At 62.7% G+C, this 45,073-nt stretch carries 36 protein-coding genes (1 of these 36 cut by a window edge); 19 read left to right on the top strand and 17 right to left on the bottom strand.

Annotated elements, in window-relative coordinates; all coding sequences use genetic code 11:
- From gmhB to glyQ, 3 genes are all read right to left on the bottom strand, one after another.
- Window positions 1-517: the 5' portion of a D-glycero-beta-D-manno-heptose 1,7-bisphosphate 7-phosphatase gene (gene gmhB, locus NPX02_RS10130; RefSeq protein ID WP_260293421.1), read on the bottom strand. It extends 35 nt beyond the left edge of the window; the window shows 517 of its 552 coding nt (coding positions 1-517); the start codon lies at window positions 515-517; its stop codon lies off the left edge, out of view.
- Between the two features lie 70 nt (window positions 518-587).
- Complete coding sequence (gene glyS, locus NPX02_RS10135) at window positions 588-2,672, bottom strand: glycine--tRNA ligase subunit beta (protein WP_260293462.1); 2,085 nt, start codon at window positions 2,670-2,672, stop codon at window positions 588-590.
- A gap of 55 nt (window positions 2,673-2,727) precedes the next feature.
- On the bottom strand, window positions 2,728-3,660 hold the full coding sequence (gene glyQ / locus NPX02_RS10140; RefSeq protein WP_260293423.1) for a glycine--tRNA ligase subunit alpha: 933 nt from the start codon (window positions 3,658-3,660) through the stop codon (window positions 2,728-2,730).
- Window positions 3,661-4,029: 369 nt separating this feature from the next.
- Here glyQ and NPX02_RS10145 point away from each other — a divergent pair, with 369 nt between their 5' ends.
- The 8 genes from NPX02_RS10145 (at window position 4,030) to NPX02_RS10180 (ending at window position 12,535) form a co-directional block, all read left to right on the top strand.
- Window positions 4,030-5,073, top strand: coding sequence for a tRNA (5-methylaminomethyl-2-thiouridylate)-methyltransferase (locus tag NPX02_RS10145; protein ID WP_260293424.1), 1,044 nt, complete (start codon window positions 4,030-4,032; stop codon window positions 5,071-5,073).
- Window positions 5,070-5,303, top strand: coding sequence for a sulfurtransferase TusA family protein (locus tag NPX02_RS10150; protein WP_260293425.1), 234 nt, complete (start codon window positions 5,070-5,072; stop codon window positions 5,301-5,303). Before NPX02_RS10145 ends, NPX02_RS10150 begins: the two co-directional genes overlap by 4 nt.
- 5 nt (window positions 5,304-5,308) lie before the next feature.
- Window positions 5,309-6,460 carry a cation diffusion facilitator family transporter gene (locus tag NPX02_RS10155; protein WP_260293426.1) on the top strand — a complete coding sequence of 384 codons (1,152 nt, stop codon included), beginning with the start codon at window positions 5,309-5,311 and terminating at the stop codon, window positions 6,458-6,460.
- A 344-nt stretch (window positions 6,461-6,804) separates the two neighbouring features.
- On the top strand, window positions 6,805-8,211 hold the full coding sequence (glnA, locus tag NPX02_RS10160; RefSeq protein WP_260293427.1) for a glutamate--ammonia ligase: 1,407 nt from the start codon (window positions 6,805-6,807) through the stop codon (window positions 8,209-8,211).
- Window positions 8,212-8,521: 310 nt separating this feature from the next.
- Window positions 8,522-9,211 carry a DUF4124 domain-containing protein gene (locus NPX02_RS10165; protein ID WP_260293428.1) on the top strand — a complete coding sequence of 230 codons (690 nt, stop codon included), beginning with the start codon at window positions 8,522-8,524 and terminating at the stop codon, window positions 9,209-9,211.
- A 191-nt stretch (window positions 9,212-9,402) separates the two neighbouring features.
- The gene (glnL, locus tag NPX02_RS10170) at window positions 9,403-10,497 is read left to right on the top strand and encodes a nitrogen regulation protein NR(II) (protein ID WP_260293429.1); all 1,095 of its coding nucleotides are present in this window, start codon (window positions 9,403-9,405) and stop codon (window positions 10,495-10,497) included.
- Window positions 10,484-11,896 (top strand): nitrogen regulation protein NR(I), encoded by a 1,413-nt coding sequence (gene ntrC, locus NPX02_RS10175; protein ID WP_260293430.1) that lies wholly within the window; start codon window positions 10,484-10,486, stop codon window positions 11,894-11,896. Before glnL ends, ntrC begins: the two co-directional genes overlap by 14 nt.
- A 240-nt stretch (window positions 11,897-12,136) precedes the next feature.
- Window positions 12,137-12,535 carry a hypothetical protein gene (locus tag NPX02_RS10180; RefSeq protein WP_260293431.1) on the top strand — a complete coding sequence of 133 codons (399 nt, stop codon included), beginning with the start codon at window positions 12,137-12,139 and terminating at the stop codon, window positions 12,533-12,535.
- A 279-nt stretch (window positions 12,536-12,814) separates the two neighbouring features.
- On the opposite strand, the gene NPX02_RS10185 is transcribed toward NPX02_RS10180, so the two are convergent.
- The 3 genes from NPX02_RS10185 to NPX02_RS10195 form a co-directional block, all read right to left on the bottom strand.
- On the bottom strand, window positions 12,815-13,336 hold the full coding sequence (locus tag NPX02_RS10185) for a peroxiredoxin family protein (protein WP_260293432.1): 522 nt from the start codon (window positions 13,334-13,336) through the stop codon (window positions 12,815-12,817).
- A 37-nt stretch (window positions 13,337-13,373) separates the two neighbouring features.
- On the bottom strand, window positions 13,374-14,636 hold the full coding sequence (locus NPX02_RS10190; protein WP_260293433.1) for an HDOD domain-containing protein: 1,263 nt from the start codon (window positions 14,634-14,636) through the stop codon (window positions 13,374-13,376).
- A gap of 108 nt (window positions 14,637-14,744) precedes the next feature.
- Window positions 14,745-15,713, bottom strand: a complete 969-nt coding sequence (locus NPX02_RS10195) for a dihydroorotate dehydrogenase (protein WP_260293434.1) — start codon at window positions 15,711-15,713, stop codon at window positions 14,745-14,747.
- Window positions 15,714-15,730: 17 nt separating this feature from the next.
- Between NPX02_RS10195 and trmL the strand changes: the two genes are divergently transcribed.
- A complete protein-coding gene (gene trmL / locus NPX02_RS10200) occupies window positions 15,731-16,225 on the top strand; it encodes a tRNA (uridine(34)/cytosine(34)/5-carboxymethylaminomethyluridine(34)-2'-O)-methyltransferase TrmL (RefSeq protein ID WP_260293435.1) in 495 nt (164 codons plus the stop codon).
- On the opposite strand, the gene NPX02_RS10205 is transcribed toward trmL, so the two are convergent.
- The 4 genes from NPX02_RS10205 to NPX02_RS10220 all read right to left on the bottom strand — a co-directional run bounded on the left by NPX02_RS10205 (window position 16,204) and on the right by NPX02_RS10220 (window position 19,019).
- Window positions 16,204-17,214 carry an NAD(P)H-dependent glycerol-3-phosphate dehydrogenase gene (locus tag NPX02_RS10205; RefSeq protein WP_260293436.1) on the bottom strand — a complete coding sequence of 337 codons (1,011 nt, stop codon included), beginning with the start codon at window positions 17,212-17,214 and terminating at the stop codon, window positions 16,204-16,206. The genes trmL and NPX02_RS10205 overlap by 22 nt on opposite strands.
- 6 nt (window positions 17,215-17,220) lie before the next feature.
- On the bottom strand, window positions 17,221-17,700 hold the full coding sequence (gene secB, locus NPX02_RS10210; RefSeq protein ID WP_260293437.1) for a protein-export chaperone SecB: 480 nt from the start codon (window positions 17,698-17,700) through the stop codon (window positions 17,221-17,223).
- 43 nt (window positions 17,701-17,743) lie between these two features.
- Window positions 17,744-18,166: a rhodanese-like domain-containing protein gene (locus tag NPX02_RS10215; protein ID WP_260293438.1), complete on the bottom strand. Its 423-nt coding sequence runs from the start codon at window positions 18,164-18,166 to the stop codon at window positions 17,744-17,746.
- Between the two features lie 559 nt (window positions 18,167-18,725).
- The gene (locus NPX02_RS10220) at window positions 18,726-19,019 is read right to left on the bottom strand and encodes an ArsR/SmtB family transcription factor (RefSeq protein ID WP_418067327.1); all 294 of its coding nucleotides are present in this window, start codon (window positions 19,017-19,019) and stop codon (window positions 18,726-18,728) included.
- Between the two features lie 461 nt (window positions 19,020-19,480).
- Here NPX02_RS10220 and gpmI point away from each other — a divergent pair, with 461 nt between their 5' ends.
- The 5 genes from gpmI to NPX02_RS10245 are packed head-to-tail and all read left to right on the top strand — an operon-like array spanning window position 19,481 to window position 24,977.
- Entirely contained in the window at window positions 19,481-21,046 is a 1,566-nt protein-coding gene (gpmI, locus tag NPX02_RS10225) for a 2,3-bisphosphoglycerate-independent phosphoglycerate mutase (RefSeq protein WP_260293440.1), read from the top strand.
- Window positions 21,046-22,338, top strand: coding sequence for a murein hydrolase activator EnvC family protein (locus NPX02_RS10230; protein WP_260293441.1), 1,293 nt, complete (start codon window positions 21,046-21,048; stop codon window positions 22,336-22,338). Before gpmI ends, NPX02_RS10230 begins: the two co-directional genes overlap by 1 nt.
- Complete coding sequence (locus tag NPX02_RS10235; protein WP_260293442.1) at window positions 22,335-23,654, top strand: S41 family peptidase; 1,320 nt, start codon at window positions 22,335-22,337, stop codon at window positions 23,652-23,654. Before NPX02_RS10230 ends, NPX02_RS10235 begins: the two co-directional genes overlap by 4 nt.
- A 1-nt stretch (window position 23,655) precedes the next feature.
- A complete protein-coding gene (locus NPX02_RS10240) occupies window positions 23,656-24,483 on the top strand; it encodes a divergent polysaccharide deacetylase family protein (RefSeq protein WP_260293443.1) in 828 nt (275 codons plus the stop codon).
- A complete protein-coding gene (locus NPX02_RS10245; RefSeq protein WP_260293444.1) occupies window positions 24,429-24,977 on the top strand; it encodes a DJ-1 family glyoxalase III in 549 nt (182 codons plus the stop codon). The genes NPX02_RS10240 and NPX02_RS10245 overlap by 55 nt, the downstream gene beginning before the upstream one ends.
- A 448-nt stretch (window positions 24,978-25,425) precedes the next feature.
- Here the strand turns inward: NPX02_RS10245 and NPX02_RS10250 are convergent, their stop codons facing one another.
- The gene (locus NPX02_RS10250; protein ID WP_260293445.1) at window positions 25,426-26,538 is read right to left on the bottom strand and encodes a 6-phosphofructokinase; all 1,113 of its coding nucleotides are present in this window, start codon (window positions 26,536-26,538) and stop codon (window positions 25,426-25,428) included.
- 305 nt (window positions 26,539-26,843) lie between these two features.
- Here NPX02_RS10250 and NPX02_RS10255 point away from each other — a divergent pair, with 305 nt between their 5' ends.
- The gene (locus NPX02_RS10255; protein ID WP_260293446.1) at window positions 26,844-28,310 is read left to right on the top strand and encodes a formylglycine-generating enzyme family protein; all 1,467 of its coding nucleotides are present in this window, start codon (window positions 26,844-26,846) and stop codon (window positions 28,308-28,310) included.
- 369 nt (window positions 28,311-28,679) lie between these two features.
- Here NPX02_RS10255 and ubiB read toward each other — a convergent pair whose 3' ends face one another.
- The 6 genes from ubiB to hslV form a co-directional block, all read right to left on the bottom strand.
- Window positions 28,680-30,335, bottom strand: a complete 1,656-nt coding sequence (ubiB, locus tag NPX02_RS10260; RefSeq protein ID WP_260293447.1) for a ubiquinone biosynthesis regulatory protein kinase UbiB — start codon at window positions 30,333-30,335, stop codon at window positions 28,680-28,682.
- A complete protein-coding gene (locus NPX02_RS10265; protein WP_260293448.1) occupies window positions 30,332-30,964 on the bottom strand; it encodes a ubiquinone biosynthesis accessory factor UbiJ in 633 nt (210 codons plus the stop codon). Before NPX02_RS10265 ends, ubiB begins: the two co-directional genes overlap by 4 nt.
- 16 nt (window positions 30,965-30,980) lie before the next feature.
- Window positions 30,981-31,730 (bottom strand): bifunctional demethylmenaquinone methyltransferase/2-methoxy-6-polyprenyl-1,4-benzoquinol methylase UbiE, encoded by a 750-nt coding sequence (gene ubiE, locus NPX02_RS10270; protein ID WP_260293449.1) that lies wholly within the window; start codon window positions 31,728-31,730, stop codon window positions 30,981-30,983.
- Window positions 31,731-32,058: 328 nt separating this feature from the next.
- A complete protein-coding gene (locus NPX02_RS10275) occupies window positions 32,059-32,424 on the bottom strand; it encodes a gamma-butyrobetaine hydroxylase family protein (RefSeq protein WP_260293450.1) in 366 nt (121 codons plus the stop codon).
- 15 nt (window positions 32,425-32,439) lie between these two features.
- The gene (hslU, locus tag NPX02_RS10280) at window positions 32,440-33,768 is read right to left on the bottom strand and encodes an ATP-dependent protease ATPase subunit HslU (RefSeq protein ID WP_260293451.1); all 1,329 of its coding nucleotides are present in this window, start codon (window positions 33,766-33,768) and stop codon (window positions 32,440-32,442) included.
- A 12-nt stretch (window positions 33,769-33,780) separates the two neighbouring features.
- Window positions 33,781-34,326 (bottom strand): ATP-dependent protease subunit HslV, encoded by a 546-nt coding sequence (gene hslV, locus NPX02_RS10285; protein ID WP_260293452.1) that lies wholly within the window; start codon window positions 34,324-34,326, stop codon window positions 33,781-33,783.
- A 415-nt stretch (window positions 34,327-34,741) separates the two neighbouring features.
- Between hslV and NPX02_RS10290 the strand changes: the two genes are divergently transcribed.
- The 4 genes from NPX02_RS10290 (at window position 34,742) to NPX02_RS10305 (ending at window position 44,938) form a co-directional block, all read left to right on the top strand.
- Window positions 34,742-35,737, top strand: a complete 996-nt coding sequence (locus NPX02_RS10290; protein WP_260293453.1) for a nucleoid-associated protein — start codon at window positions 34,742-34,744, stop codon at window positions 35,735-35,737.
- 328 nt (window positions 35,738-36,065) lie between these two features.
- On the top strand, window positions 36,066-37,709 hold the full coding sequence (locus NPX02_RS10295) for a ShlB/FhaC/HecB family hemolysin secretion/activation protein (RefSeq protein ID WP_260293454.1): 1,644 nt from the start codon (window positions 36,066-36,068) through the stop codon (window positions 37,707-37,709).
- A 294-nt stretch (window positions 37,710-38,003) separates the two neighbouring features.
- The gene (locus NPX02_RS10300; RefSeq protein ID WP_260293455.1) at window positions 38,004-44,213 is read left to right on the top strand and encodes a hemagglutinin repeat-containing protein; all 6,210 of its coding nucleotides are present in this window, start codon (window positions 38,004-38,006) and stop codon (window positions 44,211-44,213) included.
- Window positions 44,210-44,938 carry a hypothetical protein gene (locus tag NPX02_RS10305; RefSeq protein WP_260293456.1) on the top strand — a complete coding sequence of 243 codons (729 nt, stop codon included), beginning with the start codon at window positions 44,210-44,212 and terminating at the stop codon, window positions 44,936-44,938. Before NPX02_RS10300 ends, NPX02_RS10305 begins: the two co-directional genes overlap by 4 nt.
- Window positions 44,939-45,073 lie beyond the last annotated feature (135 nt).

Raw genomic sequence — 45,073 nt, forward strand, 5'->3', positions numbered from 1 at the left:
CGACCGCATCGCTCAGATTGTCATGGACCGGGATGGTGGGATGGAGCCGGGGGTCGGCCTCGGTTTTCCTGCCCTTGCCGGTGCGCACCAGTATCGGGCGTGCGCCGACGGCCAGGGCGGACTCAAGATCGCGCAGGCTGTCGCCGATGCAGGGAATCCCTTCCAGGCCGGAATAGAAGCGTTCACTGATCTGCAGCAGCAGGCCCGGCCTGGGTTTACGGCACTCACAATTGTCGTCCGGTCCATGGGGGCAGAAAAAGAGCCCATCGATGTGTCCACCTTCGCAGGCCAGGGCCAGGTGCATCTTGTTATGGATGGCGTTGAGCGCATCGATAGTGAACAGGCCCCGGGCCAGACCGGATTGATTGGTGGCTATCACCACTCGGTAGCCCGCCTGATTCAGTTTCGCCACGGCCTGAAGACTGCCCGGTATGGGAAGCCATTCATCGGGTGATTTGATGAACGCATCCGAGTCTTCATTAATGACGCCATCTCGGTCGAGGATTATCAGCTTCATTTCATCTATGTTAGCAAGTACTTACTACGTTCATATCGGTTGTTAACAATGCCTGTAGTTTGAGGTTAGCCTATGATTGGAGAATTGATATGTCGGCCACCCCGAGAAACAGCTTGTTGAGGCGGTTGAGCAGCGCCAGGCGGTTGGTGCGGATGGCGGGATTGTCCGCCATCACCATCACCTGATCAAAAAACTGATCCACCGGCGCCTGCAGGGTAGCCAGACTCTGCAGCACCTGCTCGTAGGCGGCGTCGGCCATCAGCGGAGCGATCTCATTGCGTTTCTGTTCGATGACCGAATAGAGCGTTTGCTCCTGCGGTGAGTCGAACAGGTCTGGGTCGACCTCTGGCGGAATGGCCTGCGCACTCTTCTTGAGGATATTGTGGATACGCTTGTTGGCGGCCGCCAGCGCATCTGCCGCGGTGAGCGTGCGGAAGGCCACCACGGCCTGCACCCGACGATCAAAATCGGCGATCGAGTCGGGCCGGATCGCAGCCACCGCTTCAAACAGATCCACCGCTATCTGCTGGTCGAGATAGATACCCTTCAGGCGCTCCAGCATAAAGCCGTACACCTCTTCGGCACAGTCCGGTTCAGTGATGGCCGGGCGCAGCTGCTCCACCGCATATTCCAACAACTGCCTGAGATCGAGCGCGAGTGAGTGCTCACGCATGATGCGCAGTGCGCCCAGCGCGGCGCGGCGCAGGGCAAACGGGTCCTTGTCGCCGGTTGGCTTCATGCCGATACCGAAGATCCCCACCAGGGTATCCAGGCGCTCCGCCAGGGACACCGCAATACCGGTACGGGTGCGGGGGAGATCGTCACCGGAGAAGCGGGGCATATAGAATTCATCCAGCGCCTGGGCGATCTCATCGGATTCACCATCCCGCTTCGCCTGGTAGCGTCCCATGATGCCCTGCATCTCGGGGAATTCGTACACCATCTCGGTCATCAGATCGCAGCGGCTCAACATGCCGGCCTTTTCCGCCGCGGCGCGGTCCCCGCCGATATGCCCGGCAATGACTCCGGCCAGGGCGGCGACCCGTACACTCTTGTCGTGCATGGAGCCGAGCTTCTGCTGAAACAGGACGCCCTTGAGGGAGTCGATGCGGCTGTCGAGGGTGCGCTTGCCGTCCTGTTGCCAGAAGAACATGGCATCGCTCAGGCGCGGCCGGACCACCCGCTCATTACCCTCCTTGATCAGTTCGGGTTTCGGGCTGTCGATATTGGCAATGGTGATGAAGTGATTCATCAGCCGTCCCTGCGCGTCAACCAGATGGAAATATTTCTGGTTCTTTTTCATGGTGCTGATGAGCGCCTCGTGGGGAACTTCCAGGAAACGCTCTTCGAAACCGGCCGAGATCGGTACCGGCCACTCCACCAGGCCGGTCACCTCGTCCAGCAGCGCCTCGTCGATGGGTGCGTGGCCGCCGATGGCGTCGGCGGTCTGGGCAACCTGGCGGCGGATCTTCTCCCGACGTTGGGCAAAGTCGGCAATCACCCGGCCCTGCTCCCGGAGTACCTCGGCATATTGCGCCGGGTGTTCGATACGGAGGGCCTGGGGATGGTGGAAGCGGTGGCCATGGGTCAGATTGCCGGCCTCGGTATCCAGTAGTCGACAGGGAACCACCTGCTCGCCGAGCAGGAACAGCAGCCACTGCACCGGGCGTACAAACTGCGCCTCCGACGCCCCCCAGCGCATCCGCTTGGGGATGGGGAGGCGGTTGAGCGCCTCCTCGGCGATGCCGGGGAGCAGTTCGGCGGTCGGTTTGCCCAGTTCCTGAAAGTTGTACACCAGCCACTCGCCCTTGTCGGTGGTGAGCCGTTCCAGCTGGTCGACACCGGTGTTACAGGAGCGGGCAAATCCCTGCGCCGCCCGGGTCGGGTTGCCCTCGGCATCAAAGGCGGCCTGCACGGCCGGGCCCCGGCGTTCGGTGGCACGGTCCGGCTGGGCCGTGGCGCAGGCCTCCACCCACAGGGCGAGCCGTCGGGGTGTGGCATAGGCGTGCACCGGGCCGTGCTGCAGATTGGCCCGCTGCAAGCCTTCCACGAATGCCCAGGTGAGGGCATCGGAGAGTCTTTTCAGGGCGACCGGAGGCAGCTCTTCGGTGCCGAGTTCAAACAGCAGATCGGCACATTGACTGGCGCCTTCCATGGCGCGATCCTTGCGGGCGGCCTCCGGCCGTCCAATTTCATTCCCGACGAAATTGTCAGCCACGGGCCTGCTCCTTCTGATTCTTAAGCATGGGGAAGCCCAGTTTTTCCCGGGCGTCGTAATAGGCCTGGGCCACGGCCCGTGCCAGGGTGCGCACGCGCAGGATATAGCGCTGCCGCTCGGTCACCGAGATGGCGTGGCGGGCGTCCAGCAGATTGAACGCGTGGGAGGCCTTCAGCACCTGCTCATAGGCGGGCAGCGGCAGGCCGAGCCCGATCAGTTTGCTGCTCTCCCGTTCACACTGATCGAACGTGCCAAACAGGTAATCCACATCCGCGTGCTCGAAGTTGTAGGCGGACTGCTCCACCTCGTTCTGGTGAAACACGTCGCCGTAGGTGACCGGGCCCTGGGGCCCGTGGGTCCAGACCAGATCGAACACGCTCTCCACATTCTGCAGGTACATGGCGATGCGCTCCAGGCCATAGGTGATCTCACCGGTGACCGGCCGGCAGTCGATTCCCCCCACCTGCTGGAAATAGGTGAACTGGGTCACCTCCATGCCGTTCAGCCACACCTCCCAACCCAGGCCCCAGGCCCCGAGGGTGGGGGATTCCCAGTTGTCCTCGACAAAGCGGATATCATGCACCCGGGTGTCGAGCCCGAGCATCTCGAGCGAGCCCAGATAGAGCTCCTGGATGTTCAGCGGGGACGGCTTCAGCGCCACCTGGAACTGATAGTAGTGCTGCAGGCGGTTGGGATTGTCGCCGTAGCGGCCATCGGTGGGGCGGCGCGAGGGCTGCACATAGGCGGCATTCCAGGGTTCCGGTCCGATGGAGCGCAGGAAGGTGGCGGTATGGAAGGTGCCGGCGCCCACCTCCATGTCGTAGGGCTGCAGGATCACACAACCCTGTTCCGCCCAGTAGCGCTCAAGGGCAAAAATCAGACCCTGGAAGGTTGATGCGTCAGGGCCATTATTCGAATTCGTCATAGTTCAGGTTAAGGCTCTATATATAATAAGGAAAGTAACTACTCATAGGGTGATTGGCCTGCCTTGCCGGCCTCCCACGATGGCTTGTTTCCTCGAATTCGGCTCCTTTTTCAGCACCTGCCCAAACTCGCTTCGCTCAGACAAGGGCAGGCTTGAATCTGAAAAAGGAACCGGATTCGAGGCGCCATCAAGATCGGCTAACAAGCCAGGCCAATCGCTTGCAGGCCGGGTGAGTAGTACAAAGGAAAAAGTAATCAGCGCAGTATATCGTTTTGGCGCTGGATTGTTGAGTCTGAACATTTCTTTGAAGTGAAGCGACTCAAACGCTTACAATATCAGGCCGAGACACCTCCTGACACTTTTACCATCATGACCAGACAACGCAAGGCCGTAGCCCTCATCTCCGGTGGCCTGGACTCACTATTGGCCGCCAAGGTGATCCAGCAGCAGGGTATCCATGTGGAAGGAATCAATTTCTTCACCGGGTTCTGTGTGGAAGGCCACACCCATGCCATCCGCCAGAAGGACCGGAGCCGGGTGAAACGCAACAACGCCCTGTGGGTCGCCGAGCAGCTGGGGATCAAACTGCATATCGTCGACATCGTCGAGGAGTACAAGGATATCGTACTCAACCCGAAGCACGGTTATGGGGCCAATCTCAATCCCTGCCTGGATTGCAAGATCTTCATGGTGAAGAAGGCCCATGAGTGGATTGCAGAGAACGGTTTCGATTTCATCATCACCGGCGAAGTGGTCGGTCAGCGCCCCATGTCCCAGCGCAAGGACACCATGCCGGTGGTGGCCCGGGAGTCCGGTGCCGAGGATCGCCTGGTGCGGCCGCTGTCGGGGCGGAACCTGCCGGCGACCCTGCCGGAACGCGAAGGCTGGATCAGCCGTGACCAGCTGTACGGATTCAATGGCCGCAGCCGCAAGCCGCAGATGGCGCTGGCGGAGCAGTTCGGGCTGGAGGACTATGCCCAACCGGCCGGTGGCTGCTGTTTCCTGACCGACGCCCAGTACGCGGTCAAGCTGGCCGACCTGTGGCAGGCGCGGGGTGAAAAGCAGTACGAGATGGATGACATCATGCTGCTGAAGGTAGGCCGGCACCTGCGGCTACGGCCCCATTTCAAGGTGATCATCTCCCGTGAAGAGGGGGAGGGGAATTTTCTCCAGGGCTATCGCAAGCAGTATGTGAGCCTGCTCACCACCAGCCATGCCGGACCGCTGGCACTGCTGGACGGCACCGTGGACGACGATGATATCGCCCTGGCGGCCCGGCTGGTGGCCCGTTTCAGCCAGGGCAAACAGGCCGAGCGGGTGGAACTGACCGTGACCGCGCTGGATGGCAGTCAGCAGCAGTTGTCGGTCAAGCCGCTGACCGCCGAAGAGATCCCCCAGGAGTGGTACATATGAGCCCTGTGATCGTGGACGCGCGCCGGCTGCTTTGTCCGATGCCGGTGATCCGGGTACAGAACCGGGTCAAGGAGCTGCCCCCGGGCACCCGGGTCGAGGCGATCTGCACCGATCCGGGGGCGCTCAGCGACATCCCCGCCTGGTGCCGCATCAACGGCCACAAACTGATCGAGACCCGGACCGAGGGCAACGAATACATCATTGTGGTCGAGGTGGGCGAGGAGAGCTGAGCGGAATGGACCAGATCGCCGAGCAAAAGCGCCTCCGCTACCGGGCCATCCAGCGCATCACCGTCGTGGGGGTGCTGGTCAACCTGGTGCTGACAGTGAGCAAGACCCTCATCGGCGTGCTGGCCCAGTCCCAGGCCCTGGTGGCCGACGGTATCCACTCGCTGTCAGATTTGCTATCGGATGGCCTGGTCTACTTTGCCGCCAAGCAGGCCCACCATGGTCCCGACAAAGCCCACCCCTACGGCCACGGTCGCTTTGAAACAGCCGGCACACTGGGGCTGGGTATCCTGCTGGGATTGGTGGCGATCGGCATCACCTGGGATGCGGCGGAACGGCTGTTTGCCCCGGAGGCCCTGCTGCATCCGAAACCGCTGGCCCTGTACGCCGCCCTGTTCTCGATCGTCGCCAATGAGGCGCTCTACCACTACACCGCGCGGGTAGCGCGCCAGATCAAGTCCGACCTGCTGCAGGCCAACGCCTGGCACCACCGCTCGGACGCCCTTTCCTCGGTGGTGGTGCTGGTCGGCGTCGGTGGCACCATGGCCGGACTGCCCTATCTGGATGCCATCGCCGCCGTCGGGGTCGGGCTGATGATCGCCAAGATCGGCTGGGATCTGAGCTGGCCGGCGTTCCAGGAGCTGGTCGATGAGGGGCTGGACGAGGAGCGCCTGGAGCGTATCCGCGAGATTATTCATCAGATCGGCGGGGTCATGGATATCCACATGCTGCGGACCCGCCGCATCGGTGGCGAGGCGAGTGTGGATGTGCATATCCTGGTGGAGCCCTGGCTGAGTGTTTCCGAGGGGCACATGATCGGCCAGACGGTGATCGACCGGCTGCTGGAAGAGATCAGCGAGGTGATGGACGTCACCGTACATATCGATCCGGAGGACGATGAGAAGGGGGTACCCTGCGAGGGCCTGCCCCTCCGGTCAATGGCGGAAAAGCTGCTGGCGCAGCAGTGGCGGGTCATCCCCGGCGCGGAGAAGCGGCGCCGGGTTGTGCTCCATTATCTGGCAGGCAAGATCAATGTGGATGTCTACTTCTCGCTGCAGGACCTGGCTGGAGAGGATGCGCGGCAGGCATTTAAGCAGGCACTCCAGGATAAGGCGGCGGAAATGCCGGAGTTTGGTGTGATCAGGGTCTACTACGGCTAATTGCACTATCGTGGTGCATCTTTGCTTTATTTTGGTGCGCTGTGTTGCCGGGTCAATACCGGAGCCGCTGCTTCTGCGACCCGGACCCCGGGCCATCGGCCACTGGCAAGGGACGCTAATCCCCTGTAATTATTTCCGTTTCCCGCCTCCGGTGGAATCGTAGTAAAATCGTCCGTCCGGTCGGGGATGGGGAGTCAAACGATGTCCTGACCGTGGCACAGTACTTGCTAAAACCCAGGACATGCTTTGGATGCCCCGGGCAGGGGCATCCCAAAACGCAAGAATTTTTCATTTATGGCCACAGTGTGGTCCACATAATTTCAAAACTAACTCTGGAGAACCTCATGGCCTCAAAAGTCCTGAAGATGATCAAAGACAATGAAGTGAAGTTTGTCGATTTCCGCTTCACCGATACCCGCGGCAAGGAGCAGCACGTCTCCGTGCCCGCCCACGTCATCGACGAGGATCTCTTCACCGACGGCAAGATGTTCGACGGTTCCTCCATTGCCGGCTGGAAGGGCATCAACGAATCCGACATGGTGCTGATGCCGGATGAAGAGACCGCGGTCCTCGACCTGTTTGCCGACGAAGTGACCCTGAACATCACCTGCGACATCCTCGAGCCCTCCACTATGGAAGGTTACGAGCGTGATCCCCGTTCCGTCGCCCGGCGCGCCGAGGCCTACCTGGCCTCCACCGGCATAGCCGACGCTGCCTACTTCGGACCGGAGCCCGAGTTCTTCGTCCTGGACGACGTCCGCTGGGGAGCGGAGATGAGCGGCGCCTTCTACAAGATCGACTCGGAAGAGGCCGGCTGGAACTCCGAGCGGGTCTATCAGGATGGCAATATCGGCCACCGTCCCGGCACCAAGGGCGGCTACTTCCCGGTACCCCCGGTCGACTCCCTGAACGACATCCGTGCCGCCATGTGTCTGGCCATGGAAGAGATGGGTGTGCCGGTCGAGGTGCATCACCACGAAGTGGCCACCGCCGGCCAGTGTGAGATCGGTACCCAGTTCAGCACCCTGGTGAAGCGTGCCGACTGGGTACAGGTGCAGAAATACGTCACCTGGAACGTGGCCCATGCCTATGGCAAGACCGCCACCTTCATGCCGAAACCGCTGGTGGGTGATAATGGATCCGGTATGCACGTGCACCAGTCCCTGGCCAAAGATGGCGAGAACATCTTTGCCGGCAATCTGTACGGCGGCCTGTCCGAGACCGCGCTGTTCTACATCGGCGGCATCATCAAGCATGCCCGGGCCCTGAACGCCTTCACCAACCCCTCCACCAACTCCTACAAGCGTCTGGTCCCCGGTTTCGAGGCCCCCGTGATGCTGGCCTACTCGGCCCGCAACCGCTCCGCCTCCATCCGTATCCCGTTCGTCTCCAGCCCGAAGGGCCGGCGCATCGAGGTGCGTTTCCCGGATCCCACCGCCAACCCTTACCTGGCCTTCGCCGCCATGCTGATGGCCGGCCTGGACGGTATCCAGAACAAGATCCACCCGGGTGAGGCGATGGACAAGGATCTGTACGATCTGCCGGCCGAAGAGGCGGCGTCCATCCCGACCGTCTGTCACAGCCTGGATCAGGCGCTCGAGGCCCTGGATGCGGATCGTGAGTTCCTCACCGCCGGCGGCGTGTTCACCGATGACCTGATCGATGGCTTCATCGCCCTGAAGATGGATGACGTGACCCGTCTGCGCATGACCACCCACCCGGTGGAGTTCGACATGTACTACAGCCTGTAAACCGCACCGGTTACAGGAAGCGGTAAGCCGTGGCAAGCGCCCCCGATCCGGGGGCGCTTTTTTGTCAGGGTTGGGCTTGTGCCGCGATGCTGGTAGGTCAGGGCGAGCCCGCGAACCCCAACAAAACCCCTCCCCGCCACGAAGTTGGCTACGTTACTCACCCCAACGGACTATCACTGAATAAACGAGAGAGTAATCCGGCGGTGCGACACACATCGCCTTTTTACTACGCCTGGTCCCAAGAGCGGTTGAGGCGGCCGCGGCAGTGAGCTATTCTCATCCCATGAGAAGTCTCTTCTTCATCTGTTTGATGTCAATCGCACTCTGCAGCCAGGCGGCGATCTATAAATGGGTCGACAGCAGAGGCGAGGTACACTATTCGGATACCCCGACCCGGGACGCCGAAGAGGTCCGGCTCTCCGACCCCACCATCTATACCCCCACCGGGAGCACCACCCTAAACGGCGGCGATCCGGCCACGGCAAGGCCGCCGGAGGGCGTTAACTACAGCAGCTTCGTGATTATCTCGCCAAGCAACAATGAAGTGGTCCAGGCGAATGGCGGACGGGTGATTATCCAATTCCAGTCACAGCCGGGACTGCAGGCGGGCCACTATATTCAGCCGGTACTGGATGGGCGTATTCTCGATCAGCGGGTCACCGGGACGACCCTGCAGCTGAGCAACATCGCGCGCGGCGGGCATATGCTGCATGCCAGTATCCATGACGCGGCCGGCCGCCTCCTGGCGCGCTCCAATATCGTGCAGTTTTATGTCCGTCAGACGACAGTGATCGAAGACGGCAAGCCCCCGGAACCGCCGGAATCCGGCAGCGGTCAGAGCGGTGGCGATGCGCCCCAGTTCCAGCCGGGCGGTGCCCCGGATTATTCCGGCCAGGCGCCTGCCGCACCGGGCTCCGATGCCGATGCCTACCGGCCCAACAGCCCGCCCGTACCCTCCACTCCCGGGCAGTCCAACCCCGCCTTCACGCCCAATTTCTAGTCGCGCGCGACCGCTTGCGGGCATGGCAATGATGCACGCCGTATTGCTTCGCCCCGCCTATGCACTAAAATAGTGCATAGGCGGGGCGAAGAGGCACCCCTCCGCTACGCAAAACATCCCGCTACTCCTCACTTCAGGGCGAAAATCGCACCAATCCTGATCTTGGTTCGGTTTTTGCAATAGGCATTGCAATGAAGGATACGATCAACATCGCCGAGGCATCCCGGCAGCGGATACTGGAGAATCTGAGCAGTGCCGTACTGCTGTTCGACCGGTCACTGCGTCTGCAGTATATGAACCCGGCGGCGGAGATGCTTTTTGAAGTGAGTTTTCGCCACATGCTGGGGCATACGGCGGAGGCCCTGATCCAGTGTCCGGAGGGGGTGACCCGGGAAAGCCTGGAGCAGGCGTTGACCACCGGCCACCATTTCACCGAACGCGAACTGAGCCTGCCCCTGCCGGATGGCAAGCGGGCCACCGTGGATTGCACCGTCATACCCCTCACCGACGGTGATAGCGATAGGGGGTTGTTGATCGAGATCCAGCAGATCGACCGGCAGCTGCGCATCTCTCGTGAAGAGCAGCTGCTGTCCCAGCACCAGGCGGCCCAGGAGCTGATCCGGGGGCTGGCCCATGAGATCAAGAATCCGCTGGGGGGGCTGCGGGGTGCGGCCCAGCTGCTGGAGCAGGAGCTGGGTGATCCGGCACTTTGCGAGTATACCCAGATCATCATCAATGAGGCCGATCGCCTGAAAAACCTGGTCAACCAGATGCTCGGGCCGGATCGTCTGCCGAACCTGCGGGAAGTGAATATTCACACCCTGCTGGAGCGGGTGCGCAACCTGGTACTGGCGGAGTCCGGGGAACGGATCGAGATTATCCGCGATTACGACCCCAGCATCCCCGATCTGTATGTGGATAGCGACCGGATTATCCAGGCACTGCTCAATATCCTGCGCAACGCCGCCCGCGAGATCGGCGAGGAGCCCAATGGCCGGATCGTGCTGCAGACGCGGATCCTGCGCCAGTTTACCATCGGCAACCGACGCCACCGGCTGGTGGCCCAGATCGGTATCGAAGACAACGGCCGGGGTATTCCGGAGACGATCCGGGAGAAGCTGTTTTATCCCATGGTGACTGCCAGCGAGGATGGCGTGGGCTTGGGCCTCACCATTGCCCAGTCACTGATCAATCAACACGGGGGGCTTGTGGAGTGTACGAGCGAACCGGGAAAGACACTATTCAGTGTGCTGTTGCCAGTGGAGAATCCAAATGCCGCCAACTAACTGTGTCTGGGTCATCGATGATGACCGGTCGATTCGCTGGGTGCTGGAGAAGGCGTTCGAGAAAGCGGGGATGGCGGTACGCAGCTTTCCCAGTGCCGATGGGGTGATGGAGACACTGGCCCATGAACAGCCGGACGTGATCGTCTCCGATATCCGCATGCCCGGCATGGATGGACTCTCGCTGCTGGACCGGATCACCACCGCCCATCCCCATCTGCCGGTGATCATCATGACCGCTCACTCCGATCTGGACAGTGCGGTGGCCGCCTTTCACGGGGGCGCCTTCGAGTATCTGCCGAAACCCTTCGATGTGGATGAAGCGGTGGAGCAGGTGTCGCGGGCCTGCCGCAAGAGTCGCAGCAGCGCCCCGGCCCCGGCGGAGGAGATCCAGTCCAGCCCGGAGATCATCGGCGAGGCGGCGGCCATGCAGGAGGTGTTCCGCGCCATCGGCCGGCTGGCCCGCTCCAATATCACCGTGCTGATCAATGGAGAATCCGGCACCGGCAAGGAGCTGGTCGCCCAGGCGTTGCACCGCCACAGTCCGCGCGCCAAACAGCCGTTCATCGCCCTGAACATGGCGGCCATCCCCAGGGATCTGATGGAGTCGGAGCTGTTCGGTCATGAACGGGGCGCCTTCACCGGCGCCCAGGGGCGCCGGGTCGGGCGTTTCGAGCAGGCCGACGGCGGTACCCTGTTCCTCGACGAGATCGGCGACATGCCGCCGGAACTGCAGACCCGCCTGCTGCGGGTGCTGGCGGACGGGGAATTTTACCGGGTCGGCGGCCATGAACCGGTGAATGTGGATGTGCGCATCATTGCCGCCACCCATCAGAATCTGGAGCAGCTGGTGAAGGAGGGGCGCTTCCGCGAGGATCTGTTTCACCGGCTCAATGTAATCCGCATCCATATCCCCTCGCTACGCGAGCGGCGCGAGGATATCGGACTGCTGATGCGGCATTTTCTCTCCCTGGCCGCGGAAGAGCTGGGGGTGGAGAGCAAGACCCTGTTGCCGGAGACCCTGACCACCCTGGAACACCTGCACTGGCCGGGCAATGTCCGGCAGTTGGAGAATACCGCTCGCTGGCTGACCGTGATGGCCTCCAGCCAGGAGGTGCACATCAAGGATCTGCCGCCGGAACTGCTGGAGTCCGAAGAGCCCAAGGCACCGGGCGATGACTGGCGCGCGTCGCTGCGCAGTTGGGCGCGCAAGCGCCTGCAGCAGGGGCATGAGGCCCTGCTGGATGAGGCTACCCCGGTATTTGAGACCATCATGATCGAATCCGCCCTGGAGCAGACTGGCGGCCGAAAGCAGGACGCTGCTAAACTACTGGGCTGGGGCCGCAACACCCTGACCCGCAAGATCAAGGAGCTGGGTCTCGAGGGGAGTGATGCCGGATAGTAATTATTATTAATAGGTAACTACTCACGGGGAGATTGGCCTGCCTTGCCGGCCTCACACGATGGCTTGTCTCCTCGAATCCGGCCCCAATTTCTGCGCCTGCCAAACTCGCTTCGCTCAAACAAAGGCAGGCTTGCATCTGAAAATGGGGCCGGATTCGAGGCACCATCAAGATCGGCCAACAAGTCAGGCCAATCACCTACAGATTGATCCGGTGAGTAGTTACATTAGGGGAATCAAATGGACAGCAGCAGTATTGAATTATCCGGCTCGACCATCGAGAGCATCCGGGTGGACGACGGCACCGTCACGGTACGTTTCTCCCCCGCCTTTATCATCAAAACCATCTCCGGCTCCGTGGAGCGCACCCGCTGGCGTCAGTTAGGGGATCTGGTGTTTACCGCGGCCGAGCTGGAGGAGAGCCCGCCCGAGCTGCCCGCCGTCTGCGAGGGTGGCGACGTGGGCCAGAGTGTCTATACCTACCGGGATATGATCCCGCTCCCCTTCGAAGGCCGGGGACGGGTCTACTGCGACCTGCGCTTTGCCGGTACCGACCGGCATCTCAAGGTGGTCGCGGAAGCGGTGCGGCTGAACATGGAGGACCGGCCCTACTACATCGAGCATATCCGTCCGACCTGAAGCCGCCGGCCCGACAGGCAATGGCAGCTGTTGCCGGCTTGCTCTGCCCTTTACCCACAAATGCCGATGAACACGCCTGTAGGATGGGTGGAGGCGCGGCACCCTTGTTGACGGCTGTTCGCGGCGGTCGGGCGCGCCGTACCCATCTTCGGATGCGGATGCAGGTGCGCGATGGGTTGCGCGCCGGAGAGGGAGCCGGCGGAGAGTCCATGGGGGTGCTCCACCCATCCTACACCGGATGCAGTCCGCCCCACTTATAGGTAAAGGGTAGGGCTTTTGCTAACGCGGTAGTCCGAGCGCGCGGATGGGCACCAGCAGCTCCGGGGCATCCCACTCCCGGCTACCCAGGGCCCGATAGACGATGCGGCCCTGTGGATCCACCACGTAGGTGACCGGTAGCCGCATGGCGTCCCAGCGGCTTGAGACCGCGGTATCCGGGTCGAGCAGGACGGGAAAATCCAGCGGCACCTCCTGCAGGAACTTTTCGACCTGGTCGGCCCGCTCCCCCACATTGATGGCGATCAGTTCCACCCCGTATTTGTTCAGCCAGGCGGCCGCCCGGTTGAGCGATGGCATCTCCTTGCGGCAGGGAGGGCACCAGGTGGCCCAGAAATTGACCACCAGCACCTTGCCGCGATAGTCGGCCAGGGAGACCCGATTGCCCCGGGTATCCTGCAGTGCGAAGGCGGGGGCCTCGGTGGGTTCGTCGATCAGGGTCAGGAGACGGCCGGCGGACGCGGAACCGGCCACAGTCAGCAGCATCAGCCAGAACAGGAGGGTGAGGGTCTTCAGCGCGTGCATTCGGTTTATCCGGCAGGGTTAGGGTTACGAGGCAAATTCAGAGATTGAGCAGGGATTCGGCGTGGGCGATCTGCTCCTTCGCCTGTTCCAGGATCTTCAGGCTCATGTGGGGGGTCAGTTCACCCAGCTCGAGGCGACCGTGGGCCGGTACTTCATCAATGGCGGGCAGATGCTGATAATGGTTGTCGCCGATATTGCTGTGCAGCTGGGCGATAATCACCAGGTCGCAGTAATCGGGCGCATCGCCCTGATCACGCAGCCACGCTTCCGCCTCCACAGCGGCAATGACGAAATCCGCGGGGAAGCCCCATTGCTTGAGGATCATGCCGCCGAACTCCGCCCGCAGGCTCCGTACCGCCTGGTCGATGGCGTGCGCATGCATCGCCTCGTCGGGAAAATTTCGCGCATAGTTGAGGATCGCGACAATCCCGATATCGTGCAGCAGACCCGCCAGCATGGCGTGTTCCGCCTTGAACCGGGAATCCTTTTTCGCCAGCACATAACAGATGGCAGCCACCTGGGTGCTGTGCTTCCAGAGCGCCTGCATGCGTTTTTGCAGTAGTTTCGAATCGGACTGGAACAGCTCGCGCAGGGCGAAGGAGAGTACCAGTTTGTGGGTCACGTCGCCCCCCAGCCTGACCACCGCGGCGGCACAGCTCTCCGCCGGATTGCGGCCGCCATAGAAGGCGCTGTTCGCGGCCTTGATCAGCTTGGCGGTGATCACCGGATCGATCTGGACGATCTCGGCAATGGTATGCGCGTCGCTGATCCCGTCCTCCAGCGCCCGGCCGATGCGGATGGCGACCTCCGGGAGGCTGGGCAGTTGCAGTCGGTCCTGCTTCAGGTCGGCCAGCATCAGGGTCGATAGCTGATCCTCGAAGGCCGTCGTCTCGTTGGCCAGATCACCGCTGACCTCGTAACCTTCAACCCCGCTGGTGGCGCCATGGCTGCGGGCGATATCCTCCAGATAGGCGTTGTCGATCAGCAGGTAGCGGACCGGAGTATGGGCCACCACCCGGTACTTGCGCGGCCGCAACAGGGCGATGGGTGAGCGGGCCGAGGCGTCGTCGTCGCGGATCTCAAGGCGGTGCCGGTCGGCCGAGTCCAGCACCAGGCTCCCCTGCAGCAGAAAGTAGGTGTGGTTGTCGTCGCTGCCCAGCTCCATCAGCACCTCGCCCGGGTGGGCCGACCTGATCTCGGCAACGCCGGCCAGCAGATCCAGCTGCTGGGCACTGAGGGCCTGCAGCGGGATGAAGCGTTTCAGCTCATCGGCGGTGGGACGAATTGATGTGCGATCCATGACTAACCCTGTAAACCTCTTGCCGTACCGCTCCGGGTGCGGTCCGTGATTGATCCGACCCGTCGACCCGGCACCTGCCTGCCCTGACGTCGGGCGGGACAGGCCGGTTCAGCAGCCGTTCCTCGCCGGCTTCGGGCTGTTCAGGGTCAGGGTACCGGTCAGCTGCCGAACGGACTGCAGGTCGTGTCGCTCCAGGTAGGCTTTTATACCATGATTTATCTTGCCGCAGATCAGCGGGTCATAAAAGAGTGCCGTGCCGATGCCGACGGCGGAAGCGCCGGCGATCAGGAATTCAATGGCGTCCTCGGCGGTGGTGATGCCGCCCTGGCCGATGATGGGAATGCCGTGGTCGCGGCACACCTGGTAGACCTGGTGGACCTTGAGCAGGGCCACCGGCTTGATCGCCGGGCCGGAGAGCCCGCCCTGGTTGTTGCCGATAATGGGCGTGCGGCTCTCGATGTCGATGGCCATGCCCATCAGCGTGTTGATTACCGCAAAGGCGTCGCTGCCGGCCTCGATACAGCCGCGGGCGTTGGCGGCGATGTCGGTCTGGTTGGGGGAGAGCTTGGTGATCAGCGGTTTGTTGGTCACCCGCCGGCACGCCTCCACCACGCGTGCGGACATGGCCGGATCGTTGCCGAAGGCGACCCCTCCCTCCTTGACATTGGGACAGGAGATGTTGATCTCGATGGCATCGATGGGCGAGTCGTCAAAGCGCCGGGTCACCTCCTCGTACTCCTCGATGCTGGAGCCGGAGACATTGGCGATGAAGCGGGTCTCGGTGAAGTCGAGGGTCGGCAGGATCTCCCGCACCACCCGGTCCACCCCGGGATTCTGCAGGCCGATCGCATTGAGCATGCCCTCGGGCGTCTCATAGATACGGTGTGGCGCATTGCCCAGGCGGGGCTCGCCGGTGGTCCCTTTCAGACAGATCGCCCCGGCATCGCGGTTGCTAAAACCGGCCACCCGTGTGTACTCTTCGCCAAAGCCGACACAGCCGGAGAGCAGGACCAGGGGGGTGTTGAACCTGAGTCCACAGAAATCAACGGCCAGGGGCGAGTCACTCAGTGTTGTCATCGAATGGTTCCAAAGTCATGTTTAACGTAGCGCTGTACGAGCCGGAGATCCCGCCCAATACAGGTAATATCATACGCCTCTGCGCCAATAGCGGCAGCCGGCTGCACCTGATTCATCCCCTCGGGTTCAGCCTGGAGGACCGGCAGCTGCGGCGGGCGGGGCTGGATTATCACGATCTCGCCTGCCTGCAGGAGCACGCGGACCTGTCTGCCTTCCTCTCCCGGCACGGTGAGAACCGGTTGTTCGCCTGCTCCACCCGCGGTCGGCGCTGTTACAGCGAGACCGACTTCCGGCCGGGGGACAGCCTGCTGTTCGGTCCGGAGACCCGCGGCCTGCCCCAGGCGTTGTTGGACCGGTTGCCTGCGGAGCAGCTGATTCGCATCCCGATGCAGGCCGGCAACCGCAGCCTCAACCTCTCCAATGCGGTGGCCATCGTGCTCTACGAGGCGTGGCGTCAGCAGGGGTTTGCCGGTGCCGCTGGAGTGGCTGTTCAGCCGGCCTCCGGCCGCTGATCCCGTTCCAGCAGCGCCTGTACCGCGGTACGCGGGTCCAGTCCCTGATAGAGCACGCGCTGGATCTGCTCGGTGATCGGCATCTCCACCCCCAGGGCGCGGGCCTTGTTGCTGATCTCCTGGGTGGCCATTACTCCCTCCACCTCCTGGCCGATCTCGTGTTTCGCCTGTTCGATGGTCAGACCGCGCGCCAGCGCCAGCCCCATGCGCCGGTTGCGCGACTGGTCGTCGGTACAGGTCAGCACCAGGTCGCCCATGCCGCCGAGGCCGATGAAGGTCTCCATCTTGCCGCCCAGGGCCAGCCCCAGGCGCATGATCTCGGTCAGCCCGCGGGTGATCAGCGCGGCGCGGGCATTGGCGCCGAAGGCGAGGCCGTCGGAGATGCCGGCACCGATCGCCATCACGTTCTTGGCGGCGCCGCCGATCTCCAGGCCGATCACGTCGTTACTGGTATAGGCGCGAAAACAGTCGGAGTGGAGATGCCCGGCGATACGTTCGGCGAACGCCTCGTCGGCCGAGGCCACGGTGACGGCGGTGGGCAGGCCGGCCGCCACCTCGCGGGCAAAACTGGGTCCGGATATGACCGCCGTGGCGCGCTCCGGGCCGAGGATCTCCTCCGCCACCTCGTGCAGCAGGCGTCCGGAGGCGGGTTCCAGCCCCTTGGTGGCCCAGCAGACGCCGGTGCCGGCTGCCAGGTGCGGGGTCACCATCCGCAACACCGTGGCGAAGGCGTGGCTGGGCACCGCGATCAGCACCTCATCCGCCCCGGCCAGGGCGTCACCCAGCTCGCGGGTCGGCGTCAGGCCTTCGGGAAACGGGACGCCGGGCAGGAAGCCGCGATTTTCGCGCTCCCGGGCCAGCCGGTCGATCTCCTCCGGCACATGCCCCCAGAGCCGTACCCGGGCCCCGTTGCGTGCCAGCAGTATGGCCAGCGCGGTGCCCCAGGAACCGGCACCGATCACGGCGACGACGGGTGACTGGGCGGCCATTGGTGCTTAGTGGGTCGCCGGCTCGGCGGCCTGTTGTTGCTGGGCCTGCTCTTGCATGTGCTGGGCGTAGAGCTGATCGAAGCTGACCGGGGTCAGCAGCAGCTGCGGGAAGCTCCCCTTGCTCACCAGATCGGAGACCACCTCGCGGGCGTAGGGAAAGAGAATATTGGGGCAGTAGGCGCCCAGCATGTGGCCCATCTCTTCCTCCGGGAAGTGGCGCACGGTGAAGATCCCGGCCTGCTGCACCTCCACCAGGTAGGCGGTCTTGTCGCCCAGCTTGGTGGTGACGGTGACCGTCAGCACGATCTCGAACAGGTCATTGTCCAGCTTGGTGACATTGCTGTTCAGATTCAGGCTCGACTCCGGTTTCCACTCCTGGGTGAAGATGGCGGGGGAGTTGGGGGTCTCGAAGGAGATATCCTTGACGTAGATCCGCTGTAGGGAGAATTCGCGGCTCGGTTCGCTGGATTGGGCATTTTCTGTCATGACTTGAATTCCGGTTGTCGGTCGATTGAATGGAAATGGGGGGTTACTTCTTGCTCACGGGCAGGCCGTCGCTCTGCCAGGCCAGCATGCCGCCACGTAGATTGTAGACCGGCTCGATGCCACCCTCCTGCAGCACCTTGCAGGCGGCGGAGGACTGGGCTCCGGACCGGCACACGACGATAACCGGTCGGCCCTTGTACTTGGCCACCTGTTTGATCTGATTCTTCAGGGCGGTGGTGGGTATGTTGATGGCGCCGACGATATGGCCGTTGTTGAAATCGGCTATCGGCCGCACATCCACCACCAAGGCCTCCTCGCGATTGATCATCTGGGTTGCCCGCGACGGCGGGACCGAGGACTTGCCGCCGCTGCTGGCCAGCAGATTCTGTACGATCAAAACCAGCACCACCACCAGGGCGGAGAACAGGATAATGTGGTTTGTGATGAATTCGATAAGCTGTTGCATGGATCTCCGCTGCCAGGTGTGGTTGTTAATGGGGTCCCAAGAGGAGGCACATTCTAACCCGAATTCCGCACAAATTTGCACTGATCGCGTGTGCCTCTTGCTTGCGCGGTAAATATTCCCTCAACGTAACTACTCACGGGGTAAGGATGTAGGGTGGATAAGCCGGTAGGCGCATGCCATCCTCAGGTCCGTAAACGGTACATCCCTGTACCACTACTCATGTACCACTCCTCACCAATGCTCACGGGGTGATGGGCCTACCTTGCCGGCCTCACGCGATGGCTTGTCTCCTCGAATCCGGCCCCTTTTTCAGCGCCTGCCCAAACTCGCTTCGCTCAAACAAGGGCAGGCTGAATCTGAAAAAGGGGCCGGATTCGAGGCGCCATCAAGATCGGCCAACAAGGCAGGCCCATCACTTACAGACCGGGTGAGTAGTGACCCCTGGATAAAGCCGCTCCCGGCCATCCCTGGCCTCCGCGGCATAAATCCGTCCCTGGATAAAACAAAACGGGAAATCACCTTTCCCGTTTTGTTGTGGATGACGTGCTGGCGGCTGGAGTCAGTGTGCGTGTGAGCAGAACACCTCGCGCATCATACCGATCAGCTTGAGGGTGCGTGAATCGCTGACCCGGTAATAGACCCGGTTGGCATCCTTGCGGGAGGCGAGGATGCCCTTGTCCCGGAGAATGGCGAGATGTTGCGAGATATTGCTCTGCGAGGTGCCGACATGCTCGACAATCTCCTGCACGCTCACCTCTTCCTCACCCAGGGTGCAGAGGATCTTGAGTCGCAGCGGGTGCGACATGGCCTTGAGTGAGCGGGATGCACGTTCGATATCCTCGTCATCGGCCATCAGACCGATGTCGTCATCGAATTCGTGCCCGGACTCAAGCACAGGGACCTTGGGGCTTCCAAATTTATGTTCCATACACCGGACCTTGGTTAAAACAACAGTAATGACGTAAGCTGAAACTGTTGCGTCGGTTGATCGGGACTTGATCAAGACCGGGCCAGGCCCGGTTGCTCAAGCGTGACAGCCGGGATGAAGCCCCACTACTAGCCTTTTAGCCTTTTTCCGGTGCTGCCCGCAACCCGCTGAAACGCAACGACTCTTTATAAAGATACAATAATAAACTGTTTTACGTAAATTTATCCTGTTTTTCAATCGGTATAAATACTTTAACCCACGATTATTGGCTGGGTTTATTCTCGCGGAGTTAATGTTGCGGTAGTAAAAATGGTGTAATATTTCGTTTTTTTCAATGAGTTAGCCCGATCATCGGGTAAAACGTTCGCACGGAGTCGGAAACCGAGATGTCTTTCAAAGTAAAACCCGCGGTGCTGCTGATCATGGATGGCTGGGGATACAGCGAGGATCCCCGGTCCAACGCCATCATGGCCGCCCGGACGCCGGTCTGGGACCGGCTCTGGGAGAGTTGCCCCCATACCCTGATCAGCACCTCCGGCGCCGAGGTAGGACTGCCGGACGGCCAAATGGGCAATTCCGAGGTGGGCCATCTCAATCTGGGGGCCGGACGGGTGGTCTACCAGGAGTTCACCCGGGTCAGCCGCTCGGTACGCACCGGCTCCTTCTTCACCAACCGCACGCTGGTAGACGCGGTCGACCGGGCGATAGCGGAGGAGAAGGCCGTGCACATCTTCGGCCTGCTCTCTCCCGGCGGGGTGCACAGCCATGAGGAGCACATCCACGCCATGGCCAGACTAGCGGTGCAACGCGGCGCCGCGCGGGTCTATGTGCACGCCTTCCTGGATGGACGGGACATGCCGCCAAAGAGCGCGGCCGCCTCCATTGAGGCGATGAACCGGGTCTTTGCCGAACTGGGACAGGGGCGTATCGCCTCCATCGTCGGGCGCTTCTATGCCATGGACCGGGACAACCGCTGGGAGCGGGTGGAGCAGGCCTACAACATGCTGGTACTGGGCCGCGCCGAGTTCAGTGCAACCGATGCAGGCCAGGCCCTGCAGCAGGCCTATGCGCGGGGTGAGAGCGACGAGTTCGTCAAACCCACCTGCGTGGTGCCGCCCGGGGAGACACCGGTTCTCATCGAAGACGGGGACGCCGTGCTGTTCATGAATTACCGCTCCGACCGGGCCCGGCAGCTGACCCGGTCGTTCATCGACCCGGCGTTTGACGGTTTCGCGCGTGCCCGTGTTCCGCGGCTCAGCAGTTTTGTCAGCCTCACCGAATACAGCAAGGCGTTCGATATCCCGGTGGCCTTCCCGCCGGAACGGCTGGAAAACGTCTTCGGCGAATACGTCTCCCGGCTGGGGCTGCGTCAGCTGCGCCTGGCCGAGACCGAGAAATACGCCCATGTCACCTTCTTCTTCAATGGTGGGCGGGAACAGGTGTTTGAGGGTGAGGAGCGGATTCTCATCCCCTCACCCAAGGTGCACACCTATGATCTGAAGCCGGAGATGAGCGCCCCGGAGGTGACCGACGCCCTGGTCGCCGCCATCGAGAGCGGCAAGTATGACGCCATCGTCTGCAACTATGCCAACTCGGACATGGTGGGACATACCGGTAAATTCAGCGCGGCGGTGGCGGCCATCGAGGTGCTGGATCACTGCCTGGGACGGGTGGTCGAGGCGTTGCGGCGGACCGGCGGCGAGATGCTGATCACCGCCGATCACGGCAACGCCGAGCAGATGGAGGATGTGGAGAATGATCAACCTCACACTGCCCATACCCAGAATCCGGTACCCTTGCTCTACGTGGGCCGGCCGGCCCGGCTGCATGAGAATGGTGCCCTGTGCGACATCGCCCCGACCCTGTTGACCCTGATGGGACTGGCCGTGCCCTCCGAAATGCGTGGGCATACCCTGCTGGATATGACCGCCGCGGATGATCCGACGGCCTGATGGTGGCTGATTCCTGCCGGCTGCGGGCTGCTGTCCTGGTGTTGCTGACGGCGCTGCCTGGCCTGTCATCGGCCGCCTCCGGGGAGGAGTCGATCGGCAGCCGGGAGGATGAGTTGCGGCAGCTGCGGGGGGAGATCTCGACGCTGCAGAATCAACTCAGTGGCCGCGAGCGCGAGCGTCAGGCGCTGCAGGAGCAGTTGCGCAGCGCTGAAAAACGGATCGGCAAGACGACGCGCCAGCTGCGCACGCTGGCCACCAGCCTGGAGCGGCAACAACGGCGCCTCGAGCAACTGGAGGCAGAGCGCGGTACCCAGCGTGAGGCGCTCGCGGCCAACCGCTCGGCGCTGAAACAGCAGATGCGATCGGCCTATGCCATGGGGCGACAGGAGCGCCTGAAGATCCTGCTCAATCAGCAGGATCCCGCCGTGGTCAGCCGCCTGCTGGTCTATTACGACTACTTCAACCGCTCCCGCGCCGAGCAGATCGGCCGGCTGGGCGAGACCCTGGAGGCGTTGCAGGAGACGGAAACGGCCATGCGCCTGGAGAACGAACGGATGCGTGAGACCCAGGCGCGGGTGCTGGATCAGCAGCGCGCCCTGGATCGGGAACAGGACAAACGGCAGCAGGTGTTGGCGCTGCTGGAGAAGGATATCGAGGACAAGGGCCAGCGGCTGCAGGGTTACAAGCGGGATGAGCAGCAGCTGCAAGAGCTGCTCAAAAAACTGCAGGCGGAACTGGCCGCCCTGCCGATCGAGACCGAAAAACACAAACCCTTCAAACAGCTGAAGGGCAAGCTCATGTGGCCGGCAAAGGGTCGGCTGGCCACCCGCTTTGGCGATTCCAGGGCCGGCAACCTGAACTGGGACGGGGTGGTGATCGCCGCCGGCGAGGGGGGGGACGTGCGGGCGGTGCACCATGGCCGGGTCGCTTTCGCCGACTGGCTGCGTGGCTTCGGCCTGCTGCTGATCATCGATCACGGCGACGGCTATATGAGTCTCTACGGCAATAACCAGAGCCTGTTCAAGGAGGCCGGGGACTGGGTGGAGCCGGGAGAACCGGTCGCCCTGGTGGGTAACAGTGGTGGACAGACCCGTCCGGGGGTATATTTTGGAATACGCTATAATGGTCGTCCGGTGAATCCCCAGCGGTGGTGTGAAGCGGTACGTGGTAACAAGGTGGGTGAATTGGTACACCCGTCGCTAACTGAACCGGTGCAACTGAGCACCCTGCACCCCTCCGGTCCCGGGATCGCCCTGCCGGACCGACAATCGCAGCAGAGAAGCAAGGTATGAAGAGAAGATTTGGCTTGGCGCGTGTACTGACCCTGGGGTTGCTTTCGGGCGCCCTGCTTATCCCGGCCCCCGCGACGGTTGCCGAGGAGCCGAAACAGCCACTGCCGATGCAGGAGCTGCGCGCGTTCGCGGAGATATTCGGGCGCATCAAGGAGAACTATGTCAAGCCGGTGGATGACAAGGCGCTGCTGGAGTATGCCATCCGCGGCATGCTCGCCGGGCTCGATCCCCACTCCTCCTATTTGAACGAGGAGGAGTTTGCCGATCTTCAGGCCGGCACCAGCGGGGAGTTCGGCGGCCTGGGTATCGAAGTGGGACTGGAGGACGGCTTCGTCAAGATCATTTCCCCCATCGACGACACGCCGGCCCAGCGGGCGGGAGTCAAGGCCGGTGACCTGATCATCCGGCTGGATGAAAAACCGGTCAAGGGCATGAGCCTGGAAGAGGCGGTCGGCCTGATGCGCGGCAAGCCCGGTACCGAAGTGGTCCTGACCATCGCCCGGGAGGGTGAGGAAAAACCATTGCGGATCACCGTGGTGCGCGACATCATCAAGGTGGCCAGCGTCAAGGGGCGCCTGCTGGAGGAGGGCTTCGCCTATATCCGGCTGTCCCATTTCCAGGCCCGCACCACCGACGACATGTTGAAGAAGCTCAGCCAGCTGAAGGCGGAGTCGAAGGAGGGGATCCAGGGGCTGGTGCTGGATCTGCGCAACAACCCGGGCGGCATCCTCAACGGGGCCGTGTCCATCAGCGATGCCTTCCTCACCGAGGGGATCGTCGTCTACACCCAGGGGCGCGACGAGGCGTCACGGCTCGATTTCAACGCCGCGCCCGATGATGTGCTGGACGGTGCGCCGATCGTGGTGCTGGTCAACGGCGGTTCCGCCTCCGCCTCGGAGATCGTGGCCGGCGCCCTGCAGGATCACCGGCGTGCCATCATTATGGGCAGCCAGACCTTCGGCAAGGGCTCGGTACAGACCATCATCCCGGTGAGCAAGACCGCGGCGGTGAAACTGACCACGGCGCTTTACTTCACCCCCGCCGGCCGCTCCATCCAGGGCGAAGGGATCAAGCCGGACATCGTCCTGTCCGAGGTCAAGGTGACCCGCAACGAGCCAGATGACGCCACCCGGATCAAGGAGGCCGATCTGGCCGGGCACCTGGATAATGGCAATGGCAGGAAGGCCCCCGAGCCTGAGCAGCCGGAACCGGGGCAGCCGGCGCAGAAGCCGACTCTGGATATTGAGGATGATTATCAGCTGAGCGAGGCGCTCAACCTGTTGAAGGGCATCAACCTCTATAACAGCTGGAACTGAGATGAGCGGCGGGACGGCGCATCGGCTGCTCCTGCTATTGCTCTGCCTGGTGCCGTCGACCTGGACCTTGGCGGCTGGGTCGGCGGCGCAGCCGACCCAGCCGGTCATCACCATCATTATTGATGACATGGGCAACGATGGCGGCTGGGGCGATGCCGCCCTGACCATACCCGGGCCGGTGACCTATGCCTTCTTGCCCCATACCCCCCATGCCCGGCGTCTGGCACTGGAGGCGCATGCCGCGGGCAAACAGGTGATGCTGCATCTGCCGATGCAATCACACGAGGGCAACCGGCTGGGGCCGGGCGCCCTGACCCTGCACATGACCGAGACGGCCTTCAAGCGCAGCATGGACGACAGCCTGGGCGCGATTCCCCATGCCCGGGGACTGAACAACCACATGGGCAGCCTGCTGACCCGCCATCCCGGCGCCATGGCCTGGGTGATGCAGGGGTTACGTGACCGGGGCGATCTGTTTTTCATCGACAGCCGCACTACCCTGCAGACGGTGGGCCAGCAGCTGGCCGAGGAGTACGGGGTGCCCAACGCCCGCCGCGACGTGTTCCTGGACAACGACCGCAACCCCGAGGCGATCGCGCGGCAGTTCGAGCAACTGCTGAAACGCGCCCGCCGCCAGGGCTATGCTATAGCTATCGGCCACCCCTATCCCGAGACCACCCGGGTGCTGGTGGAGCGGCTGGCGGGGCTGCAGTCGTCAGGTATCCGGCTGATTCCCGCCTCGGAAATGATTGAGTACCAAAGGAGCACAACGCTATGGCACGCATCCTCGTCCCCCTTGCCAACGGTTGCGAAGAGCTCGAAGCCGTAACCATTATTGACCTGTTGCGGCGCGCCGGCCAGGAGGTGGTGACCGCCGGCCTGGAGGAGGGCCCGGTGACGGCCAGCCGCGGCGTGGTGCTGCAGCCGGATGTGCCGCTGGACGACGTGCTGTATCAACCCTTTGACATGGTGGCGCTGCCGGGCGGGCTGCCCGGCGCCGATCATCTCGACCGGGATCCGCGGATAGGCGCGCTGTTACGTCGCGTGGCCGGCGAGCAGGGTTATACCGCCGCCATCTGTGCGGCGCCCAAGGTGCTGGCCAGTGCGGGACTGTTGCAAGGCCGTCAGGCCACCGCTTATCCGGGGGTGCTGGAGAGCATGTCGCTGACCGACGTCACCCTGGCGGCGGGCGCGGTAGTGCGGGACGGCCGGGTGATCACCTCGCGCGGGCCGGGTACCGCCATGGATTTCGCCCTGGCCCTGATCGAGGCGCTGGCGGGGCGCGAGAAACGCGATGAGGTGGAGGCGGGTCTGGCCCGCTAGGCCTGCCCTTTACCCATAAGTGGGTTGCATCCAGGCGTAGGATGGGTGGAGCGCCCCCATGAACTTTCCGCCGGCTCCCGCTCCGGCGCGCAACCCGTCGTCCACCTGCACCCGCATCCGAAGATGGGTTACGGCGCGCCCGACCGCCGCGAACAGCCGTCAACAAGGGTGCCGCGCCTCCACCCATCCTACGCGCTTTTGTAGGGTGGATAAGCGACAGCGCCTCCACCATTGCCGTGGTGAGGAGTGGTACATGGATGTACCGTTTACGGACCTGAGGATGGCATGCGCCTACCGGCTTATCCACCCTACAAAACTGCCTCGGTGATTGAGGGTGTCGATTTCACGGGGCGCCCCATGCCGCCCAGAGGGGTCGGAGTCAAACCGCCCATAGGGATTTGAGCTTTGCGGGCAGTTGGGGCGGTTTGACTCCGACCCTTGGTAAGCCCTAGTCCCCCAGGCTGGTCCCCACCCGCTTGGCGCTGATGATCCAGGGATGGTCCGGCGGCACCAGTTTCCGGCGCCCGGCCACCTCCTCCAGCGGCACCGGGACCGCCTGCTCCCCGGCGGCCGCCATCATCACCCCATACTCTCCCCGGGCCACCAGGTCGGCGCAGGCGCTACCCAGGCGGGTAGCCAGCAGCCGGTCGGCTGCCGAGGGCGCGCCGCCCCGCTGCACATGCCCGAGGATGGTGACCCGGCTCTCCAGCCCGGTGAGCCGCTCCAGCTGCTCGGAGAGCTGTACTGTGTGATTGCCCAGGTGGTCGGCCTCCAACTCGACGAGGCGCTGCTTGGCGTGCCGCTTCTGCTTCTTGTTCCGGGCATGCAGCTTCCGTTCTTCCAGATCCCGGATCTGCGCCGCCTGCTCCAGTGAACGGGCACCCTCCGCGACGGCGACAATACTGAAGCTCTTGCCGTGGCGCACGCGCTGGCGGATGGCTTCTGCAACCCGCTGGGTATCGTAGGGAATCTCCGGCAGCAGGATCACGTCCGCCCCGCCGGCGATCCCGGCGCCCAGTGCCAGCCAGCCGGCCCGGTGCCCCATGATCTCCACCACGATGATGCGGTGATGGCTGTGCGCGGTGCTGTGCAGCCGGTCGACCGCCTCGGTGGCGATACCCAGGGCGGTATCGAAACCGAAGCTGGTGTCGGTGCAGGCCACGTCGTTATCGATGGTCTTCGGCAGGGTGATGATATTCAGCCCCTGCTGTTTCAGGTGCAGGGCGTTCTTTTGGGTGCCCCCGCCGCCCAGGCAGATCAGCACATCCAGCCGGTGCTCCCGGTAATGGCGCACAATGGTTTCGGTCATGTCGGCGAGTTTGCCGTCCACCAGCATACGCTGGGGTTTGTCGCGGCTGGTGCCGAGGATGGTGCCGCCCAGGGTGAGGATGCCGGAGAGCCGCTCGCCATCCAGGCGCATGGAGCGGTTCTCCATCAGGCCGCGGAAACCGTCGCGAAAGCCGATCAGCTGCATGCGGTAATGGCCCTGCACACTCTTGCCGACGCCGCGAATGGCGGCGTTGAGTCCCGGACTGTCACCCCCGGCGGTCAGAATACCCACTCGTTTATCCACTGCTATTATCTCTGTTACGGGGAATTCGATGGGGAACACGATAACAAACAAAGGCCGCTGACTGCACGCCCCGAAGGCAGTAGGCCAACGCAATAAGGATCTGTCCATAAATAACTACCACATCTTGCTGGTCTTTTCGTCCGCCTTCGGCGTTACGGCAAGACTTACATAGAACGACTATGCGCGCCTTGCCGTGCCTTGAAGGCAAACGCCCCTTGAAGTAAAAAGAAAGCCCGGCGCAATAGGCGGCAGTTATTTCGTGCCAGATCCTAAGAAAAGTCCAGGAGGTATCCATGACCTGCGGTCGACGACTTTACGGGTGTCTGCTGCTGTTCCTTTTCGCCATCCCCCCGCTGTACGCCGCCACTGGCAATGGCTATGACGTGGTCACCCTCAACAACGGCGACATCTACAACGGTACCGTGGCCCAGTCGCACTTTACCCTGGAGACCCGCTATGGCGAGGTGCCGGTCCCCTACGCCCGGATGGCCCTGCTGATCCTGGGCGGCGGTGAACAGCCGGACCGCATCCTGACCCGCCGTGGCGATCGCTTCAGCGGACGGCTCAAAGAGCGTGAACTGACCATGCTGCGGGTGCTGGATCCGACCTTGCCGGTGGCGGTGGAGGATGTGGCGGAGATCCTGTTTGCCGATCGCAAGCTGCGGCCGCCGCTATTCAAGACCCCGGATGCGGTAATTACCCAGAACGGTGACCGCTTCGCCGCTCGGGTCATTAGCGAGGCATTGCCGATGACCGGACACGCCGGAGCGAGGCTAACCAATCCCTCCGGCATCCACCTGCTGGATGTGGTGTCGCTGGACGAGGGTGAGGATTATCTGGCCCAGATCACCGCCAATGACGGCCAGGTGATACAGGGCCGGTTCGCCCTGGAGCAGGTCACCGTGAGTACCGGCTTCGGCACCATCCTGAACATCCCCTTCACCCGGCTCAGCCAGCTGGCGTTGCGGGTCAACCACTCCGGCAAGCGGCCGACCTTCCGCTTCCTGCAGCGGCTCAACCCGGTGGACCTGATCCGGGACCGCATGCGCGACGGTACCCTCGGCCCGCAGATGCTGGCGCTGCGTGGCGGTTCCTACACCCGGGGAGATCAACAGGGCGATGGTGACGCGGACGAACGACCGGCGCAGGCGGTGCAACTGCAACCCTTCGCCATCGGTGTGCACGAGGTTACCTTCGACGAGTACGACCGCTTCTGCGCGGACACCGGCCACCGCAAACCGGACGACCAGGGCTGGGGGCGCGGTAGCCGGCCGGTGGTCAATGTCTCCTGGGAGGATGCCAACGCCTACGCCGCGTGGCTGAGCCGGCGCACCGAACAGCGCTACCGGCTGCCCAGCGATGCCGAGTGGGAGTACGCCGCCCGGGCGGGCAGCGTCAGCCGCTACTGGTGGGGCGATGAGCCGGAGCCGCATCGGGCCAACTGCGCCGACTGCGGCAGCCTCTGGGATGGCGAGAAGAGTGCCCCGGTGGGGCGCTTTCCGCCCAACCCGTTCGGTCTGCACGACACGGCGGGTAACGTCTTCGAATGGGTGGTAGATTGCTGGCAGGACAACTTCATCGCCGTCACGGCCGTCGGGGCGGGGGACGGTGGGGCAGAGTGCGGCAAGCGGGTGATCCGCGGCGGCGCCTGGAGCTTCCCGCTCCACGAGATACGCTCGGCCAACCGCTGGCGGGATTTCCCCACCCGCCGCAGTGATGACACCGGGTTTCGCCTGGTGCGGGAACTGGTGACCGACTGAGGGTCGGCAGCAAGTACCCGCTGCTGCACGTTCTTCCCGCCGGGACCCCGTTCCCGTAGGGTGCCGGTGAGCTTGCGAACCGCACCGCTAACCCATGCGGTTTGTTTCACTCACCGCATCCTTCAAGGCACCGCAAATGGTGGATGCGCCCTTCAGTACGGCAGTCAGGGCGTATGATGGGTGGAGGAGGGACGACGTAACACACCAATCGGTCCGGCGACATCCTCCCACCATGCCGCCCATCGCCCGGCCACATCCGAAGATGGGTTACGGCGCGTCCTGGCAGCGGAACGTCTCCAACAACGGAGGTTGGGCGCCTCCACCCATCCTACAGGCGGCAGGTAGCCCACGTTGCGCAGGGAATGGGGTTCAGCTCCGCAGCCAGCTGCGGATCAGGGCGAACCCGCCCAGGGCCGAGAGCCCCAGGCCGGTGGAGGTGACGGCGCCGGCCGGCAGCAGCTGGCCGGGACCGAGCAGTAGCAACAGGGTACCGGCCAGCAGCAGGCTGCCGCCACTGACGGCGGACAGCAGATGGCGCTGGTGGTGCCGGGCATCCTGGCGCAGCTGTTCCAGCTCGGCCGATTTCCAGTTCAGCTCCAGGCGGCCCTCGGCGGCGTCGCGCAGCACCTTGTGCAGCAGGATCGGCATGTCGGCCGCGAACTCGGTCATCTGCGGCAGGTTCTTCCTCAGCTTGCGGGTGAACGCCTTGGGGCCCACCTGCTCCTTCATCCAGCGCTCCAGGAACGGCTTGGCGGTGGCCCAGAGATCCAGCTCCGGATAGAGCTGGCGGCCCAGCCCCTCGATATAGAGCAGGGTCTTCTGCAGCAGCACCAGCTGCGGCTGCACCTCCATGTCAAAGCGGCGCGCGGTCTGGAACAGGTTGAGCAGGAAGTGGCCGAAGGAGATCTCGCTCAGGGGCTTGTTGAAGATCGGCTCGCAGACCGAGCGGATGGCCGACTCGAACTCCTCGATGCGGGTTCCCTTGGGCACCCAGCCCGACTCCACGTGCAGCTCCGCCACCCGGTAGTAGTCGCGGTTGAAGAAGGCCAGCAGGTTCTCCGCCAGATAGCGTTGGTCCTCGGTGGTGAGGGAGCCGACGATACCGAAATCCACCGCGATGTAGCGCCCGCCCGGCTCGACGAAGATGTTGCCCGGGTGCATGTCGGCATGGAAAAAGTTGTCGCGGAACACCTGGGTGAAGAAGATCTCCACCCCCTGGGTGCCGAGCTGCTCCATGCTGATACCGGCGGCCTTGAGGGCGGGGATGTTGCCCACCGGGATGCCGTGGATACGCTCCATCACCAGCACGTTGCTGCGGGTGTACTCCCAGTAGATCTCCGGGACGAAGAGGATGTCGCTGCCCTCCCAGTTGCGCCGCAGCTGGGCGGCGTTGGCGGCCTCGCGCTGCAGGTCCAGCTCGTCCAGGATGGTCTTTTCGTAATCCCGCACCACCTCCACCGGGCGCAGGCGCCGGCCATCCTTCCAGTAGCGGTCGGCCAGTCCGGCGATGATGTAGAGCAGCCCCACGTCGCGGCGGATCACCCGCTCGATGCCCGGGCGCAGCACCTTCACCACCACCTGCCTGCCGTCTTTCAGCTCGGCGGTATGCACCTGGGCAATGGAGGCGGAGGCGAGGGGTTTCTCGTCGAACGCGTCCAGCACATCCTCGATGGGGTGGCCGAACGCCTGCTCGATAATGCGCCGCGCCTGCTGACCGGAGAAGGGCGGCACCGCGTCCTGCAGCTTGGCCAGCTCGTCGGCGATGTCAGCCGGTATCAGGTCGCGGCGGGTGGAGAGGATCTGGCCGAACTTGATGAAGATCGGCCCCAGGTCCTCCAGCGCCTGACGTATACGCACCGGATACGTGGGCAAACGGTTTCTTCTCAACCAGTAAAACGGCGACAGGTAGATCAGGAAGCGTACTGGACGGAACAGGTGCGTGGCCAGAATCACCTCGTCCAGGCCGTGGCGCAGCAGCACCCAGTTGATATGCAGCAGGCGCAGCGCCTCGGCGGGACGGATCACTGGGACTCCTCACGGGGTTTGTTTTTATGCGCTTCCAGCAGGGCGAGGCGCGCCTCCAGGCGTTCGATGCCATCCCGCAGTTCATCCACCTCGGACAGGAACTGCTCGACTTCCATCTGTTCCGGGAGGATGCGCAGCTCCTTCTGCAGCAGCTCCCGCAGGTCCAGCTCCAGGGTATCCAGGGTGCGCCGGCCCCAGCCGGACAGGTTGCGAACCACGCCGGCCAGGTCCTCGGCCACCAGGCTGCCGGTGTAGCGGGCCAGCTGCGCCTCCCAGTCGATGGCCATGCCGCCGAGGATCTTGCCGAAGCGGTGGGCCAGCTCGGTGTCGCCGCTGATCCTGACCTCGCCGGAGAACAACTGGTCGGAGCTGGTCTGCGGGTTGCCCATGCGGGCCAGGGCGAGGGGGGTGCCGCGCAGGGTGCAGTCCGGCTCGTCCTCATAGTGGGCGAGCACCTGCACACCGGATGGCGTGGGGATCAGGTAGAGGATCTGGCCCAGCCCGGCCAACTCGAAGGCGAGCACCTTGCCGTGCAGCCGGGCCATGTCGGCCGCGGCGGCCGGATCCAGCTTCAGGTACTGGTTGAGGGCCTGTTCAAGGCCGGCGGTGGCAACTCCCGGGAGGCTCATGGGTTGGCGATCCGGATTACAGCTTGAAGCCGCGGTGCACGGCGACGATGCCGCCGGTCAGGTTGTGGTAGTCACAGCGCTCCAGGCCGGCCTGCTCCATCATCCCCTTGAGGGTCTCCTGGTCGGGATGCATGCGGATCGATTCGGCCAGGTAGCGGTAGCTGGCCTCGTCATTGGCGACCATCTTGCCGATCTTCGGCAGCAGCTTGAAGGAGTAGATATCGTAAATGCTCTGCAGCGGCTTGCCCTGGGGGTGGGAGAACTCCAGCACCAGGACCCGGCCGCCCGGCCGCAGCACCCGGGCCATCTCATTGAGGGCCTGCTGTTTGTCGGTGACGTTGCGCAGGCCGAAGGCGATGGTGATGCAGTCGAAGCTGTGGTCGGGGAAGGGGATCCGTTCGGCGTTCACCTGGGTGTAGGCGACGTTGCCCACCAGACCCGCGTCGGCCATGCGTACCCGCCCCTGGTTGAGCATGGCGGCGTTGATGTCGGTCATCACCACCAGGCCCTCGGGACCCACCAGCCCGGCAAAGCGGGCCGCCAGATCGCCGGTGCCGGAGGCCAGGTCGAGGATCTTCTGGCCGCGGCGGATGCCGGCCAGCTCCACGGCGAAGCGTTTCCACAGCCGGTGGATGCCGAACGACATCAGGTCGTTCATCAGGTCATAGCGGGTCGCCACGGAGTCGAAAACGGCCCGCACGCGTTGCGCCTTTTCCCGGGCATTGATGGTCTCAAAGCCAAAATGGGTGGAATCATTCTCCGTCATGTTGTTGCCTTGAACAGATAGGGTGGTGGGCGCAGTGACTGCTGAATGGTGCAGAGTGTATCGGTTTTTCACCGCTTCAGGAACAAACGGGCGGTTTCAGCAGCAATTTTACCTGAAAATATGAGCCGGGAATGAGCGCGAAAGAAGTTACTGACGTAGGATGCCGGTGAGCTTGCGAACCGCATCATTGCTTCCTCGGCTCCGTTATCGGTACATCCCTGTGCCACTCCTCCTGCACCACGCCTCGCGGTAAGGCTTGATGCGGTTCGTGTTACTCACCACATCCTACCCATCCGGGTATTCAGCTCCCACAGGCGCGGTTGTTGCCTCAGTTGGTCGCCTTGTGCTTGTGGCCGGCCGCCTCCAGGCGATTCAGGTAACTCTGCCAGTTCTGCTCGTAGTTGATCCCCAGGCTGTAGAGATACTCCCAGGAGTAGATGCCGGTATTGTGTTCGTCGTCGAAGTGCAGGACCACCGCGTAGTTGCCCACCGGGGTGATCTGGGCGATGTTCACATCCTCCTTGCCGAGCTGTAGCACCTCCTGGCCGGGACCGTGCCCCATCACCTCGGCGGAGGGGGAGAAGACCCGCAGGTATTCGCACGGCAGTTCGAATTTGGTGCCGTCATCAAAGGTGATCTCCAGCACCCGGGAGTGCTGGTGAAGATTCAGTTCGGTGGGTACGTGTTTGGGCATCTCATCTACTCCTAACTACAGGATGAACCGGCTCAGATCCTCATTCGAGGCCAGCTCGGAGAGGTTGTTGTCAACATAGGCGGCATCGATGGTCACGCTGCTGCCGGGTACCTCGGTGGCGGTGAAGGAGATCCCTTCCAGCAGCCGCTCCATGACCGTGTGCAGCCGGCGCGCGCCAATATTCTCGGTGCCTTCGTTCACCTGCCAGGCGATCTCGGCAATGCGCCGGATGCCCGCCTCGGTGAAGCTGAGCTTGACCCCTTCCGTGGCCATCAGGGCGGCGTATTGCTCGGTCAGGGAGGCGTCCGGTTCGGTGAGGATGCGGATGAAGTCGCCGGTGGTCAGGGCATCCAGCTCCACCCGTATCGGTAGCCGCCCCTGCAGTTCCGGTATCAGGTCCGACGGCTTGGCCAAGTGGAAGGCGCCGGAGGCGATGAACAGGATATGGTCGGTGCGCACCATGCCCTGCTTGGTGGAGACGGTACAGCCCTCCACCAGGGGCAGCAGATCCCGCTGAACGCCGGCCCGTGAGACGTCGGGTCCGCCGTGATCCGAGCGGGTGGCCACCTTGTCCAGCTCGTCCAGGAACACGATGCCCTGCTGCTCCACCTTCTCCAGGGCCTTCAGCTTCAGGTCCTCGTCGTTGACCAGCTTGGCCGCCTCCTCGTCCTGCAGGATACGCAGGGCATCCTTGAGGCGCAGCTTGCGCTTGCGGGTGCGCCCGCCGCCGATATTCTGGAACAGCCCCTGCAGCTGGCTGGTCATCTCCTCCATACCCGGCGGGGCCATGATCTCCACCCCCAGCGCGGCGCCGGAGACCTCGATCTCGATCTCCTTCTCATCCAGCTCGCCGTTGCGGATCTTGACCCGGAACTTGTCCCGGGTGGAGGCGCCCGCGGCGCTGCTGCTGTCGCTCTCCCAGTTGGTGGGGCGCGGCAACAGCACGTCCAGCACCCGCTCTTCGGCCGCATCGGCGGCCTGGTCCCTGACCTTCTCCAGCGCCTGCTCGCGTACCATCTTCATCGCGGAATCGGCCAGATCGCGGATGATCGAGTCCACATCCCGCCCGACATAGCCCACCTCGGTAAACTTGGTCGCCTCGATCTTGATGAACGGGGCGTTGGCCAGTTTCGCCAGACGCCGGGCGATCTCGGTCTTGCCGACCCCCGTCGGGCCGATCATCAGGATGTTCTTCGGGGTGATCTCGTTGCGCAGCTCGGGATCGACCTGGCTGCGCCGCCAGCGGTTGCGCAGGGCGATGGCCACCGCCCGCTTGGCGGCCGCCTGGCCGATAATGTGCTTGTCCAGCTCGTGGACGATCTGTTGGGGTGTCAATTCAGGCATGATGTTCAGGAATCACTCTTCCGCATCGAGTTCTTCGATGACCAGGTTGTGGTTGGTGAATACGCAGATATCGGCGGCGATGCCGAGACCCTTCTCGACAATCTCCCGGGCACTGAGATCGGTATTGTGCAGCAGCGCCTTGGCGGCCGCCTGGGCAAAGGGGCCGCCGGAACCGATGGCCATCAGGTCATCCTCCGGCTCGATCACATCACCCAGTCCGGTGATCATCAGCGAGGCGGTCTTGTCGGCCACCAGCAGCAGCGCCTCCAGGCGGCGCAGGGTGCGGTCGGTGCGCCAGTCCTTGGCCAGCTCGACGGCGGCGCGCATCAGCTGCCCGTGATGCGTCTCCAGCTTCGCCTCGAAGCGCTCGAACAGGGTGAAGGCGTCGGCGGTGGCACCGGCAAAACCGGCCAGCACCTGGTTCTTGTAGAGCCGCCGCACCTTGCGGGCATTGCCCTTCATCACCGTGTTGCCCATGGAGACCTGGCCATCACCGCCGATCACCACCTTGCCGTTGCGGCGAATTGAAAGAATTGTCGTGCCCCTGATCGGCTCCACTGCGCTGCCCCTTGTATATTAGTCGTTGGCTATTCTAACTGATCCAACATGGGGAGAATAACCGCCAATTTCAAGGGAAGTCCGGGCACGGGGCAGGACGACGTTATCTAATGCTGAGCGGGGCGAGGATCCGACTGCTTGATTGCCGGGACGCCGTAAACCCATCCCTGGGGGCTTGCCGCGGCCGTTTCGGCCTCGCAGCACAGCTGCTTCAGCGTTCGGCTGCGCGCGAAGCTGCGCTTCGCAAGCGCTTGCCTCACCCATGGCCGCGGACACCCGTCAAGCAAGCAGTCAGCCCCTCTCTCGCAAGCATTTGTGTGTTTATAGATGACGTGGTCCTGGGTCACGGGGGAAATAGGGGTATAATCCGCGCCGGGCCGGGGAACCGGTCGATTTTCCTGTTCGCGGAGTAACCATGGCCATCACCCACTGCATTACCCACCAGATCCATCCCGATGAGAGCGGCGCCCCGGCGCTGCGCCTGCGCGCGTCGGAACTGGCCGTGGACGAGACCCTGGAGAGTCTGGTGGCGGAGCTGAAGCGGGCCTACCTGAGCCGCATCAACCGCGAGTATGGCCGCTTCTCGGCGGAGTCCCTGGAGAGCGGGCTGGCCCACGGGCTGGCGCAACTGGTCGACGGTCAGCAGGGATTTGTCGAATTCAGCGAACAGCTGGCGCGCCAGCTGCTGCAGCGGCTCCAGGAGCAGGGGGGCGAGCTGCGCGGCCACCTGATCCTGTTTCTGGAGCGACAGCATGAACAGCAGACGCTCTACCTGTTTATCGTCGGCCAGCGTATCGCCAGCCGGATCAACGAGCGCCAGGAGGTGGAACCGGTGCTGACCCTGGATTTCGGCGCCTCGATGATGGCGCTGAAGGTGGACCTGGAGCTGTGGCGCGGCGACGCGGGCGGCGCCTACCTCTCGCTGAGCCCTTCCCGGGCCAGGGGCATGGCCGAACTGCTGCAGCAGTTGGCCGGCTTCTGCGCCGGGGTGGACAAGGCGGCGGCCACCCGGGATTTCCTCGAACGTATCGAGACCTTTTCCCGCAAGCTCCCGGAGGAGCAGGTGAGCGATTTCCGCAACCAGGTGGTGGGCTACTGTGTCGGGCAGGACCTGCAGGATGCACCGGTAGAGATCAACGGCCTCTCCCAGGCCCTGGACGGGGTGGATTCGGCCGACTTTTCCAGTTACCTGGCGGACCACCTGCCGGCGGGCGACGGCCGGCTGTTGCTGGACCGCAAGAGCCTGCAGCGCTATGTAAAATTCGCCGGCCGGGAGCGGGACCTGGCGATCAGCTTCTCCTCCCACCAGCTGAACCGGCGGGTACACTACCAGGCGGAGACCGATACCCTGAGCATTACCGGCCTGCCGAAGATGCTGCGCAGCCAGCTGCTGGGGCATGTCGAGGAGTGATCAACTCAAGTTTCGGCGTTCGTTTTCAGTCTCCCTGAACGACGCCTTGTGAACTCCGAAACTGGAATAACCAAACATGGCGCGACAAAAAAGACTTTACTTCACCGCCATTATGAATATAATTCACTGCAACATAGAGTGTTGATGGATCGATACTGTATCTTGAGATACCCATCTTAACCCAAACCCCGTTCACTCTTACCCAATAAGGCTATGCCGCCCAAGCTGCGGCGGACGCTCTACTGTGTCCGGTTTTTGGTCGGAATCAAGGAGGATTCTGTTGTCTGGTTATTGTTCAGATTGGTGCGTGCGGCTGCCGGTTTTGTGCGTGTGGCTGATCAGTTTTGCGGCGGTGGCCGATCTCTCGGCGCCGTCCGCGTTAACCCGGGAGCAGTTGCTGCAGGATCAGCGTCAGGCGGCGCTGGAAGCGCTTTTGCAGCCACAACCCGCCGATGTGCGTCTGCTCCCTGCTCCACAAACGGAAATTATCGACTTTCCTTCGGAATCACCCTGTTTTCCGGTTGCAGCCGTTGTTGTGGAAGGCGGGGAGCGGCGTGCCGCACAGCGGGTGGAGAGGTTGCGGTGGCAGGCGGTGGGGAAATGTCTGGGCACCCGGGGTGTTCAGCTGCTGATGACGCGAATGCAGAACCGGCTGATCGAGTCCGGCCTGATCACCACCCGTGTACTGGCGCCGGGCCAGGAGCTGTCCGAGGGGGTGCTGCGCCTGGTGATTGTGGCGGGTAGGGTGAGTGATATCCGATTTGCCGCGTCGAGCCGGCGCGATATCAATCTCGGTACGCTGCTGCCGCTGTCGTCGCAAGCGCTGCTGGACCTGCGGGATCTGGAGCAGGGGCTGGAGAATCTGCAGCGGCTGCCCGCTACCGAGGCCGGGTTCGAATTGCTGCCGGGCTCGCTGCCGGGTGAGAGCGTGGTGGTCGTCGACTGGCAGCAGGAGAAGCCGTGGCGTGTGGCGTTGACGCTGGATGATGCGGGTTCGGAGCAGACCGGGAAGCGACAGGCCGGGGCCACCCTGTTTCTGGACAATCCGCTGGGCCTGGGGGATCTCTTCTATCTGTCCCAGGGGATGGATGTCCTGAATGAGGGTGGCCGGGGCAGTGGCAGCCGCCAGATCCACTACTCCCTGCCGTTGGGGTACTGGTTGTTGGGCATGACCGCGGATTGGTACGACTTCCAGCAGACGGTGGCCGGCGGGGTGGTCGACTATCGCTACCGCGGGGAGAGTGAGCGCTACAGCATTCAGCTCGGCCGGGTCTTCCATCGCAGCGACCGCGCCAGGACAGCGGCTACGTTGCAGTTCAGCAAACGGCGTTCGGACAACTTCATCGACGACGCGGAAATCGCGCTGCAGCATCGCAAAACCGCCGCCTGGCAACTGTCACTCAATCATCGGCAGTTTTTTCGCCAGGGGACGCTTTCGCTGGAGCTGGCCTACAGCCGCGGCACGCGTTGGTTCAATGCGGAGCCGGCCCCGGAAGAGGCGGTCGGCGAGGGGACGGCGCTGGCCAGGATCTGGTCCCTGAATGCGTTGTACCAGCTCCCGGTGAGGAGCGGTGGGCATGCGTTCCGTTACCAGGCCAGAGTGCGTGGACAGTGGAGCGATGAACCGCTGACTCCCCAGGACCGGTTCTCAATCGGCAGTCGCTGGCATGTGCGCGGCTTCGATGGCCAATGGTCGCTTGCTGCAGACCGGGGCTGGTCGCTGAGTAACGAAGTGGCCTGGCGCATCCCCCGTCGGCAGCATGAACTCTACCTGGGGCTAGATTACGGAAAGGTGGCGGGCCGGGGCAGTGAGCTGTTGCCCGGCACGGCGCTGGCCGGAGCGGTCCTGGGGATGCGGGGTACGCTGGAGCGTGTCGGATATGAACTCTTTGTCGGGGCGCCGCTGCGGAAACCGGCGGGTTTTCGTACCGACAACCGTACCTTCGGCTTCAGCCTGAACTGGCAGATATAACAGGTGGGAATAGAGGGTGGCTTGGAAAGCAAGACAATCAGGGAAGCATAAAGGGGACCAGGGATGAATAAGGGCTCGCACAAGAATAATTCCGTAATACCGAGGGCGCCACTGGGCCGTGCCGGCAAGGCACGCTTTTTAGCAAAGGCCGCGCCATGCCATCCAGGGCCTCCGCGGCATAAGTCCAGCCATGGACAAACCTGTTCCCTGGCCAAAAAGCGTGACACCGGCAGCGGTAGGCATTATCTCCACACCTTGCGCCCGGCCAGATTCGCGCTGCTCATGGTGTTGGGGATGATTCAAGTCACACTGCCCGAGGCTCGCGCTGAGATCGTTGCCGATGGCACCGCCCCGGCCGCGAAGCGACCGACGGTCACCCAGGCGGCCAACGGAACGCCGCAGGTTGATATTCAGCGAGCGGACGGGAGTGGTCTCTCCCATAACCGCTACACCCGCTTCGACGTGGACCGCCAGGGGGTCATTCTTAACAACGCCCGGGCGCCGGCCAAGACCCGGTTGGCGGGCTGGGTCAACGGCAACCCCAACCTGGCGGGCGGTAGCGCGCGGATCATCCTGAATGAAGTCAATGCGGCGGATCCCTCCTACCTGCGCGGCTTTGTCGAGGTGGCGGGTGACCGCGTCCAGGTGATCGTGGCCAACCCGGCAGGAATCACCTGCGCCGGCTGCGGCTTCATCAATGCCAACCGTGCGACCCTGACGACCGGCAGTCCGCGGTTTGACAATGGCACCCTGGCCGGCTTTCGTGTGCAAGGTGGGGAGATTCATATCGAGGGTCAGGGGCTGGACGGTCGTGATGTGGACTATACCGACCTGATCGCCCGGGCGGTGAAAGTTAACGCAGGGATCTGGGCACAAGAGTTGACAGTCATTGCCGGCGCCAATGATGTCGCCATCGATAGCCGCCTGCAGACAGTACATACCGCCGCCGACAAGGCTCCGGCCTTTGCCATCGACGTCCAGGCGCTGGGCGGCATGTATGCCGGGAAAATCCTGCTCATGGGTACGGAAAGCGGCGTGGGAGTACGCAATGCAGGCCTGATCGGTACAACGGCAGGCGATGTGGTGATTACCGCCGCGGGGGAACTGGTCAACCGTCAGCGGATCGAGGCGGCGGCCGGCTTGCGAATCGACGCCGCGGGCATCGACAACCGGGCGGGCCGGCTCCTGTCGATGGGCGATCTCACCCTGGAGACGGAGGCGGGGGTCGTGGACAACAGCGCCGGCCTGATCCACTCCGACCGCACCCTGACCGTGAGCGCCGGAACCCTGATCAACAGCGATACCGGGTCCGCCGTCCAGGGGATTGAAGGAACCCGGCTGCAACTGGAGGTGGATCGGCTGGATAACGCCCAGGGACGCATAGTGGCTGGGCAACAACTCACCCTTATCAGCAGCGGACAGATCGACAACAGCCAGGCGGTGATCTCGTCTGGCGACCAACTGCTGATCCGTGATCTGGCGCCCGAGCCGACGCTCCAGGTGCGTAATACCGCCGGTACCCTGGTTGCAGGCGGAACACTGCATCTGAACAGTTATGCCCTGACCGGAGATGGTCAATTGCAATCATCCGGCGATATCGACCTGACCCTGCAAAGTGAACTGAACAACAGCGGCAAGATACAGGCAGACCAGCGACTTGCCCTATCGACAACCGCCGGCCTCATCAACAGCGGCCAACTCCAGGCACAGGGGCAGGTTAGCCTGCACGCCGGCGAGATCGATAACCAGGAGACCGGTGAAATCAGCGCCACTGCGACCGAGCTCGTCGCTACCGGGCGGCTGACCAACCAGGGGATTGTGGATGGTGTCACGACACGGCTCCAGGCCGATCACATCGACAATATCGGTACCGGGCGCCTCTACGGCGACCGGCTCGTGCTCGCCGCTCGGCAGATTACAAACCGGGAATCCAGCGGCGGCGCGGCAACGGTTGCCGCCCGCAACCGACTGGATATCGGGGTGGATGAACTGATCAACCGCGAAGGCGCCCTGCTGTTCAGTGCGGGCGATCTGCATATCGGAGGCCAACTGAACGACCTGAATCAGGCCGCGGGCAAGGCTGGCGGCATCACCAATCAAAGCGCCACGATCGAAGCCCTAGGGCGGTTGCAGGTTACGGCCGGACAACTGCATAACAGCAATACCCATTTCACCAAGGAAGTACACCCGGTGCTGGTGGACGAACACCACGTCGAGCGGAAGTGGGTCAGCAATGAAGACTACTATGCATACGACTTTCTGCGAAACATCAGCGAAGAGGTGGTAACCGGCAGCGCCCCCGCCAGACTGCTTGCCGGGGGCGACATGCACCTGGTGGTGGATAGTCTCCTCAACGACAAGAGCCACATCCTTGCCGGTGGTACCCTCACCGGGGACCTGGGTAACCTGGAGAATCGTGAGGGCGTGCTGGAGCGGCGAGTGGCGGATCGCGGCGAGGTCTGGTTCAGCTGGATCGAACACTGCGGTTTTCTGGGGAGAAAAAAATGCCGGCGGCAGAGTGCGCGCACGCCCTACGCGCCCGCCGATGTCATCACCAGCATCACTCTTCCAACGGCCCGTTTCGAACAGCATGCCAGCGTGCCGGGCAGCGATATCCAGCTCGATGCGCTGAGCGTGGCCGGCAACGTTGGCGGGGTGATCCGCCTCCCGGATAGCGCCCTGTATCAGACTCATCCTGAACCGGCACATGCGCAGCTGATCGAGACCGACCCCCTCTTTGCCGGCTACCGGCAGTGGCTCAGCTCCGACTATATGCTCGACCAGCTTCAGCTTGACCCCGCCGCCACACAGAAGCGGCTGGGCGACGGCTTCTATGAACAGCGCCTGGTCCAGGCGCAGATCACCGAACTGACCGGGTCAAGGTATCTGGCGGGCTATCAAAGCGATGAGGATCAATACAAGGGATTGATGAATGCCGGTGTCACCTTTGCCCTGGCCTATGACCTGCAACCGGGCATCGCCCTCAGCGCGGAACTGATGGCCCATCTGACCAGCGACATCGTCTGGCTGGTAGAGCAGGACGTGACCCTGGCTGACGGTAGCCGTCAACAGGTCCTGGTGCCACGGTTCTATGCCGTTCTGGAAGGTGGGGATGTGAACGGCCGAGGCGCGCTATTGGGTGGGCAACAGATCGACCTCGATTTGACCGATGACCTGCACAATGAAGGCACCCTGCGGGCCGAACGAACCCTCACCCTGAACGCACGCGACATCAACAACCGCCGCGGCACGCTCTCCGCGAAAACCACCGCCCTGTCGGCAGAACGGGACATCAGCAACCGCGCCGGGCGCATCCAGGCGGAAGAGCACCTCAGCCTGCAAGCCGGACGTGACATCACGGTGGCGGCCGCCACTCGTGAAGGGGTCAATCAGGTCGGCGCCAGCCGCTATGAACGTCTGCATCTGGATGGCATCGGCACCCTGCGGGTGATGAACCCGGACGGCATTCTCATGGCCGCCGCCGGTCGGGATATCCACCTCACCACGGCCGAGGTGAGCAACAGCGGCGAGGGTGGATCCACGGCACTCATTGCCGGCAACAACATCAACCTCGATACCACCACCACACGCCAGCGCGAGGCCATCGTCTGGGACCCGCGCAGCCACCGCACCGAAACCCGGGAAAAAGCGGCGGGGACCCGGATCAACAGCACCGGGGATCTGGCCCTGCTGGCGGGCGTTGATATCAACAGCCGGGGGGCCACGATCAACAGTGACGGGTCGTTGGAGGTGAGTGCGGGGCGTGACCTCAACATCGGTGCCGGTGTGGATGAACAGGGCATCAGCCGCCGCCAGTATATCGCCAAGCGCGGACTCTTCTCCTCCAAGCAGACGATCGACGAGCAGCGCTCAACCGTACGCCAGGTGGTGGGCAGTACCCTGAGTGCGGAACGGGTCGATCTGCAGGCCGGCCAGGACCTCACCGTCACCGGTTCACAGATTGTCGGCAGTGGCGATGTTACCCTGCAGGCGGGAAACAACATTACCCTGCAGAGCGGCGAACAGACCGTTTCAAGTTACAGTTATCACCAGGAGAAGAAATCGGGCCTGATGACCAGTGGCGGGTTCGGTATCACCCTGGGCAAACGCGAGATGAGTGATGAAATGGATCAGCAGTCCAGTATGGCGGCAGGGAGCACAATCGGCAGTATCGAGGGCAACGTAGCAATTAGATCTGGTGGTAACTACACCCAGCGCGGCAGCGACCTGCTGGCACCGACCGGGAGTGTGGCGATCGCCGCCGGGGATATCGCTATCGTCGAGGCGCGAAACAGCACGGTCACCCGCTCCGAATCCCGCTTCAAACAGTCGGGCCTGACCATAAGCCTCTCCAGCCCGGTCATCAATGCGGCGCAGACCGTGCAACAGATGTATCAGTCCGCGCGGCGGACCGATGATCCACGCCTGCAGGCGCTGGCGGCTGCCACGGCGGTGTTGGCCGGCAAGGATGCCTACGATCAGGTGAAGAGCGGCCAGGGTAGCAAGATCGGCGGTCGAGACGGACAGATCGAAACCGGCGGGACCGATCCGGACGGCGCCCCCGAAACCCGGGATGCGACCGCCATCGACAAGATGGGGGGCCTCTCTATCAATGTCAGCCTCGGCAGCAGCAAGAGCCGGAGCAGCAGCCGGATCGAGCGTACCTCCGCTGCCGGTTCCACCATCCAGGCGGGCCGTGACATCAGCCTAGTGGCCACGGGTGGCGAGACCGACGGCAACATCCTCGTGCGCGGCAGCCAGATCGGCGCGGGACAGGCCATCACCCTCGACAGCGAAAACAACATCGAACTCCTCGCGGCGCAAAACAGCGCCACCCGTCATGATGACAACAAGAGCAGCAGCGGCAGCCTCGGCGTAAGCATCGGACTGGGATCGGAGGGTACCGGCGTCGCGGTCACCGCCTCGGCCGCCCGGGGCCACGGCGCAACCGACAGCACGGAGCTGACCCACAGCAACACCCGGATCAGCGCCGGCCGCACCGCCAGCCTTCGATCCGGCGCAGACACCACCCTCAAAGGCGCCGTGGTCGAGGGCACCCAGGTCATCTCCCGCGTCGGCGGCGACCTGCTCATCGAGAGCGTACAGGACCATGGCAGCTACGTCAGCGAACAACGCGATAGCGGCGGGAGCCTGTCGGTGGGGCCGGGTACCTTCGGGGCGAGTTTGAATAGCGGTAAGCGCGATATCCGGAGCGACTACATCTCCGTCACCGAGCAGTCCGGCCTCAAGGCCGGAGACGATGGTTTCGATATCGAGGTCGGCAAACACACCACCCTCAAAGGCGGCGTCATCGCCAGCACCCAGACCGCAGTTGATCAAGACTTGAACCGCTTCAAAACCGGCGGCGAACTGGCGCTTACCGATATCGACAACCGGGCTGCTTACAAAGCCGACGCCTATGGCGTGACCATCGGTGTCGGTAATAGCGTTTCGTCGAGCGGTGCCGGTGTCGGCTCGGACAAGGGCAGCGCCTCCGGCACCACCCAGGCCAGCATCTCCGGTATCGCCGGTAACGAGGCCGTGCGCACCGGAGACGGCTCTGGCGGCATCGCGCCGATCTTCGATGCCGACAAGGTGCAAAGAGAGATCGAGGCCCAGGTCGTCATTACGCAGGCGTTCGGTAGCAAGGCAACCCAAGCCGCGAAAAACTTCGCGCAAAGCAAGGCACAATCCAGCAAGGAAAATGCGGCGAGAGCCAAGGAAAGCGCCGATGGTAGATTCGAAGGGAAAACGGAGGTCGAATGGAATGCAGAGGCTCAAAGCTGGACCGGCGAGCGACTCGCGGTGATGAATGTGGTGGTTGCTGCGCTGAGTAGTAATGTGGAAGGCACAATTAGCGTTGCTGGCAAGGAGGTATTGCATATGGCTGCCCTTGAGATGCGTCAGCAGATGATCGAGGATTCGAAAAAGTTCCCCGGCATCTGCGACAGCTTGGGTAATTGTCTGGACAACAAGTCTGGACCCAGCGCCGGCGTCAATGGCGACCAGTTTAAGCTAGGCGGGGGACGGGTGGATGTTGATGTCCTGTGTGGACAAAATTTTTCGAGATGCTCGACAAAGAAGCCCGATGATCCATCCATTGATATGAATGACCCGAGAAGCAAGCTGGCTTTTAATCAGAACGGGCAAGTCGTCTTTAATGGAAACCTAGCCAAGTATTTACATCAGCACCCCGAAGTCATAAGCCCACTTGGCGGCCTCCAAGGCGGCGACGGACAGATATTCGGCATGCCCTACCAGCCGGGGGGCTGGATTGACAGGGTGGTCGAGGCCTATGCCGGCCCGCACGACCAACTCAATAGCGGCACATGGTATGGGCCGGACGGAAATATCAAGACCGGCTTGACGGAAGAGCAGAGAAAGGTCGGCGAATTGCAGAACAAGGTGAACGTTTTGATTGCCACACCGTATGCGTTGAGTATCTTGCTGCCGCCTGAACTCTGGCAGGCCTTGCGCGTCGCGATTATGGAGGCCAGGCCATGATGCGGAACAGTGTGACGAGGCGCTTGTGTTGGGCGCTGACATTATGGTTGCTCTTCGCGGCTGGATGCACCACCTATGCATATGTGGATTTCAAAAAGCTGCGGCAGACGGTGCCGTGGATTTCACATGAAATTACAGTCAACACAAAGTCATGCCCTTCGTTTTCAATTGCAACCGAAGATGGATTGGACCTCAACATACCCACGAAACATCCCATTGGATATGTTGGTCCCTTACTGGAATTTGAAAGACTAGCTGCACCACCATTTCCTGATGCTGAGTTGACAACATATGACCCGGAAAGAGTCGCGCAAGAAAGTCGGCTATCCAAAGCAGAAAAAAGAGCATTAAGCATAAGAAGAAAAATAGCAATCGAGGCTGCACGTATTTTTTCAATAGAAGCTTTCTCAGATATCAACCTGAGCCTCGACCGTCTCGAACAGAAGTTCAGGCATGGCGACGTCGCATACAGAAGGGAAACGCTACCCCTTAACCAACCCGGCATTGGCTGCCAAAACGGAATGCTGATCATCCAGCAGATATTCGACGGTGGAATCCAATATGAGGGCAAGGTGGCCGAGTTCATCCGCGCCAAGGAAACGCAGTTTCGTGTTTTGCCTAACGGCAATTTACAGGTTGAAACATTCGACTTGGACTGGTACGGCGCGAGAGTTAAGATGGCTAACTGGAAAAAAAGCACGTCTATCTACGAACGGATCAGATGATGCTTTTTGATCCGTCGATTCCCGTAAAGCTGAAGCAACCAGGTCTGCACCTATTTCCACTTCCGTTGATTGCACATACAGCGTTTAGCATAACCTACGGACTGGAGAGTTCCAGTGCGAAAAAGCTAACTAAAA

Source organism: Sedimenticola hydrogenitrophicus (assembly GCF_025175675.1).
GTDB lineage: Bacteria > Pseudomonadota > Gammaproteobacteria > Chromatiales > Chromatiaceae > Sedimenticola > Sedimenticola hydrogenitrophicus.

Bases quoted from the DNA above. Each gene is read 5' to 3' on its own strand.
- glyS (WP_260293462.1), bottom strand. From the start codon at position 2,672: ATGGAAGGCGCCAGTCAATGTGCCGATCTGCTGTTTGAACTCGGCACC.
- glyQ (WP_260293423.1), bottom strand. From the start codon at position 3,660: ATGACGAATTCGAATAATGGCCCTGACGCATCAACCTTCCAGGGTCTG.
- NPX02_RS10145 (WP_260293424.1), top strand. From the start codon at position 4,030: ATGACCAGACAACGCAAGGCCGTAGCCCTCATCTCCGGTGGCCTGGAC.
- NPX02_RS10150 (WP_260293425.1), top strand. From the start codon at position 5,070: ATGAGCCCTGTGATCGTGGACGCGCGCCGGCTGCTTTGTCCGATGCCG.
- NPX02_RS10155 (WP_260293426.1), top strand. From the start codon at position 5,309: ATGGACCAGATCGCCGAGCAAAAGCGCCTCCGCTACCGGGCCATCCAG.
- glnA (WP_260293427.1), top strand. From the start codon at position 6,805: ATGGCCTCAAAAGTCCTGAAGATGATCAAAGACAATGAAGTGAAGTTT.
- NPX02_RS10165 (WP_260293428.1), top strand. From the start codon at position 8,522: ATGTCAATCGCACTCTGCAGCCAGGCGGCGATCTATAAATGGGTCGAC.
- glnL (WP_260293429.1), top strand. From the start codon at position 9,403: ATGAAGGATACGATCAACATCGCCGAGGCATCCCGGCAGCGGATACTG.
- ntrC (WP_260293430.1), top strand. From the start codon at position 10,484: ATGCCGCCAACTAACTGTGTCTGGGTCATCGATGATGACCGGTCGATT.
- NPX02_RS10180 (WP_260293431.1), top strand. From the start codon at position 12,137: ATGGACAGCAGCAGTATTGAATTATCCGGCTCGACCATCGAGAGCATC.
- NPX02_RS10185 (WP_260293432.1), bottom strand. From the start codon at position 13,336: ATGCACGCGCTGAAGACCCTCACCCTCCTGTTCTGGCTGATGCTGCTG.
- NPX02_RS10190 (WP_260293433.1), bottom strand. From the start codon at position 14,636: ATGGATCGCACATCAATTCGTCCCACCGCCGATGAGCTGAAACGCTTC.
- NPX02_RS10195 (WP_260293434.1), bottom strand. From the start codon at position 15,713: ATGACAACACTGAGTGACTCGCCCCTGGCCGTTGATTTCTGTGGACTC.
- trmL (WP_260293435.1), top strand. From the start codon at position 15,731: ATGTTTAACGTAGCGCTGTACGAGCCGGAGATCCCGCCCAATACAGGT.
- NPX02_RS10205 (WP_260293436.1), bottom strand. From the start codon at position 17,214: ATGGCCGCCCAGTCACCCGTCGTCGCCGTGATCGGTGCCGGTTCCTGG.
- secB (WP_260293437.1), bottom strand. From the start codon at position 17,700: ATGACAGAAAATGCCCAATCCAGCGAACCGAGCCGCGAATTCTCCCTA.
- NPX02_RS10215 (WP_260293438.1), bottom strand. From the start codon at position 18,166: ATGCAACAGCTTATCGAATTCATCACAAACCACATTATCCTGTTCTCC.
- NPX02_RS10220 (WP_418067327.1), bottom strand. From the start codon at position 19,019: ATGGCCGATGACGAGGATATCGAACGTGCATCCCGCTCACTCAAGGCC.
- gpmI (WP_260293440.1), top strand. From the start codon at position 19,481: ATGTCTTTCAAAGTAAAACCCGCGGTGCTGCTGATCATGGATGGCTGG.
- NPX02_RS10230 (WP_260293441.1), top strand. From the start codon at position 21,046: ATGGTGGCTGATTCCTGCCGGCTGCGGGCTGCTGTCCTGGTGTTGCTG.
- NPX02_RS10235 (WP_260293442.1), top strand. From the start codon at position 22,335: ATGAAGAGAAGATTTGGCTTGGCGCGTGTACTGACCCTGGGGTTGCTT.
- NPX02_RS10240 (WP_260293443.1), top strand. From the start codon at position 23,656: ATGAGCGGCGGGACGGCGCATCGGCTGCTCCTGCTATTGCTCTGCCTG.
- NPX02_RS10245 (WP_260293444.1), top strand. From the start codon at position 24,429: ATGGCACGCATCCTCGTCCCCCTTGCCAACGGTTGCGAAGAGCTCGAA.
- NPX02_RS10255 (WP_260293446.1), top strand. From the start codon at position 26,844: ATGACCTGCGGTCGACGACTTTACGGGTGTCTGCTGCTGTTCCTTTTC.
- NPX02_RS10265 (WP_260293448.1), bottom strand. From the start codon at position 30,964: ATGAGCCTCCCGGGAGTTGCCACCGCCGGCCTTGAACAGGCCCTCAAC.
- ubiE (WP_260293449.1), bottom strand. From the start codon at position 31,730: ATGACGGAGAATGATTCCACCCATTTTGGCTTTGAGACCATCAATGCC.
- NPX02_RS10275 (WP_260293450.1), bottom strand. From the start codon at position 32,424: ATGCCCAAACACGTACCCACCGAACTGAATCTTCACCAGCACTCCCGG.
- hslU (WP_260293451.1), bottom strand. From the start codon at position 33,768: ATGCCTGAATTGACACCCCAACAGATCGTCCACGAGCTGGACAAGCAC.
- NPX02_RS10290 (WP_260293453.1), top strand. From the start codon at position 34,742: ATGGCCATCACCCACTGCATTACCCACCAGATCCATCCCGATGAGAGC.
- NPX02_RS10300 (WP_260293455.1), top strand. From the start codon at position 38,004: ATGATTCAAGTCACACTGCCCGAGGCTCGCGCTGAGATCGTTGCCGAT.
- NPX02_RS10305 (WP_260293456.1), top strand. From the start codon at position 44,210: ATGATGCGGAACAGTGTGACGAGGCGCTTGTGTTGGGCGCTGACATTA.